Annotated in this window: 50 protein-coding genes, 2 tRNA genes, 4 rRNA genes, 1 pseudogene and 1 other annotated feature (2 of these 58 running past the window's edge); of the genes and pseudogenes, 48 read left to right on the forward strand and 9 right to left on the reverse strand. The window is 48.8% G+C overall.

All coding sequences use genetic code 11. The features are described from left to right. From ACZ481_RS02130 to ACZ481_RS02140, 3 genes are all read right to left on the reverse strand, one after another. Positions 1 to 392: the 5' portion of a hypothetical protein gene (locus ACZ481_RS02130; protein ID WP_464768555.1), read on the reverse strand. Its footprint begins 244 nt before the window's first position; the window shows 392 of its 636 coding nt (coding positions 1–392); the start codon lies at positions 390 to 392; the stop codon falls past the left edge of the window. Positions 393 to 1,021: 629 nt separating this feature from the next. Beyond that, complete coding sequence (locus ACZ481_RS02135; RefSeq protein ID WP_464768556.1) at positions 1,022 to 2,434, reverse strand: sensor histidine kinase; 1,413 nt, start codon at positions 2,432 to 2,434, stop codon at positions 1,022 to 1,024. After that, positions 2,431 to 3,111 carry a response regulator transcription factor gene (locus tag ACZ481_RS02140; RefSeq protein ID WP_464768557.1) on the reverse strand — a complete coding sequence of 227 codons (681 nt, stop codon included), beginning with the start codon at positions 3,109 to 3,111 and terminating at the stop codon, positions 2,431 to 2,433. The genes ACZ481_RS02135 and ACZ481_RS02140 overlap by 4 nt, the downstream gene beginning before the upstream one ends. 384 nt (positions 3,112 to 3,495) lie before the next feature. On the opposite strand from ACZ481_RS02140, the gene ACZ481_RS02145 reads away from it, so the two are divergent. From ACZ481_RS02145 to rrf (ACZ481_RS02220), 16 genes are all read left to right on the forward strand, one after another. Then, a complete protein-coding gene (locus tag ACZ481_RS02145) occupies positions 3,496 to 4,479 on the forward strand; it encodes a biotin--[acetyl-CoA-carboxylase] ligase (protein WP_464770563.1) in 984 nt (327 codons plus the stop codon). Between the two features lie 24 nt (positions 4,480 to 4,503). Continuing rightward, the gene (locus tag ACZ481_RS02150; protein WP_464768558.1) at positions 4,504 to 5,073 is read left to right on the forward strand and encodes a biotin transporter BioY; all 570 of its coding nucleotides are present in this window, start codon (positions 4,504 to 4,506) and stop codon (positions 5,071 to 5,073) included. Between the two features lie 290 nt (positions 5,074 to 5,363). After that, positions 5,364 to 6,128 carry a type III pantothenate kinase gene (locus tag ACZ481_RS02155; protein WP_464768559.1) on the forward strand — a complete coding sequence of 255 codons (765 nt, stop codon included), beginning with the start codon at positions 5,364 to 5,366 and terminating at the stop codon, positions 6,126 to 6,128. A gap of 62 nt (positions 6,129 to 6,190) precedes the next feature. Then, positions 6,191 to 7,159, forward strand: a complete 969-nt coding sequence (gene dusB, locus ACZ481_RS02160) for a tRNA dihydrouridine synthase DusB (protein WP_464768560.1) — start codon at positions 6,191 to 6,193, stop codon at positions 7,157 to 7,159. A 160-nt stretch (positions 7,160 to 7,319) separates the two neighbouring features. Beyond that, entirely contained in the window at positions 7,320 to 8,282 is a 963-nt protein-coding gene (locus ACZ481_RS02165) for a hypothetical protein (RefSeq protein WP_464768561.1), read from the forward strand. A 114-nt stretch (positions 8,283 to 8,396) separates the two neighbouring features. Beyond that, positions 8,397 to 8,918 (forward strand): helix-turn-helix domain-containing protein, encoded by a 522-nt coding sequence (locus ACZ481_RS02170; RefSeq protein WP_464768562.1) that lies wholly within the window; start codon positions 8,397 to 8,399, stop codon positions 8,916 to 8,918. Between the two features lie 15 nt (positions 8,919 to 8,933). Continuing rightward, positions 8,934 to 9,836, forward strand: a complete 903-nt coding sequence (locus tag ACZ481_RS02175; protein ID WP_464768563.1) for a quinate 5-dehydrogenase — start codon at positions 8,934 to 8,936, stop codon at positions 9,834 to 9,836. Positions 9,837 to 9,850: 14 nt separating this feature from the next. Next, on the forward strand, positions 9,851 to 10,945 hold the full coding sequence (locus ACZ481_RS02180) for a shikimate dehydrogenase (protein ID WP_464768564.1): 1,095 nt from the start codon (positions 9,851 to 9,853) through the stop codon (positions 10,943 to 10,945). A 258-nt stretch (positions 10,946 to 11,203) separates the two neighbouring features. Beyond that, on the forward strand, positions 11,204 to 11,686 hold the full coding sequence (gene greA / locus ACZ481_RS02185) for a transcription elongation factor GreA (RefSeq protein ID WP_144352665.1): 483 nt from the start codon (positions 11,204 to 11,206) through the stop codon (positions 11,684 to 11,686). 32 nt (positions 11,687 to 11,718) lie between these two features. Then, positions 11,719 to 13,218, forward strand: coding sequence for a lysine--tRNA ligase (gene lysS / locus ACZ481_RS02190; RefSeq protein ID WP_464768565.1), 1,500 nt, complete (start codon positions 11,719 to 11,721; stop codon positions 13,216 to 13,218). 550 nt (positions 13,219 to 13,768) lie between these two features. Then, positions 13,769 to 15,327, forward strand: a 16S ribosomal RNA gene (locus ACZ481_RS02195). Between the two features lie 300 nt (positions 15,328 to 15,627). Next, positions 15,628 to 15,704: transfer RNA gene (locus tag ACZ481_RS02200), tRNA-Ile, on the forward strand. Positions 15,705 to 15,779: 75 nt separating this feature from the next. After that, positions 15,780 to 15,855, forward strand: a tRNA-Ala gene (locus ACZ481_RS02205). A gap of 4 nt (positions 15,856 to 15,859) precedes the next feature. Further along, positions 15,860 to 15,976 (forward strand): 5S ribosomal RNA (gene rrf, locus ACZ481_RS02210). Positions 15,977 to 16,278: 302 nt separating this feature from the next. Then, a 23S ribosomal RNA gene (locus tag ACZ481_RS02215) occupies positions 16,279 to 19,285 on the forward strand. A 191-nt stretch (positions 19,286 to 19,476) separates the two neighbouring features. After that, positions 19,477 to 19,593: ribosomal RNA gene (gene rrf / locus ACZ481_RS02220) — 5S ribosomal RNA — on the forward strand. Together the 16S, 23S and 5S rRNA genes with 2 tRNA genes alongside form the textbook arrangement of a ribosomal RNA operon. 53 nt (positions 19,594 to 19,646) lie before the next feature. Here rrf (ACZ481_RS02220) and ACZ481_RS02225 read toward each other — a convergent pair. From ACZ481_RS02225 to speD, 3 genes are all read right to left on the reverse strand, one after another. Beyond that, positions 19,647 to 21,098 (reverse strand): IS1182 family transposase, encoded by a 1,452-nt coding sequence (locus tag ACZ481_RS02225; RefSeq protein ID WP_464766731.1) that lies wholly within the window; start codon positions 21,096 to 21,098, stop codon positions 19,647 to 19,649. Between the two features lie 215 nt (positions 21,099 to 21,313). Further along, positions 21,314 to 21,808, reverse strand: a complete 495-nt coding sequence (locus tag ACZ481_RS02230; RefSeq protein WP_464768566.1) for a rubrerythrin family protein — start codon at positions 21,806 to 21,808, stop codon at positions 21,314 to 21,316. A 250-nt stretch (positions 21,809 to 22,058) separates the two neighbouring features. Continuing rightward, positions 22,059 to 22,508, reverse strand: a complete 450-nt coding sequence (gene speD / locus ACZ481_RS02235) for an adenosylmethionine decarboxylase (RefSeq protein ID WP_464768567.1) — start codon at positions 22,506 to 22,508, stop codon at positions 22,059 to 22,061. Between the two features lie 313 nt (positions 22,509 to 22,821). On the opposite strand from speD, the gene ACZ481_RS02240 reads away from it, so the two are divergent. From ACZ481_RS02240 to disA, 13 genes are all read left to right on the forward strand, one after another. Next, entirely contained in the window at positions 22,822 to 23,763 is a 942-nt protein-coding gene (locus ACZ481_RS02240; RefSeq protein ID WP_464768568.1) for a nitronate monooxygenase, read from the forward strand. Between the two features lie 26 nt (positions 23,764 to 23,789). Beyond that, a complete protein-coding gene (locus tag ACZ481_RS02245) occupies positions 23,790 to 24,974 on the forward strand; it encodes an FprA family A-type flavoprotein (protein ID WP_464768569.1) in 1,185 nt (394 codons plus the stop codon). A gap of 212 nt (positions 24,975 to 25,186) precedes the next feature. Then, a complete protein-coding gene (locus ACZ481_RS02250) occupies positions 25,187 to 25,600 on the forward strand; it encodes a hypothetical protein (protein WP_464768570.1) in 414 nt (137 codons plus the stop codon). Positions 25,601 to 25,609: 9 nt separating this feature from the next. After that, positions 25,610 to 26,794: a class I SAM-dependent rRNA methyltransferase gene (locus ACZ481_RS02255; RefSeq protein ID WP_464768571.1), complete on the forward strand. Its 1,185-nt coding sequence runs from the start codon at positions 25,610 to 25,612 to the stop codon at positions 26,792 to 26,794. 319 nt (positions 26,795 to 27,113) lie between these two features. Next, the gene (locus ACZ481_RS02260) at positions 27,114 to 27,572 is read left to right on the forward strand and encodes a CtsR family transcriptional regulator (RefSeq protein ID WP_464768572.1); all 459 of its coding nucleotides are present in this window, start codon (positions 27,114 to 27,116) and stop codon (positions 27,570 to 27,572) included. 56 nt (positions 27,573 to 27,628) lie between these two features. Next, complete coding sequence (locus ACZ481_RS02265) at positions 27,629 to 28,159, forward strand: UvrB/UvrC motif-containing protein (protein ID WP_464768573.1); 531 nt, start codon at positions 27,629 to 27,631, stop codon at positions 28,157 to 28,159. Then, the gene (locus ACZ481_RS02270; protein ID WP_464768574.1) at positions 28,140 to 29,213 is read left to right on the forward strand and encodes a protein arginine kinase; all 1,074 of its coding nucleotides are present in this window, start codon (positions 28,140 to 28,142) and stop codon (positions 29,211 to 29,213) included. Before ACZ481_RS02265 ends, ACZ481_RS02270 begins: the two co-directional genes overlap by 20 nt. 2 nt (positions 29,214 to 29,215) lie before the next feature. Then, the gene (locus ACZ481_RS02275) at positions 29,216 to 31,666 is read left to right on the forward strand and encodes an ATP-dependent Clp protease ATP-binding subunit (protein WP_464768575.1); all 2,451 of its coding nucleotides are present in this window, start codon (positions 29,216 to 29,218) and stop codon (positions 31,664 to 31,666) included. A 108-nt stretch (positions 31,667 to 31,774) separates the two neighbouring features. Next, entirely contained in the window at positions 31,775 to 33,151 is a 1,377-nt protein-coding gene (gene radA, locus ACZ481_RS02280; RefSeq protein WP_464768576.1) for a DNA repair protein RadA, read from the forward strand. 287 nt (positions 33,152 to 33,438) lie between these two features. Further along, entirely contained in the window at positions 33,439 to 34,746 is a 1,308-nt protein-coding gene (locus tag ACZ481_RS02285; RefSeq protein ID WP_464768577.1) for a dicarboxylate/amino acid:cation symporter, read from the forward strand. Positions 34,747 to 35,078: 332 nt separating this feature from the next. After that, positions 35,079 to 36,470: a sodium:solute symporter family protein gene (locus tag ACZ481_RS02290; RefSeq protein ID WP_464768578.1), complete on the forward strand. Its 1,392-nt coding sequence runs from the start codon at positions 35,079 to 35,081 to the stop codon at positions 36,468 to 36,470. A 72-nt stretch (positions 36,471 to 36,542) separates the two neighbouring features. Next, the gene (locus ACZ481_RS02295; protein ID WP_464768579.1) at positions 36,543 to 36,959 is read left to right on the forward strand and encodes a HutP family protein; all 417 of its coding nucleotides are present in this window, start codon (positions 36,543 to 36,545) and stop codon (positions 36,957 to 36,959) included. Positions 36,960 to 37,209: 250 nt separating this feature from the next. Next, positions 37,210 to 38,301 (forward strand): DNA integrity scanning diadenylate cyclase DisA, encoded by a 1,092-nt coding sequence (gene disA, locus ACZ481_RS02300; protein ID WP_464768580.1) that lies wholly within the window; start codon positions 37,210 to 37,212, stop codon positions 38,299 to 38,301. A 16-nt stretch (positions 38,302 to 38,317) separates the two neighbouring features. Here disA and ACZ481_RS02305 read toward each other — a convergent pair whose 3' ends face one another. The 3 genes from ACZ481_RS02305 to ACZ481_RS02315 form a co-directional block, all read right to left on the reverse strand. Further along, the gene (locus ACZ481_RS02305; RefSeq protein ID WP_464768581.1) at positions 38,318 to 38,650 is read right to left on the reverse strand and encodes a stage II sporulation protein P; all 333 of its coding nucleotides are present in this window, start codon (positions 38,648 to 38,650) and stop codon (positions 38,318 to 38,320) included. A gap of 12 nt (positions 38,651 to 38,662) precedes the next feature. After that, complete coding sequence (spoIIP, locus tag ACZ481_RS02310; protein ID WP_464768582.1) at positions 38,663 to 39,826, reverse strand: stage II sporulation protein P; 1,164 nt, start codon at positions 39,824 to 39,826, stop codon at positions 38,663 to 38,665. Positions 39,827 to 39,931: 105 nt separating this feature from the next. Beyond that, the gene (locus ACZ481_RS02315) at positions 39,932 to 40,330 is read right to left on the reverse strand and encodes a nucleoside triphosphate pyrophosphohydrolase family protein (RefSeq protein ID WP_464768583.1); all 399 of its coding nucleotides are present in this window, start codon (positions 40,328 to 40,330) and stop codon (positions 39,932 to 39,934) included. Positions 40,331 to 40,618: 288 nt separating this feature from the next. Between ACZ481_RS02315 and ACZ481_RS02320 the strand changes: the two genes are divergently transcribed. From ACZ481_RS02320 to ACZ481_RS02410, 19 genes and pseudogenes are all read left to right on the forward strand, one after another. Continuing rightward, positions 40,619 to 41,746: a PIN/TRAM domain-containing protein gene (locus ACZ481_RS02320; protein ID WP_464768584.1), complete on the forward strand. Its 1,128-nt coding sequence runs from the start codon at positions 40,619 to 40,621 to the stop codon at positions 41,744 to 41,746. Between the two features lie 117 nt (positions 41,747 to 41,863). After that, positions 41,864 to 42,523, forward strand: a pseudogene (gene ispD, locus ACZ481_RS02325) (2-C-methyl-D-erythritol 4-phosphate cytidylyltransferase); the annotation flags it as partial. Between the two features lie 33 nt (positions 42,524 to 42,556). Further along, complete coding sequence (gene ispF, locus ACZ481_RS02330) at positions 42,557 to 43,039, forward strand: 2-C-methyl-D-erythritol 2,4-cyclodiphosphate synthase (RefSeq protein WP_464770564.1); 483 nt, start codon at positions 42,557 to 42,559, stop codon at positions 43,037 to 43,039. A gap of 79 nt (positions 43,040 to 43,118) precedes the next feature. Beyond that, a complete protein-coding gene (locus tag ACZ481_RS02335) occupies positions 43,119 to 43,400 on the forward strand; it encodes a hypothetical protein (RefSeq protein ID WP_464768585.1) in 282 nt (93 codons plus the stop codon). 487 nt (positions 43,401 to 43,887) lie between these two features. Next, entirely contained in the window at positions 43,888 to 45,348 is a 1,461-nt protein-coding gene (gene gltX / locus ACZ481_RS02340; RefSeq protein ID WP_464768586.1) for a glutamate--tRNA ligase, read from the forward strand. Between the two features lie 132 nt (positions 45,349 to 45,480). Further along, positions 45,481 to 45,695, forward strand: a binding site (T-box leader). A gap of 54 nt (positions 45,696 to 45,749) precedes the next feature. After that, positions 45,750 to 46,433 (forward strand): serine O-acetyltransferase, encoded by a 684-nt coding sequence (cysE, locus tag ACZ481_RS02345; RefSeq protein ID WP_464768587.1) that lies wholly within the window; start codon positions 45,750 to 45,752, stop codon positions 46,431 to 46,433. Then, a complete protein-coding gene (cysS, locus tag ACZ481_RS02350) occupies positions 46,414 to 47,859 on the forward strand; it encodes a cysteine--tRNA ligase (RefSeq protein WP_464768588.1) in 1,446 nt (481 codons plus the stop codon). The genes cysE and cysS overlap by 20 nt, the downstream gene beginning before the upstream one ends. After that, complete coding sequence (locus ACZ481_RS02355) at positions 47,856 to 48,341, forward strand: Mini-ribonuclease 3 (protein WP_464768589.1); 486 nt, start codon at positions 47,856 to 47,858, stop codon at positions 48,339 to 48,341. Before cysS ends, ACZ481_RS02355 begins: the two co-directional genes overlap by 4 nt. A 20-nt stretch (positions 48,342 to 48,361) precedes the next feature. After that, a complete protein-coding gene (gene thyX / locus ACZ481_RS02360) occupies positions 48,362 to 49,042 on the forward strand; it encodes an FAD-dependent thymidylate synthase (protein ID WP_464768590.1) in 681 nt (226 codons plus the stop codon). Positions 49,043 to 49,105: 63 nt separating this feature from the next. Continuing rightward, on the forward strand, positions 49,106 to 50,161 hold the full coding sequence (locus ACZ481_RS02365; protein ID WP_464768591.1) for an HD-GYP domain-containing protein: 1,056 nt from the start codon (positions 49,106 to 49,108) through the stop codon (positions 50,159 to 50,161). Between the two features lie 163 nt (positions 50,162 to 50,324). Continuing rightward, entirely contained in the window at positions 50,325 to 51,077 is a 753-nt protein-coding gene (gene rlmB / locus ACZ481_RS02370; RefSeq protein ID WP_464768592.1) for a 23S rRNA (guanosine(2251)-2'-O)-methyltransferase RlmB, read from the forward strand. Next, the gene (locus ACZ481_RS02375; RefSeq protein ID WP_464768593.1) at positions 51,074 to 52,471 is read left to right on the forward strand and encodes a VanW family protein; all 1,398 of its coding nucleotides are present in this window, start codon (positions 51,074 to 51,076) and stop codon (positions 52,469 to 52,471) included. Before rlmB ends, ACZ481_RS02375 begins: the two co-directional genes overlap by 4 nt. A gap of 19 nt (positions 52,472 to 52,490) precedes the next feature. Continuing rightward, entirely contained in the window at positions 52,491 to 53,009 is a 519-nt protein-coding gene (locus tag ACZ481_RS02380; protein ID WP_464768594.1) for an NYN domain-containing protein, read from the forward strand. A 174-nt stretch (positions 53,010 to 53,183) separates the two neighbouring features. After that, positions 53,184 to 53,939: an RNA polymerase sporulation sigma factor SigH gene (gene sigH / locus ACZ481_RS02385; protein ID WP_464768595.1), complete on the forward strand. Its 756-nt coding sequence runs from the start codon at positions 53,184 to 53,186 to the stop codon at positions 53,937 to 53,939. Between the two features lie 62 nt (positions 53,940 to 54,001). Then, a complete protein-coding gene (locus ACZ481_RS02390) occupies positions 54,002 to 55,099 on the forward strand; it encodes a 6-phosphofructokinase (protein ID WP_464768596.1) in 1,098 nt (365 codons plus the stop codon). 70 nt (positions 55,100 to 55,169) lie between these two features. After that, the gene (locus ACZ481_RS02395) at positions 55,170 to 55,874 is read left to right on the forward strand and encodes a DUF421 domain-containing protein (protein WP_464768597.1); all 705 of its coding nucleotides are present in this window, start codon (positions 55,170 to 55,172) and stop codon (positions 55,872 to 55,874) included. Between the two features lie 96 nt (positions 55,875 to 55,970). Next, entirely contained in the window at positions 55,971 to 56,498 is a 528-nt protein-coding gene (locus ACZ481_RS02400; protein ID WP_464768598.1) for an NUDIX hydrolase, read from the forward strand. Next, positions 56,498 to 57,298 carry an undecaprenyl-diphosphate phosphatase gene (locus ACZ481_RS02405; protein ID WP_464768599.1) on the forward strand — a complete coding sequence of 267 codons (801 nt, stop codon included), beginning with the start codon at positions 56,498 to 56,500 and terminating at the stop codon, positions 57,296 to 57,298. The genes ACZ481_RS02400 and ACZ481_RS02405 overlap by 1 nt, the downstream gene beginning before the upstream one ends. A 55-nt stretch (positions 57,299 to 57,353) precedes the next feature. Then, positions 57,354 to 57,671 carry the 5' portion of a chemotaxis protein CheX gene (locus ACZ481_RS02410; RefSeq protein ID WP_464768600.1) on the forward strand. 144 nt of this gene lie beyond the right edge of the window, so only the first 318 of its 462 coding nucleotides appear in the window; it begins with the start codon at positions 57,354 to 57,356; its stop codon lies off the right edge, out of view.

The raw sequence follows: 57,671 nt of genomic DNA on the forward strand, positions 1-57,671 counted from the left end.
TTGGCAGCTAATTCCTGGCGAACCGCTTTGGCTTTCTCTTTATCGATACCCAGGGTATCGGCAACATCTTTCCAGGTATTTGTTTCTGTTTTCAAAGCCAGAACCGACTCGAACGACTGGCCGCTGACTTTGGCGTAAAAGGCAGCGTGGTACAAATCTTTGCTATCCCTGCCTTCTTGTTGGTATTTGCTGATGAGAGCCTCATCGAGCCCAAAGTCTGATGACAGACGTTTAGCCGCCTCTTCGGGATCAAGTTTACGGCATTTTTGATGGTAGGCCGGCTGGTCTTTGGTTGTTTCGGCCTGGGCGATCAGGGGAATGGCAATGCCGCCAAGCATAAAAGCCCCGATAACAAAAGCGGCAATTGCTTTACGTGATACTTTGGAAAACATGTAAAATCCCTCCGCTATTTATTTTTTTCTATGTTATCAGCTGTCAAGCTGCTACATATAGGATAGCGGAAAAATATGACAAAAATATGACAAAATGATCCAATTTGGATTTTTATGGATTTTTTTATCCTGATAGACAGTCATGCCGTTACAACGGCACCAGCAAAGAATGAAAAATGCTATTTTTCAGGATAGAAAGGTTAACTTTCCCTGCATAAGGCAACATCGGCTTCCCCTTTCGCCATAGGCTCGGCGCAAGCCGTGTTTACTTTATATATATCAGAATGTATAAGTTTGAGAGGCTGAAAGTCCTTATAAAATTAGGGGAACTAAGGTCAATGCCCAGCTTGAGCAGCGACGGTGCCCCCGCACCCCCGGTAATCCCCCGGCCCTTTGCCGGAAAAAGCGTTTCGCAGGAGAAAAGCCGGGCGGTATTCGTTAAGAAATCCGTACTGTTTGAGCGGAGCGAGTTACGGATTTTAGGAATACCGCCCGGCTTTTCAGCTTTTGAAGGCTTCGGGCCTAGACTTTTTGCTTACTTTTGTGGCGATGACAAAAGTAAGACACGGCCCTTGCATTCCAGATCAACTGACGTGTGCAAAGCCAAAGGACCGCGGCAGCGGTTTTTCTTATTTTGCCGGTAAAGTAATAGTAAAAGTAGTAGTCTTGCCCGGTATACTATCAGCACTGACAGTACCGCCCATAGCTGTTACCAGTTTTTTGGTAATTGCTAATCCTAAGCCTGTGCCGCCATCGCGGCGGGAGCGGGACTTATCAACCCGGTAGAATCTTTTCCAAATAAACGGCAGATGCTCCGCCGGAATCCCCGGGCCCGTATTGCTCACAGCAATTATTGTTTGCTGGTGGTGGGTTTGGGCGGTTATGCTTATTTCGGAACCGAAATCGGCATGGCGTATGGCATTTGTCAAAAGATTGGCCAGCACCTGGCCGAGGCGGTCAGGGTCAGCAACCACCACCAGGTTGGCTCCTGTTAAGTTTGTCGTCAATATTAGCGATTTCCCTTCAAGGAAGGGGGTTAGTTTGGCGGTATGGGCAGTGATTAGTTCTGAAAGCGATACCTGCTCGCGGACAATAGTCAGTTCACCGGACTCAAGCTGCGATAAATCGAGCAAATCGCCAACAAGCCGGCCAATGCGTTTGGTTTCGCCAACAATGCTTGTAAGATAGCGTTTTCGCTGCTCCGGTGTTTTTGCCAGTCCGTCCAGCATGGTTTCCGCTAGCGCCTGGATGGAGGCAACCGGTGTTTTTAGTTCATGGGAGACATCGGACAAAAAGTCCCGGCGGTTTTGTTCTGTTTGCGCCAGTTCGGCCGCCATACTGTTAAAGGTGCGGCCAAGCTGGCCGATCTCGTCAGACTGGACCGCACTGGTCCGGCTTTGATAATCACCACCGGCAAAAGCGGCCGCTGCCCGGCTAATATCGGCAAGCGGGCGGGTTAGGCTGCGGGCCATTAGCAGTCCGATTAGGGCTGCCGCCAAAATACCGGCTCCCAGTGAATAAAGGAGCAGTTGTTCAAGTGCCAGAGCGGTACGGGTGGCACCTTTAACCGGTGAGAAGAGAAACAAGGCTGCCTGCTGGCCTGAATTCTGGGCCGGCAGCGGCAAGGCGGCAATGATGGCCGGCTCGCCGCGACGGCGGGGTTTGAGAACTTTCTGGCTGCCGGTGCCATCCTGCCAATCGGCCCGGTTCCAAAATTCGGACAGATTTTGGAGATGGCGGCTTTGCCAGCGGGCCGGCGGCTGACCGGCAATAATCTGACCGGTTTTATCCATAATCCAGATATCGCCGCCAGCCATGTCGCTCATGGCGTCAAGCAGGGCGTCCGAGGGTTTCTGCCCGTCCGTCAGCAGCGGGGTTACTATCGCCGCTGCCGCACTGCCTTTGGCCAGCAGATCGAGTCGTTTGTTTTCCACAACATGCTCCCGTACCAGGTAGGACATTAATAATCCCAGCGTCAGCATACTTACCAGGATGATTACCAGATGGGAAAGCAGCAGTTTGCCAAAAATAGAGCGCATCATTTGCTGGTTACCTCGAATTTATAGCCTACGCCCCATACGGTATGGATGTAGCTGAAATCAGGATTATCAATTTTTTGCCGCAGCCGTTTTATGGTGGCATCCACTGTGCGGTCAGCTCCGTCAAAATCATAACCCCAGACATTGATTAAGAGCTGGTCACGGGAAAACGCCATTTTGGCATGGCGGGCCAAAAATATGAGCAATTCAAATTCCTTCGGTGACAAAGCTGTGCTTTGATTGCCGGAATGCACGGCCAGGGCCCCTTGATCAATGCTTAACCCGGGGAATTCCAAGCGGGCACCGGTTTCCGTAATCAGGCCGCTGCGCCGCAGCACGGCCTTGACACGGGCCATAACCTCCCGCGGGCTAAAGGGTTTAGTAATATAATCGTCGGCGCCCAGGGAAAAGCCGGTTAATTTGTCGTTTTCCCCACTTTTGGCGGTTAAAAAGATGACAGGCACATTGCGCTCAATGGCTTCACAGATTTCCCAGCCGGACCGCTTGGGCAGCATGACATCAAGAATTAACAAATCGGGGCAATATTCTTCTTCAATAGCCATTGCTTGCTGACCATCAGCCGCAGTAAATACTTTAAAGCCCTCCTGCTCAAGATAAAGCTGCAGGACTTCGGTTATGTTAGGCTCATCATCAGCCACCAGTACCTTAATTTGTTCCATAAAGGCCACCTCACATCCTATAAAAATAGGTCATTTTTGGATCCAATACAGGTTTATGCGGGTAGAAACTATGAAGTTGTCTAATTGTTATTCTATAGAAATGCTATCATACTCCTCTTCTGGTTGTAAATGCAAGAATTCTGCTTAGTGTCTTGACCACATTATCTTTTTCGTTTGATGACGGCCAAAATGACCAATGGCGGCGTCAGCCCCTCCTAGCAGACCCTTTCCCGTATGCGTCGTCGGTGCTTACTTGCCCTTTGCCATTTTGTCTCGCCCTAAAACTAAAATATAACATGGCCAAGACACTAACGGTCAGATTGACAATCGTCAACCAGTGATTTATTATTAGGATAACAATAATGCTTTCCGAGGTGAATGATGTTGCGCTCAGCGATACTTGAGGTGCTGAAAAATAATTCCGGACAATATATATCGGGGGAAGATATTTCCCAGACCTTAGCCGTTTCGAGAACCGCAGTATGGAAACATATCCGGGCCCTTAAAGAGGATGGCTATGATATTGAGGCTCATCCACGGCTTGGTTATGCGTTGCGGCATAATACAGACAGGCTGTTGCCGGCCGAGATTAAAGCCCAGTTGACCAGCAGTATTTTGGGGCGGGAAATTTATTATTTTAGCGAGACTGATTCAACTAATAATGAGGCCAAAAAACTGGCAGCCAAGGGCTGCCCCGAGGGGACCGTGGTTGTGGCCGAGGCTCAGGCCGGCGGGCGGGGCCGCCTGGCCCGAGGCTGGTTTTCACCGTACGGCAAAGGGATTTGGCTGTCGGTTGTGCTGCGGCCGCCGTTTAGCCCGCTGGAGGCTGCCAAATGCACTTTAATGGCAGCTGTTGCCGTTAACCGGACTATTAATGCGGTGACCGGTGCCGGTTGCGGCATTAAATGGCCTAACGATATCCTGTGCAATGGCCGCAAGGTAGTGGGCATACTTACAGAAATGAGTGCGGAGATGGATGCGATTAACCATATTGTAATCGGCATGGGGATTAACGTGAATATCGAGCCCCTGGATTTTCCGGCTGAAATTGCTGCCACTGCCACTTCGCTGGCTATTGTTTCCGGGCACCAGGTTTCAAGACTTAAGCTGCTGACTGCCATTCTTGCTGAATTGGAGAGCACTTATGCTTCTGTTAAAACTTCAGGCTTTGAGTCAGTGCTGGCTGATTGGCGGAGCCAGTCAATCACGCTGGGCCAGCAGGTGGATGTCCGGGGGATTGACCGCAGCTTTACCGGTAGGGCTGTTGATATTGACGCTGATGGTGCCCTTTTAATTAAAACCGCTCAAGGGCTGGAAAGGGTCCTGGCAGGTGATGTATCGATTCGCCCGGCTGCGCCTACGGAATGATTGCTGGTTAGAAGGAGGGTAATTATGAATACTAAAAATATGGCGCTTACAAGTCTATTCGCCGCCCTGCTTGCGGTGAGTGCCCAGGTCTCGATTCCACTGGGACCGGTGCCGATTACAATGCAGGTCCTGTTTGTGCTGCTGGCGGGTATTATATTAGGTAAGCGCTTGGGGCCGGCCAGTGTTGCCGTATGGGTGCTGCTTGGCCTGTTTGGTTTACCGGTGTTTGCTCAGGGGAAAGCCGGGGCTGCAGTTTTGATTGGCCCAACCGGCGGCTATATTCTTGGCTACTTTATCTGCACGTATATTGTTGGATATGTTGCGGAACACTTTGAACTGACATATAAACACACTGCCATTGCCATTCTGGCAGGCCTGGCTGCCATTTACACAATTGGCTTGGCAGGCTTTATGCTGTCCTTTCAATATGTATTGCACAAAGCCATGCCGCTGGAAAGAGCACTTAATTTAGCCGTATGGCCCTTTTTACCGTTCGACTTAATTAAGGCTGCGATAGCTGTATATATTGGGGTACGGGTTCGCCGGGCGCTGTTAAAAAGTGGACTTGTTACAATTAAGCAGCAGCTGAGCTGACAGGAATTTCTCAATTCAGTCTTATATTTACAATTTCCCTGCTTTTAAGGTACAATAACTAGTATTGATAACCTAATACCATGTCAGCCCTAATTCAGTGAATACTGCCGGCCTATTTTCCGCAACCCATCGTTGTCGTCAGTCAGCATATGTCCCGTATGCCTCCTTTCTCCGCCTTGGTTTGCGAAAAATAACCTCGCCATTATTCTACCGTTTTAGAACGGACAAGGTATTAGAGGTCATTCAGAATTGACAGAATACGGCCTGTAGCTATAGGGGGATTTTTACTCATGTTATTAGTGGTTGATGTTGGTAACAGCAACATCGTTCTGGGGGTTTACGAAGGCCGGGAGCTTAATTATCACTGGCGTATTTCCACAGACAAGCAAAAGACCGGTGATGAGTACGGGATGCTTATTTATAACCTGTTTACCTATCGTGGTCTAAAGATGGAAGACATTGAAGCGATTATTATTTCTTCCGTAGTTCCGCCCCTGGTTGTGCCTTTGACCAGGATGTGTCAGCGGTATTTTAATGTTGAGCCGCTTGTTGTTGGGCCTGGGATCAAGACCGGTATTTGTATTAAATATGAAAATCCGCGTGAAGTCGGCGCTGACCGGATTGTAAATGCCATTGCCGCTTATGTGCAGTACGGTGGGCCCTTAATCGTTGTTGATTTCGGCACGGCAACTACATTTTGTGCACTGGCGGAAAATGGCGACTATCTAGGGGGCGCGATTGCTCCGGGTATCGGTATCTCAACCGAAGCGTTGTTTCAACGGGCGGCTAAATTACCACGGATTGAACTAATTAAACCCAAAACCGTAATCTGCCGCAACACCATAAGCAGTATGCAATCAGGTATAATCTACGGGTTTGTTGGTCAGGTAGATGAAATTGTCCGCCGTATGCGAGAGGAGATGGGACAACAGGTAACCGTCATTGCTACCGGGGGGCTGGCTAACTTAATCGCGCAGGAGTCTCGTACCATTGATAAGGTAGATACCTTTCTGACTTTGGAGGGACTAAGGCTTATCTATGAGCGCAACCGGTGATTTAGCCCGCAAGGCGGCCTGTACTAGGCCGCCTTTTGAGACTGGTGAAGGAGGTGGCACTTATGCGCATTGGTCACATTGAACTTGCCAATCCGGTGATTTTAGCCCCTATGGCCGGTGTTACCGACCTGCCGTTTCGCCTGCTGGCCAAGGAAATGGGCTGCGGTCTGGTGTATTCAGAGATGGTAAGCGATAAGGGTCTTATATATGAGAATACACATACCAAGAAACTGTTGGCGATTGAGGCGCGGGAGCGGCCGGTGGCATTGCAGATATTTGGCTCTGAACCGGAAAGTATGGCTAAAGCGGCGCGTATTGTTGCTGCCGCCGGCGCCAATATAATTGATATTAATATGGGCTGTCCAACCCCTAAAATTGTGAAAAATGGTGAGGGGGCAGCACTGATGCGAGCCCCCGGCCTGGCCTGTCGCATTATTGGGGCCGTTGTTGAGGCTGCCGGTGGTATACCGGTTACTGTCAAGTTTCGCAAAGGCTGGGATGAAACTTGTGTCAATGCCGTACAAATTGCCAGACTGGCCGAACAGGCCGGGGCAGCGGCGGTGAGTGTCCATGGCCGTACTCGCGAACAATTTTATGCCGGGCAGGCTGACTGGTCGATTATCAGAGCGGTAAAGCAGGCTGTTGCCATTCCCGTTATTGGCAATGGCGATATTCGCACCCCGCAGGATGCGGAGCGAATGTTGACTGAAACCGGCTGTGATGGCATAATGATAGGGCGGGGGGCACAGGGAAATCCCTGGATCTTCCGTCAGGTCGCCCATTATCTGGCTACCGGTCAGATTTTGCCGCTACCTACACTTGGGGAACGAATTGATATGCTGCTCAGGCATCTTGACCTGCTGGTGGGCCATAAAGGCGAATACACCGGTATCCGGGAAATGCGCAGCCATGCCGCCTGGTATACCAAGGGCCTGCCCAGCTCAGCGGAACTCAGACTCAAATTCAACCAGGCCTCCACCAGAGAAGATTTTATACAGATCATGGAAAATTATCGTGATGCTATAATTTAAATTTGTCAATATGCACAAGCCGGAAACTGCTTAGAAATGTCCAGCTGCTAGGCGCGACGAGGACGTGACCGCAGTCGTACTGGGAAGTACGTCGGAGGGAACGCCCGCAGGAGCAACAACGCAGATAGGCGTTTCTAAGCAGTTTCCGCAGGGGGTAAGGATGGATATGCTCATTATGCCCGTCGCCAACGGCATCTTGCCCAGGCCGGAGGGCGGAACAATTACAGGAATGTTTATCATGGAAAACGGCGGACAATTGCTTTTGGATGTCGGGGTAGGCCGGGAAATTTTTATTTGTCCATGGCTTATTGAGGAACAAGGCCTGTATCCGATTGGCGTAGTTGTCCGGATCGTAAATATCTGGAATGAAATTGCTGCCGATGATACCGGCAATGAAATACCTGTACTTATGGCTAAATTGGAAGGGCGGGGCCATGCCCGCTGGTATACCCTGCGCACTGCCGGCAGCTATATTTATTCCACCGATATTGAATATATCAATCTCAAAAAAATGCGTAAAGAATATCCTTCCATTTCCGGGGCCGGTTGGTCCCCTCAAGGTGGATATACCGAATTTCGTGATAAAAGTGACATTCCGGTAACTGTTTACGGCACTGATCTTGAAACCGGCCAGGAAGTGCGTGTAACAGCTAATTTAGGCGGACTGGTCGAACCGGAGCAGGCTCATACAATTGAGCACTCTATTATCAGGGCCTTAACGATGTATGGTTTATGTACAGCCCGCACGCTGGTGGAAGCCATGAGCCGGGAAACCAGCGAGCTGAAAAAATCTGTTGAATTTAGTATTAAACACACATTGCCGGAAGCGCTGGGATTGACTGCCAGTGGTGCCTGCGGCAACCCAATGACTAATTTGGCGCAATTTTATCTGGCCCAGGAGTTTGTTGGCAACATCCAGGCGGGAAAGTCCCTGGATGAATCGCTGGCTAAAGCCCGCCGGGCCACAATGTCGCAACTCACGGGCGATATGGGGATTACAATGCAGCAAGGCGTCCGTGTCCTGCAAGGCTTAAAAAAGGGCATGGCTCATGACGACACTGTATTAAAGCTTGAAACCTATAAAAAAGTGATTAGCCGCTTCCCTTTTGCGCCATGGGGGTAGCGGTAATTTTTATTACGCTATGATATGGGAAAACTTGTTAAAATACAAAAAAAATGCTAGAATATGTATGTACACAACCTTGTGCACATATATTAACTAGGAGATGAACAAGCTGTGTTGTTACGCATTGGCGACAAGATAGTCAACCGCCAGAAAATACATCAGACCGTTGATCGCATTCTGGATTTGCGCCGCGATGGTTTATCACAGCAGGAAGTTGCCGGGCGTCTGGGTGTTGATCGCACTTTTGTCTCCAGGCTTGAGACAATCGGCGAGATTCGCAAGGGCGGTCGTGTAGCACTTATTGGCTTCCCATTGCAGAACTGTCAGGAGATATATGCTGTAGCCCGGCAGGAGGGTATTGATTTCTGCCTTGTTTTATCTGAACAGGAGCGCTGGGATTTTGTTCAAACCAAAAGCGGGGTAGAACTGTTTAATACAATTATGGAGATTGTGGGAACCGTCCGGAAATATGATATAGTTATTATTATCGGTTCAAATATGAGGATTAAATTAATTGAGACTATACTGGATAAAGTGGTGATCGGGGTGCAAATTGGTGAATCTCCGATTGCTGAAGATAAATATGTCAATCCGGAGGATATTCGTGCTCTCATCAGGCAGCTTCGGTTTTAACCGGGAGGATCATAGATGAAACAAGTAGTGAGTATTAGTCTTGGTTCATCGCAACGCAACGGAACTACATCCGTTGTATTCGGCGGCCAGGAATTTTTGATAAAGAGAATAGGTACAGATGGTAACAAACAGGCAGCAGCCCAGTTGATCCGCGAACTGGATGGGCAGGTGGACGCTATCGGCCTTGGCGGTACCGATATATATATATATGCCGGCAGTAGACGGTACACATTTCGGGAAGCCGCAGCGCTGGCAGCTAACGCCAGAAAAACGCCGGTAGTCGATGGCAGTGCAATTAAGAACACGCTGGAGCGTCAGGTTGTTTCTTACCTTGAAGACCAATATGAACTGAATTTTAAGGATAAGGACGCTTTGATCGTTTGCGCTGTCGACCGGTTTGGCCTGGCTGAGGCCCTGGTGGGCGCCGGCAGCCGGACGGTTTTTGGTGATTTAATGTTTGGCTTGGGAGTGCCAATACCTATTCGTACACTTCCGGGCTTATCGCGATTGGCGACTGTTGTTGCCCCTGTTATCACCAGACTTCCGGTCAGTTTCTTTTATCCCACTGGTGACAAGCAGACCCAGGGAAGGCCCCGGTTTGCGTCTTATTTCCATAAGGCGGCAATTATTGCCGGCGACTTTCACTTTATCAGGCGTTATATGCCGGAGAATATGAACAATAAACTTGTAATTACCAATACGGTTACTAAGGATGATGAGGTGTTGTTACAGCAACGTGGTGTTAGTACACTGGTAACTACTACCCCGGAAATGGGGGGACGTTCTTTTGGTACCAATATTTTAGAGGGGGTACTGACGGCTTTATCAGGTAAACGGCCCGAGCAGCTAACCGCCGGAGATTATACCTGTCTCATTGAACAGGCCGGCATTAAACCCCGAGTCAAAACACTCAGATAAGGGAGGTGCGGTATTTGCAAAAATTTGCTTTTGTTGTTCATCCGCTGGAAGCCAAAGATTTTAGCCGCAAATTTGCTTTTGCCAAGAGTTGGCCGGACGGATTAGTGGAAGGGATTATTAAATACATACCGCCGTTTAAGGTTTCGCATATTAGCGGCATTGATTCAGGACATAATACGGCCGAAGGCTGGTTTGTCGGCTGCCCGCTCACATCCCGGCAGATGCTTGCGATGCCGGAAAAATATGTGACTCAGAAAATTATTAAGGCTGGTAAAGTGGCAGAAAAAATGGGGGCTAAAATCGTTGGCCTCGGTGCTTTTACCTCCATTGTCGGCGATGCCGGCATAACTGTGGCCAAGAACTTAAAGATTGCCGTGACTACCGGTAATAGTTATACGGTAGCTACTGCGCTGGCAGGAACCAGACAAGCTGCCAAAGTGATGGGTATAGACCTGGAGCGGGCTAATGTGTTGATTTTGGGGGCGTCTGGTGCTATTGGCGCAGCCTGCGCTCAGATTTTAGCCCGTGAGGTGCGTTACTTGACCTTGGCTGCCAGGGATGAAATTAAATTAGAAAAAATTGCCAGACAAATTTTTAAGACATCAGGATTAGCGGTGCGGGTTACGGCAAATACTAAACTTGCTATTCGCAATGCTGATGTTGTTGTTGCTGTAACCAGTGCGATTGACAGTATCATTGAGCCTGAGGATTTAAGACCAGGTGCAATAGTCTGTGACGTTGCCAGACCGCGTAATGTCTCGCGCCGGGTAGCTGAAACGCGCAATGATGTCTTGGTTATTGAGGGTGGCGTTGTCGAAATTCCCGGTGATGTTAATTTTGGCCTGAATTTTGGATTTCCACCGAAAACAGCTTATGCCTGTATGGCCGAAACTATGATCTTAGCGCTTGAAGGGCGGTATGAGAACTTTACGCTTGGCCGGGATTTAACCGTAAAGCAGGTTGAAACAATTGATAAACTGGCTGCCAAGCATGGTTTTAAGCTAGCTGGCTTTCGCAGTTTTGAACGGGCCATTACCTCTCAGGAACTGGAAGTGATTAGAAACAACGCATCTGTTCAAATCAGTCAGATGCAAAAAGGAGTACTCTAGAAAATATTGACAAATGATCTATTTATGCCTATAATAATGAAAAATAGAGGATGACCTTCCTAATCGCAGGTTGCCTCTTACCTTCCACAGTGTCAAGTTTCTACTTGACACTATTTATATTGCCTAAGCCATGTGTTTCTGTAATTTTTCCGGACAGGAGGCAATTTTTCAGGCGAAGCGAATACACTATCTACAAAGTATATTTAGAATATTTGCAAAGACGTTTGCCGAATATTTAATAATAAAGAGGAGAATGACATCATGGAAAAAGACGTTATGCTGACAATAGACGGACTGAAAAAAATTGAACATAAGCTTGATCATTTAAAATCAGTCCGCCGCCGTGAGGTTGCGGAACGTATTAAGCAAGCGATCGAATTTGGCGACATCAGCGAAAATTCAGAGTATGAAGATGCAAAAAATGAGCAAGCCTTTATTGAAGGGGAAATTCTGACGCTGGAAAAAATCCTGCGTAACGCCAAAGTCATTGATGAAGGCGAAGTTGGTACAGACATTGTGGCCCTGGGCTCTACTGTTAAACTGAAAGACCTTGAATTTGATGATGAGCTTGAATACACTATTGTCGGTTCGGCTGAAGCGGATCCTGCGGAATCTAAAATCTCCAATGAGTCGCCCGTGGGCCAGGCTATACTTGGACAGAAAGTTGGCAGCATTGTGGAAGTAAATGTTCCGGCCGGCATATTAAAATATGAAATTATGGAGATCAGGCGCCAGCATTAATTTTGATAAAAGTGAGACAGGGGAGAATGTACATGCCAGAATCAGGAGTAATACTCGATAAAGAACAAACAGCAGAAGAGCTAAATGTACTTATGAAGGTCCGGCGGGAAAAAATGGATAAAATTGCTGCGCAAGGCATTGAGCCCTTTGGCCGTAAGTATAAATTTACACACCACGCTCAGACGATTATCAATAATTATGCCGAATTAGAAGGACAAACTGTGCGAATAGCCGGCCGGCTTATGGCTGTCCGCGGGCATGGTAAAGCCAGCTTTGGCCATGTAATGGATATGTCCGGCCGGATCCAAGTTTATTTCCGTCAGGATGTTATGGGAGAAATGGCTTATGAACAGTTTCGCCTGCTCGATATCGGCGATATTGTGGGGATTGAGGGCGTAGTATTTACAACACAAAAAGGCGAAATCAGTGTTAAAGCCAATAATTTTGAGTTTTTGTCCAAATCTCTCCGGCCATTACCGGAAAAGTGGCATGGGCTTAAAGACGTGGAAATGCGCTATCGGCAGCGCTATCTGGATTTAATCGTCAGCCCTGATGTGCGCAATAACTTTGTTATACGCAGCAAGATCATCAAAGCTTTCCGTCAACTACTCGATGAACGGGATTTCCTGGAAGTAGAAACCCCGATGATGCATCCGATTGCGGGGGGGGCGGCAGCACGCCCGTTCATTACCCATCACAATGCCCTTGACATGAAATTGTTTATGCGTATTGCGCCGGAGCTATACCTCAAGCGGCTGATTGTTGGCGGTTTTGAAAAAGTATATGAGCTTGGCCGGGTCTTTAGGAATGAAGGCATTTCTATCAAACACAATCCGGAATTTACAATGGTTGAACTCTATCAGGCTTTTGCCGATTATCAGGATATAATGAAGCTGACAGAAGAAGTCGTAGCCGGTGTAGCCCAGTCTGTTCTTGGCACAACCAAAATAACCTATCAGGGGCAGGAAATTGATCTTACACCGCCGTGGAACCGGATGACAATGCCTGAGGCTGTAAAAAAATATGCCGGTGTGGATTTTAATGAAATTAAGACTTTAGCTGAGGCCCGGACGGCAGCGGATAAGCTGGGCGTCAAATATGAACAAAAACACGGTATAGGTGGTATTTTAAATAACGTGTTTGAGGAAGTGTGTGAGCAACATCTGATTCAGCCCACCTTTATTATTGGACATCCTACAGAAATATCGCCACTGGCTAAACGTAATAAAGATAATCCTGAAATCACAGATCGCTTTGAAGCGTTTATATTTGCCCGTGAAATTGCCAATGGATTTTCGGAATTAAATGATCCGATTGACCAGCATGGACGTTTTGCCGATCAATTAAAGCAGCGGCTGGCTGGTGACGATGAAGCGCATATGATGGATGAGGACTACATCAATGCGCTAGAGTATGGTTTGCCGCCAACAGGTGGTTTAGGCATTGGTATTGACCGTTTAGTTATGTTTTTAACCGATTCCTATTCAATCCGGGATGTAATCCTGTTTCCGCATATGCGGCACCGTGAATAAGGTGTTGAATACTGGCCGGATTTAATCCGGCCAGTATGTTTTTTATTGACAAGCTTAAAATAGTTGTGATGAACCGATTTCATTCATTTGCGACTTTATGAATATGGCTAAAACATATTGACAGTGAATTTGATATATGATACCATATAGAAGTCGCAAAACTTGCGGTTTAAAATTACAAAAAAATATATTGACACAACAGTATTGATGTGATAATATATAAAAGCTGTCGCATTAGCAATGACAAGCGACAACAACAGCATCCTAGCGCATCCATGCGCGTCGGTCCCGGGCAAAGCGTATCGTCCTGATACGCCTGTGATCCTAGCGCATCCATGCGCGTCGGTCCCGGGCAGAGCGTATCGTCCATGATACGCCCGTGATCCTAGCGCATCCGTGCGCGTCGTTCCCTGAAAACTGAACAATGTAAAGAAATGCATCATAAAAGCCAGATGTGCGGTGTGCTGCCATGCAGCACAACCAACAACAAATTTGATTGAATTGAGCCGATAAAACGGCTTCAATATATATAGTCGCAAGACTATGAACTTTATTGGAGAGTTTGATCCTGGCTCAGGACGAACGCTGGCGGCGTGCCTAACACATGCAAGTCGAACGGAGTAGTTAGCAATAGCTACTTAGTGGCGAACGGGTGAGTAACGCGTAGACAACCTGCCTCTGAATTGGGGACAACACCGCGAAAGTGGTGCTAATACCGAATGTGGTATCTTAGTTGCATGACTGAGATAAGAAAGGTGGCCTCTATATATAAGCTACCGTTGAGAGATGGGTCTGCGTCTGATTAGCTGGTTGGTGAGGTAACGGCTCACCAAGGCGACGATCAGTAGCCGGTCTGAGAGGATGAACGGCCACACTGGGACTGAGACACGGCCCAGACTCCTACGGGAGGCAGCAGTGGGGAATCTTCCGCAATGGACGAAAGTCTGACGGAGCAACGCCGCGTGAGTGAAGAAGGCCTTCGGGTCGTAAAGCTCTGTCGTTTGGGACGAACGTATCCTATGTAAACAATATAGGGTAATGACGGTACCAAAGGAGGAAGCCACGGCTAACTACGTGCCAGCAGCCGCGGTAATACGTAGGTGGCAAGCGTTGTCCGGAATTATTGGGCGTAAAGGGCGTGTAGGTGGCCTGGTAAGTCGTGTGTCTAAGTGCGAAGCTCAACTTCGTATGGGCGCAGGAAACTGACAGGCTTGAGTGCAGGAGAGGAAAGTGGAATTCCCAGTGTAGCGGTGAAATGCGTAGAGATTGGGAGGAACACCAGTGGCGAAGGCGACTTTCTGGACTGTGTCTGACACTGAGGCGCGAAAGCCAGGGGAGCGAACGGGATTAGATACCCCGGTAGTCCTGGCCGTAAACGATGGGTACTAGGTGTAGAGGGTATCGACCCCTTCTGTGCCGGAGTTAACGCAATAAGTACCCCGCCTGGGGAGTACGGCCGCAAGGTTGAAACTCAAAGGAATTGACGGGGGCCCGCACAAGCGGTGGAGTATGTGGTTTAATTCGACGCAACGCGAAGAACCTTACCAGGGCTTGACATTGAGCGAAAGGTCTAGAGATAGATCCCTTACCTTCGGGTAACGCGAAAACAGGTGGTGCATGGCTGTCGTCAGCTCGTGTCGTGAGATGTTGGGTTAAGTCCCGCAACGAGCGCAACCCTTATCCTTTGTTGCCAGCGCGTAAAGGCGGGAACTCAAGGGAGACTGCCGCAGAGAATGCGGAGGAAGGCGGGGATGACGTCAAGTCATCATGCCCCTAATGTCCTGGGCTACACACGTACTACAATGGGCTTAAACAAAGCGAAGCAAACCTGCGAAGGCAAGCGAAACGCAGAAACAAGCTCTCAGTTCGGATCGGAGGCTGCAACTCGCCTCCGTGAAGTCGGAATCGCTAGTAATCGCAGGTCAGCATACTGCGGTGAATACGTTCCCGGGCCTTGTACACACCGCCCGTCACACCACGAAAGTCAGTCACACCCGAAGCCGGTGGGGTAACCAGAAAAGGAACTAGCCGTCGAAGGTGGGGCCGATGATTGGGGTGAAGTCGTAACAAGGTAGCCGTATCGGAAGGTGCGGCTGGATCACCTCCTTTCTAGGGATAAGCAGAGAACCAGGTTTTTAGGAGCGAAAGCGACGCGGAAACCTGAGTGAATCGCTTAGTTCTGAGCGCAAGCGATAAGCAGAGAACCCAAGAAGGCGAGCCGCGAGGCGAAGTCTGATTGGTGTGAATCGCTTAGTTCTGAGCGCAAGCGAAGAACATCATATAACTAAGCGAGCTCTATTCCAGGTCGGTACATTTGGCAGATGCAGGAAATACTAGACGCACCATATGCGGTGGCTGTAGTAAATCCATTTACATTGTTTGGTTTTGAGGGAATGCAATATCCTCAATGGGCCTATAGCTCAGCTGGTTAGAGCGCACGCCTGATAAGCGTGAGGTCAGTGGTTCAAGTCCACTTAGGCCCACCATTTTAGATATTGGATAGTAGACTTTGGACATTGGAGTAAAAAACCTTGCTAAATCCAACATCTAACATCTGATATGGGGGCGTAGCTCAGCTGGGAGAGCACCTGCCTTGCAAGCAGGGGGTCAGCGGTTCGATCCCGCTCGTCTCCACCATAGATCCAGTGACGATAGCTGTGGGGTTCCACCTGTTCCCATACCGAACACAGCAGTTAAGCCCACAAACGCCGAAGGTACTTGGCTGGAAACGGCCCGGGAGATTAGGAAGTTGCTGGTTTTGATGAACACAGTTGTGTTCATCAGTTTAATATGTTCTTTGAAAACTGCACAGAAGAAAGCAAAGTAAAAGTACCTCTCATATGCAAATATGTGAAGTAACTTAACGAAGCGCAATTAGGATTTTTAAAAAATGACTTAACCTTAGTCACAAGCAAAGTTTAAGTTGAGGCGGAGACTGGCTAGAAGGTGCCATATGCTAGGCGCCCCGGAAACCCGAGCCGTGCCGCGTACTCGCGTACGCAAACAATCGGGTTGAGGAGCAACAACGCAGATGGCGGCTTATAGACAGTCGGAGCTAGAAGTCAAGTTAGTAAGGGCATACGGTGGATGCCTAGGCGCCAAGAGCCGAAGAAGGACGCGGTAAGCTGCGAAAAGTCATGGGGAGCCGCAAGCAGGCCCTGATCCATGAATATCCGAATGGGGGAACCCAGTGGTGGTCATGCACCATTACCCGGCGTAAGTCGGGAGGTAAGCCGGGGAACTGAAACATCTAAGTACCCGGAGGAAAAGTAATCAAACGAGATTCCCCAAGTAGCGGCGAGCGAACGGGGAAGAGCCCAAACCCGGATCGACATTCGACTTTCGACACTGGATTTTGGAAGAGTAAAACGATAGTTTTACGAATCCCTTACGAAAGTCTAAAGTCGTACGTCGAATGTCGAATGTCGACCCGGGGGTTGAGGACCGGCGGAAGTTTCGTCAGGCCTAGCCGAACTACCTGGAAAGGTAGGCCGCAGAAGGTAACAGCCCTGTAAGCGAAAGGCAGAGCGAAATGGCCGGAATCCAGAGTACCACGGGACACGAGGAACCCTGTGGGAAGCAGGGGGGACCACCCTCCAAGGCAAAATACTCGAGGCGACCGATAGCGCATAGTACCGTGAGGGAAAGGTGAAAAGCACCCCGGGAGGGGAGTGAAAAAGAACCTGAAACCGTATGCCTACAAGCAGTCGAAGGCCCGTAGGAGGCTGACGGCGTGCCTATTGAAGAATGAACCGGCGAGTTACAATATCCAGCAAGGTTAAGTGGAAGACACGGAGCCGAAGCGAAAGCGAGTCTAAAAAGGGCGAAAGTTGGATAGTGTAGACCCGAAACCGCAGTGATCTATCCATGGCCAGGTTGAAGCGCAGGTAAAAATGCGTGGAGGACCGAACCCGTGAGCGTTGAAAAGCTTTGGGATGAGTTGTGGATAGGGGTGAAATGCCAATCGAACGCGGAGATAGCTGGTTCTCCCCGAAATAGCTTTAGGGCTAGCCTCAGGAAGTAAGTACAGGCGGTAGAGCACTGATAGGGCTAGGGGCCTAATGGGTTACTGAACCTTGTCAAACTACGAATGCCTGTAGTGGAATCCTGGGAGTCAGACTACGAGTGATAAGACCCGTGGTCAAGAGGGAAACAGCCCAGACCATCAGCTAAGGTCCCCAATGCCGTACTAAGTGGCAAAGGATGTGGAGATACAAAAACAACCAGGATGTTGGCTTAGAAGCAGCCACCATTAAAAGAGTGCGTAATAGCTCACTGGTCGAGTGTCGCTGCGCCGAAGATGTCCGGGGCTAAAGTACGGAACCGAAGCTATGGCATGTCGAAGGACATGGGTAGGGGAGCGTTCTATACCCAGAGAAGGTATACCGTAAGGAGTGCTGGAGAGTATAGAAGTGAGAATGCCGGTATGAGTAGCGAAAAGACAAGTGAGAATCTTGTCCACCGAAAGCCTAAGGATTTCTGAGGAAGGATCGTCCGCTCAGAGTCAGTCGGGCCCTAAGCCGAGGCAAAAAGCGTAGGCGATGGACAACTGGTAAATATTCCAGTACCACCTAGGATCGTTTGAGCGAAGGAGTGACACAGGAGGGCAGGCAAGCGCGAGGATGGAAATTCGCGTCTAAGCTTGTAGGGTGCATCACAGGCAAATCCGTGATGCGTAAAGCCTGAGGAGTGACGGGTAGCTGTTAGAGATAATGGCGAAATTGCTGATCCCAGACTGTCAAGAAAAGCTTCTAGTGAGAGACTAGGTGCCCGTACCGTAAACCGACACAGGTAGGCGGGGAGAGAATCCTAAGGTGCGCGGGAGAACCCTCGTTAAGGAACTCGGCAAAATGTCCCCGTAACTTCGGGAAAAGGGGAGCTTGTAAACCGTGTAGACCAGAAGCGGTCGAAGCGGGAATGAGTTGCAAAAAAGAGGCCCAAGCGACTGTTTACCACAAACACAGGTGCCTGCTAAAGCGAAAGCTGACGTATAGGTGCTGACACCTGCCCGGTGCCGGAAGGTTAAGAGGAGAGCTTAGCGCAAGCGAAGGTTTGAATTGAAGCCCCGGTAAACGGCGGCCGTAACTATAACGGTCCTAAGGTAGCGAAATTCCTTGTCGGGTAAGTTCCGACCCGCACGAAAGGTGTAACGACTTGGGCACTGTCTCAACGAGGGACCCGGTGAAATTGAAATACCTGTGAAGATGCAGGTTACCCGCGACTGGACAGAAAGACCCCATGGAGCTTTACTGCAACCTGACATTGAGTTTTGGTAAATGATGTACAGGATAGGTGGGAGACTAGGAAGATGGGACGCAAGTCTCATTGGAGTCAATGTTGGGATACCACCCTTTATTTACTGGAGTTCTAACTCAAGGAGTAACGAAACTGAGGACAGTGTCAGGCGGGCAGTTTGACTGGGGCGGTCGCCTCCGAAAGAGTAACGGAGGCGCCCAAAGGTTCCCTCAGCGCGGATGGAAATCGCGCGAAGAGTGTAAAGGCAGAAGGGAGCTTGACTGCGAGACAGACAAGTCGAGCAGGGACGAAAGTCGGGCTTAGTGATCCGGTGGTACCGAGTGGAAGGGCCATCGCTCAACGGATAAAAGCTACCCTGGGGATAACAGGCTAATCTCTCCCAAGAGTCCATATCGACGGGGAGGTTTGGCACCTCGATGTCGGCTCATCACATCCTGGGGCTGAAGTAGGTCCCAAGGGTTGGGCTGTTCGCCCATTAAAGTGGTACGTGAGCTGGGTTCAGAACGTCGTGAGACAGTTCGGTCCCTATCCATCGCGGGCGTAAGAGACTTGAAGGGAACTGCTCCTAGTACGAGAGGACCGGAGTGGACGGACCCATGGTGTACCAGTTATCCCGCCAGGGGTAGAGCTGGGTAGCTACGTCCGGAAAGGATAAACGCTGAAAGCATCTAAGCGTGAAACCAGCCTTAAGATGAGGTCTGTCATTCGCAAGAAGTAAGGCCCCTTGGAGAAGACAAGGTTGATAGGCCAGGAGTGGAAGTGGAGCGATCCATGGAGCGGACTGGTACTAATAGGCCGAGGACTTGACTTTTAAGCAGCGAACCAACTTGCCGCGAGCGAGAGCGAAACGGGAAGTTGTGTGAGTCGCTTAGTTAGAGCGGAGCGATAACATCCATAATGTATGTTGTAACTCCGAGCTGGCAACCAGTAAATTACTATTGCGCAAATCTTTCTTCTGTGAAGTTTTCAGGGAACATACTCTAACGAGATGTTCACCTAAAATCCAGTGACGATAGCTGTGGGGTTCCACCTGTTCCCATACCGAACACAGAAGTTAAGCCCACAAACGCCGAAGGTACTTGGTTGGAAACGGCCCGGGAGATTAGGAAGTTGCTGGTTAGAACAAAGCACTCACTTTGTGAGTGCTTTCAGACCGTAGACAAAAAGGCACTTTACGCAAAGCGTAAGGTGCCTTTTGTCAATGAGTGGAAACAAGGAGATAAAAAAGCAAGTTTTCCGAGCCAAAAATCGGCAAACAAAGGAGCTAATAGCCCCGTTCTCCGTTTCCAGGTGGCTAGCTTCTTTAAATTCATGCAGGCAAAAATAAGGGTTACCTGCATCTTTACTTTTTGCAGACCCCGCAATTGTGTATATCTCATTGCATGTTTTTCCTTTGCATCCGCAAATACCCGCTCAATCGTTTGACTTCTCAGTTTATAGATATCTCGATAGACTGGCATATGCCGATAGTCTTCGGCTATTTCTATGTAGTTCTCCCATACATGACGTGTGACGAGTTTTTGGTGTAACTGGCTTTGGGTACATTGCGATAAATACCGACAGTCTTTACAGTACTTGGGATCACTTTTAAATTCCTGGTATCCCTCCCGGTTCGTTGTACTGTATGACAGTACCTGATTGCCAGGACACACTATGCAATCATAATATTCATCATACACATATTCGTATTTCTTAAAGAATCCTTCTTTCGTCATTGGCCGCTTATACGGCACGGCCGGAATCCTTTCACTATCTATTACCTGCTTCATGATCCACGGCGTTTTATATCCTGCATCTACAGCCACTACTTTGATCTCTGGAAATTGACCGATTAGCTTGTCATACACTCTATCAAACAGGGTGCTGTCGTGACTATTTCCGGCCCCAACCTCAAAGTCCAGAATGAAGTTATGCCGGTCACAGGCTGTGTTAGTCACATAGGCAAAGCACTTGTCATGCTCTCCTTTGTGGAATAGCCCACTTTCCGGATCGGTGCAGCTTTGCTTGCTTGCTTTCATTTCCGGAGGCTCATCGTCATCCTTTTTCAGGGGCTTTTTCCCATGATTTTGCCGGTCTTTGTTGATTTCTTCCTCTAATTGCTGCTGATACTGCTTGGCCTGGTTTTCTACCATTTCATTCCGGGCTTTCTTTTTGTTTGCACTGGCTTTGATATGCGTTGCATCCATAAACACGGCACTCGCATCGACAAAACCACTATCAACGGCTTCTTGTAAGATACGGGCAAATATCCGCTCAAACACATCCGTATCTTTAAATCGTCTCGTATAGTTCTTGCCAAAGGTCGAGAAGTGGGGGATCGGTTCTGTCATATCGTAGCCGATAAACCACCGATAGGCCATATTCACTTCTATTTCTTTGATCGTCTGACGCATACTTCGGATTCCAAACAGGTGTTGTATAAATACTATTTTAAACAGGCTTACCGGGTCGATTCCCGGTTTTCCCCACTCTATCTCGCTATATAATCCTTTTACTTCTTCGTAGATAAAACTAAAATCAATGGCTCTATCTATATCCCGTAACATATGCTGCTCGGGCACTAAATCTTCCAAACATACAAACTTGATTTGCCTTTGGCTGTCTCGATTCTTTTTTACATACATAATAAAATCACTCCCTTCTTCATTTTACCATAATGTTGGGAGTGATTCTGCTTTTGTCTACAGGCTGAAAGCACTCACTTTGTGAGTGCTTTGTTTTTCTATGTGGCGAAACAGGTTCCAATGGCAGCGGACTGAGGTTATATGCAGACGGTAAAGGGACTACTTTCCTTTAATGCAAAAAACCTGACCATAAAGGCCAGGTTTCTTTTGAGTGCTTAGCCCACGCTCCTGTAAGCTTGGGCTTTGGCACCACAGATAGGACATTTATCAGGGGCTTCCCTTTCGGCAATATGACCACATACGCTACATAGATAATATTCGTAGGATTCCTCTTGCCCGAGGTTGTCAAGCGCTTTTTGATAGAGGACGGCATGTACTTTCTCCGCTTCATTGGCCAGATTAAAAGTACGTAAAGCAGCAGTATGGTTTTCTTCCTTAGCTTCTTTAATGAAATCGGGATACATAGATTCAAATTCATAAGTCTCGCCGGCGACAGCTGTCTTAAGGTTTTCCGCTGTGGATTTAATTCCGCCTAATGTTTTTAAATGGGTGTGGGCATGAATCGTTTCGGCCTCTGCCGCCGCCCGGAAAAGTTTTGCCGCCTGTTTATGACCCTCAAGATCAGCTTGTTTGGCAAAAGCCAGGTATTTACGGTTAGCTTGCGATTCTCCGGCAAAAGCTTCGGCTAAATTTTTGTCAGTATTACTCATGTGAAAGGCCCCCTTGTTTTAATTTGTTATTATTATCTATGGAATATTATTATCTAACTTACTGGGTTTGTCAATAGTTTATCCTAAAATTTTCTAATTTATTAGAAAAACTTGGCTTGGGCTAGGACGCCGGCAGAAGCCACCTGTGCCCTTGAGGGTATAGATTTTTCTTATCCCTTAGATCATGATCTTGAAATTTTATAAATTCTGATGGGGTTAAAAAACAGTCAGCAGCGCTGACTGTTTTTTTCTATTTATTTCGCAGAAAGCGCCAAACCTTGGCACTGGTATTGCGGACACGCCGCAAAGGGGCAATGCTGACCCGGATGCGGGGTTTCATATCCTTTTGTGAACCAAAGTCGCCGCGCATGATGTGGGTTGTTTTGGTTTTTTCAGGTTTTAAGAATCTTTTTAAGACGGCAAGTGCTTTATCAGAACGGGTTTGATCTCCGCAAATAAAGACGTCAACAGCTGCGTAACCAAGATCAGGATAGGTATGAATACTAATATGGCTTTTCGTTAACAGGGCCAGCACGGTCAGGCCCTGTGGCTCAAATTTCTGGCAGGATAAATTCAGCAGGGTCATATTGGTTTGTGCTAATGCTGCCAGTATTGCATTTTTAACCAATTCAAGATTATTTAGGTTTTCGTAGCTGCAGCCATACATATCGACAGCTAAATGTTTTCCGAGTAATTTCACAATTTTTCGCCCCTTTATATCGAATTATGCGGTTAACTAAGGAAAAATGCCAAATACGGATTAAATTGCTGAAAAAAACCGATTAGCAGAAAACAATATTGAATTACGTGGGAATAATTTGATTTATACAATTTTTCATTATAGGTTAGAGTGAGCAGTATTGTAAAGAGTTATTTCATCTAAGTCAGAGAATAAAAATTAATATTTTGCTACCATTAAATTACTGACTGAAAAAAACAATAGCAGGAATTAATTGGCTTCACAGTGAAGAAACTATTTTAGATGATAAATTGGACTAACAGGGAGGGTTAACATGCAGACTAAATTGACACAACTTCTTAATATAGCGTACCCGATTCTGCAGGGCGGGATGGCTTGGATTTCCGATGCCAGGCTGGCCGCCGCGGTTTCCACGGCCGGAGGGGCCGGTATCATTGCCGCCGGCGGCCGGGACGCTGCGTATGTCCGGGAGCAGATTCGCCTGGCCAGGCAATTAACAGACAAGCCTTTTGGTGTTAATGTCCAGCTTATGGCCCCGGATAAAGAGGAAGTCATCCAAGTTGTTTGTGAAGAAAAGCCGGCTTTTGTAACCTTGGGAGCCGGCAACCCTGTGCCTTATTTTGAAAGGCTTACCAAGGCCGGTGTCAAGAAAATCCCGGTTGTCCCCAATGTTAAGCTGGCCCAGCGTGTCGAAGCCAGTGGCGCCGATGCCATTGTGATTGAAGGCATGGAGGCTGGGGGCCATATTGGTGTTCTAACCACTATGGCACTGATGACGCAGGTCATTCCTTTTATCAGCATTCCGGTCATCGCTGCCGGTGGCTTTGCTGACGGCCGCGGTCTGGCCGCAGCCCTGGTGATGGGAGCAGCGGGAGTGCAGATCGGAACAAGATTTCTAATTGCTGAGGAATGCAGTGTTCATCCTAATGTTAAACAAAGGCTGCTTACTGCTGCCGATACCGATAGTGTTGTAACCGGTTTAATGTCCGGCCATGGTGTGCGGGGCATTAGAAATTCATTTACGGAAAAATATTCGGCTATGGAAAGAAGCGGTGCACTCCAGGCTGAACTGGATAAACTGGCTACCGGAACCAACCGGCTGGCTGCTATTGAAGGTGATATTGACAATGGTGCAGTGCTTGCCGGGCAAAGCTTACTGCCGCTTAAACAGATTGAGCCGGCAGCGGTTATTGTCAGGGACCTTATAAATGAAGCCAGCCAGGTATTAGGTGCGGCGCCCAAATTGTTAAGCTGAAATTTACATAGGAGGAGTGAAGGGCAATGAATAATGTCAAAATATCTGAGAGTGTGTATTATGTCGGCGCGGTTGACTGGAATCTCCGTGATTTTCACGGGTACACAACCCCCCGGGGTGTAACCTACAATTCCTATCTTATTGTTGATGAGAAGGTATGCCTGATTGATACTGTCAAGGCCCCTTTTGCTGCGGAACTATTGGACCGGATTAGTCAGATTATTGATCCTGCTAAAATTGATTATATCATTACCAACCATATTGAACCAGACCATTCCAGTGCTTTACCGGCAGTGATGGCAAGAGCACCGCAGGCTAAAGTTTTATTAACTGAACATGGCCGTACTGGTATTATAAAGCATTACCAGCAAAATTATGATTTTCAGGTTGTAAAAGAAGGGGATGTGCTTGATCTTGGCCGTAACAAACTGCAGTTCGTGCCTGTCCCCATGCTGCACTGGCCCGATTCCATGATCAGTTATCTGACTGGTGAGCAAGTATTGTTCTCTAATGATGCCTTCGGGCAGCATATTTCAACTACGAAGCGTTTTGATGATGAAAACGACCTTCCACAGGTCTTGTTTGAGGCCGAAAAGTACTATGCCAATATTCTGCTGCCATTTGGTAAAATGGTGGTAAAGGCTGTTGATAAGCTGAAAGAACTGCCCATTCAGATTATAGCTCCCAGCCATGGGGTAGTATGGCGGAAGCATATACCTGATATTGTTGCCAAATATCAGGACTGGGGACGAGGTAAGACTACAGGGAAGGTAATTATTGCCTATGACAGCATGTGGGGCAGCACAGAACGAATGGCCAGGCAGATTCTTGAGGGTGTGGCCGCTGCCGGTGCTGCCGGCAAATTATACAAAATGTCAACAGCCGACCGGAGTGAGGTTATCAGGGATATGCTGGAAGCAGGCGGAATTTTAATAGGGTCTTCCACTCTGAACAATGGTATGCTGCCCAATATAGGGGCATTAATGACGTATATAAAAGGACTCAGGCCGGCCGGAAAAATCGGCGCCGGCTTTGGTGCTTACGGTTGGGGCGGCGGCGCCCAGAATGCGATTGAGGAAATGCTGAAAGGGGCAGGCATAGCCGTGGAGCAACCCGGCATAGCCCTAAAATGGGTTCCTGATGAGGAGGAACTGCATAAGTGCTTTGTGTTTGGCCGGGAATTTGCTAATAAAATTTTGGCAAGGCTTTAGAAGATCAGGCAGTGCTGTCAGGCGCTGCCTTTCTACATACTGTTGCTGCGGTGGTGCAAACTATGACTACAATATGAATGCGGGTAGGCGGTAGAATGCACACTTTCCATCATGGTTTCTGGATTTATTTTTTTACAAGGCATCACCCGCGGGTGTGGCAATTCGTGTTTGGTGCCATGTTGCCAGATTATATTTACGTGGCACTTCTTTGTATGTTATTGTTAAAAGGCTATATATCCTGGCCTGAGCTAGGCAGTCTGAGTCCCCGGGTGCTTATGAGCCTTGTGCCGCTTTTCCCCTGGGTTGTAAAAAGTGATTTAATAGGCCATTCGGTGCCAATTTGGTTTAGTGTTCTGCTTATTAGCTTTTGGCCAGGGTTCAGAAGAGTCCAGGCATTTATTATCGGCTGGGGAACGCACCTGCTGCTGGATGCTTTAACTCATGGTGCATTTTCCAATTTTTATCTGTATCCGTTAGCCTATTCTACTGTGGAAAGCCCGGTATCCTATTGGGAACATAATCATTGGTTCCGGGAATACGGGCTTGTTAATGCCGTTTTAATGTCGGCAGCAGCCATGTATATGGTTGGTGAATGGTGGAAAAACCGAAAACGTATGAAGAAATGAGGCATAGTTATGGAAATTAAAACAAAAGCATTTTTGCGTAAAGGTGCTCAACACCGGGTTGAGAATGGTCATCCCTGGATATTTCAGAGTGAAATTGATTATTTTGAGGGTGAGTTTGATCCCGGTGATATCGTTGATGTCTACAATGCTCGTCAGCGGTTTGTCGGGAGAGGATATATCAATCCCCGTTCGCAGATTATTATTCGAATTTTGACGCGGCAGCAGGAACCTATCAATAGAGATTTTTTTAAACGCCGTATTGAGACTGCCTGGCGGTACCGGCAGACTTTTTTGTCTGAACCGGAATACTGCCGGTTGGTATATGGGGAAGCGGATTTTCTGCCGGCGTTAATTGTTGATAAATTTGGGAAATATATAGTTATCCAGACTCTGGCGCTGGGAATCGATATGCACAAAGAGGCAATTGTATCTGTGCTGGAAGAACTGTTTTCACCGGCAGGTATTTACGAACGCAATGATGTGCCTGTACGCAAACTGGAAGGGTTGGATATGCGCAAAGGCTATATAAAAGGTAATTTTCCAACCCGGATTATCGTTAATGAAAACGGCATTCCCTTTTATGCCGATGTGGATAAAGGCCAAAAAACCGGTTTTTTCTATGATCAGCGGGAAAACCGCCGGTTTTTACAGCACATCGTGAAAGATGCCGAGGTATTGGATTGTTTTTGCCATACCGGTTCGTTTGCCGTACATAGTGCGCTGTATGGGGCCCGGAGCCTGCATTCCATTGATATTTCCGAAGAAGCTATCGAATTGGCTAAGGAAAATGCCGTGCTCAATGGGGTCAGTGAGCGGTGCAATTTTGAGGTGGCCAACGCTTTTGACGCATTACGCTCGTTAACCGACGAACACCGGCAATTTGATGTGGTTATTCTCGATCCGCCGGCCTTTACGAAAAGTCGCAACAGTATTGAGGGGGCGGCGCGGGGCTATAAGGAAATAAACCTGCGTGGCTTAAAGCTAACCCGACCAGGTGGGTTCCTGGTCACCTGCTCCTGCTCCTATCATATTGACCGCGACCTTTTCAAAGCAATTGTTGTTGATGCTGCCCGGGACGCCAGACGGGTAATCCGGGAAGTAGAATACAGGACCCAGGCCAAAGATCATCCGGTTTTGCCGGCTGCACCGGAAACCAATTACCTGAAATTTTTAGTGCTTCAGGTTGTCGAATAGCCACTGACTTGACCACATTATATTTTATGTTGCTGACGGCCAACATGGCAAATGGCGGCGTCAGCCCCTTCTAGCAGACCCTTGCCAGTATGCGCGTCAGTGCTTCCTTGCCCTGTACCATTTGGTCTCGTCCTAAAAATAACATCTAATATGGGTAAGGCACCAGTAATTTCGAGTAATATTTATTAAACTTGAGATATTTAGCGATAATTATTCTTAATTTGCTGCAAAAGGCGGATTTTGCCATACCGCGTCTATTGCAATTAACAGCAGTTTAAAATACAATAAAGTCAAAAGATCAATTAAAGTCAAAGAGGAGGTGAGGGACTTGAACAATCTGGCTGATATCATTGAGCAGTGGATTTTGCGTGAGATGTCACAGGAGCAAGATGATATCATTGTCCTGCGCCGTAATGAAATGGCGGAAGAACTTGACTGTGCGCCCTCCCAAATCAGCTATGTGCTTAGTACCCGCTTTACGATTGAGCGCGGGTTTATTGTTGAATCCCGGCGCGGTTCCGGGGGTTTTGTCCGGATTGCCCGTATCCCGGTACAAACACTTGTCTATCAGGATGCTGCCAATCAAATGCAGGACAGCATGAGCCTGGCTGATTTAAAAGCGATTGTCACTCACCTGCGCAGTCATAATCTTATGACAGGCCGTGAGGCCGCGCTTATCTATAAATGCTTTTCGATCCTGTATGATCGGCTTGACCCCCAGGAACGTATACCGTTGCTGAAGTCACTGTTACTGACCCTGGCAACACAAAATGAATAATGAGTACGGAGGCCAATAACATGTTATGTGATGAGTGCCAAAAAGTTCCAGCCTGTGTGCACATTACAAAAATTATAAATCAGCAGAAGGTGGAAAAACATTTATGTGAACAGTGTGCACATAAATCAGGTGAAATTAAAGGCAAAGGGATCAACAATTTGTTTGGCAATAAGTTTTCTGTCCATGATTTCTTAAAAGAAATGTTTAATTATACCCTGCCGGATACAACCCGCCCGGCACTTGAACCTGTTTGTGCCGACTGCGGCCTGAGCTACAGCGAATTCACCCGTAGCGGCAAATTTGGCTGCAGTGGCTGCTATCAGGCTTTTAGCGGCCAGCTGGAACCGCTATTTAAACGTATTCACGGCACTGCTGCCCATGCCGGTAAAACGCCTAAACGCGGCGGTATCCGTTTTGGCGTGGCGCAGCGTATCAGACGGTTGCGCCATGAGCTGGAACAACATGTGAATCGCGAAGAATATGAACTTGCCGCTAAACTCAGGGATGAAATCAGAGCGCTGGAAAAACAGCTTGCCGAACCTGAGGCCGGCGGAGGAGGGATCGCAGATGGCAAACCTATTGACTAACCTGCTAAAGCAGCCATTGACACCGTGGCTAAGCGGCAGCGGTCCGGAAGGCGATATTGTCCTGACCAGCAGGGTTCGCCTGGCCCGAAATCTGCGGTGCCAGCCTTTCCCAGGGCGGGCCACAACTGACAAGCTGGGCGAGATCATGGCTGAGTTCAAAGAAGTTCCAACAGCACTTATGGCTGAGGACGGACATGAATATGCATTTGTTGAACTAGAGGGTTTAGCGCCGTTAGACAGATATGTACTTGTGGAAAAACATGTGATCAGCCCTGCCCATGCCGCTGAACCCGAGAACCGGGCCCTGATTGTACGCGATGATGCCGGGGTAAGTATTATGGTTAATGAGGAGGACCATCTGCGCCTGCAGTGTTTGGAGTCCGGTCTTAATCTGATGGATGCGTTTAATAAAGCGAATGCTGTCGATGATGTGATCGAGGCCAGCCATGATGTAGCGTTTATGGAACATCTCGGTTACCTGACGGCCTGCCCGACCAATATGGGAACCGGTCTGAGAGCATCAGTAATGGTGCATTTGCCGGCTTTGGCGCTTACTAAGCAAGTGGGAAGAATTATGGCCGTCGCCACCCAGCTGGGATTGGCGGTGCGCGGTTTATATGGTGAAGGCACGGAAGCCGCCGGCAACATTTTTCAAATTTCCAACCAGATTACTCTGGGTCGGAGCGAGCAGGACATCATTAATAATCTAAGCGGTGTGGTCAAACAAGTGGTTGACAAAGAGCGCACGGCCAGAAGCCTGCTCGACAGTGATTCCCGCGAGGTGTTGGCAGACCGGGTATGGCGGGCGTACGGAGTACTCCGCTATGCTCAGCGTATTTCCTCCCAGGAGGCGCTGGCACTGTTAAGCGAGGTTCGACTGGGGATTGATCTGGGTGTAATTGATGAAGCGCCGCCAGAGGTGTTTAACGAGCTTTTAGTAACAACCCGGCCGAATTTTTTACAAAATTTAGCAGGTGAGACAGCTTTACATCAATCTGAGCGCAATGCGCTGCGTGCTAAGTTAATTCGCAGCAAACTTAAAGGGGGGTTGTAATTATGTTTAATCGTTTTACTGACCGGGCACGGAAGGTATTAATTCTGGCGCAGCAGGAGGCTGCCCGTTACGGCCATGGCTACATTGGCACAGAACATCTGCTGTTAGGGCTATTCCGGGAAGGGGAGGGCATTGCCGCCAGGGCGCTTGCTTCACTGAATTTGGACGTGGATTCTGTTCGGGCCCAGATCGAAAGCATGCTCGGCCAGGGGCAGGATCAAAGCAGCGATATTGGTTATACCCCCAGGGCCAAAAAAATCATCGAACTGGCGATGGAAGAGGCCTTGCGCCTGGGGCATAATTATGTCGGCACCGAGCATATTCTCCTCGGACTGGTGCGGGAAGGGGAAGGCATTGCTGCCCAGGTGCTGTCAGGCATGGGGGTAGATGTGAACCTTATGCGCCAGCGGGTTATCGAGATGCTGGGCGGCTATTCGATGTCAGGACAAAGTCCCCAGCCCAAAGCACCGGGTGCTGAACGGCCCGCCGGCAGCGCAACACCGCTGTTGGATGAGTTCGGCCGTGATTTGAACAAAATGTCGCAGGAGGGTAAGATTGATCCGGTGATAGGCCGGGCCGCTGAAATTGAGCGGGTGATACAAATTCTGCTGCGACGGACAAAAAATAATCCTGTTTTGATTGGCGAACCCGGTGTTGGCAAAACTGCTATTGCCGAAGGCCTGGCGAAACGTATTATTGAGGGGCAGGTACCGGAAATTCTCCGGAACAAACGTGTTATTTCCCTCAATATGGCCTCCATGGTGGCTGGCACTAAATATCGCGGCGAGTTTGAAGAGCGGCTCAAAAAGGTGATGGACGAGATCCGGGAATCAGGCAAAGTGGTCCTGTTTATTGATGAACTTCATACCTTGATTGGGGCTGGCGCGGCCGAAGGGGCCATCGACGCTGCCAATATTCTAAAACCGTCTTTAGCCCGGGGCGAATTGCAGGTAATCGGCGCAACGACCCTTAACGAATACAAAAAATATATCGAAAAGGATGCGGCCCTTGAGCGGCGCTTTCAGCCCATTACTGTCGGTGAGCCCGGCGTTGAGGATGCTGTCGATATTCTGCGGGGCATCCGCGATAAATATGAGGCCTTTCACCGCGCCCAGATTACCGACGAGGCCATTGAAGCGGCTGTAAAACTGTCTCACCGCTACATCTCTGACCGGTTTTTGCCGGATAAGGCAATTGACTTAATGGATGAGGCTGCCTCCCGCGTCCGTTTGCAGGCTTTTTCCATCCCGCCTGATGTTAAGGAGATCGAACAGCGTTTGGAACAGGCCCGCACGGAGAAAGAAGCGGCTATTGCCTCCCAGGAGTTTGAGCGGGCTGCTAAACTCAGGGATTTGGAGCAGCAAATCCGCGAAGAACTCGACAATAAGCAGAAATCCTGGAAGCAGCGCGGCAGTGAGCGTATTGTTGTCACTGCGGAAGATATTGCTCATGTTGTGTCAACCTGGACGCATATTCCCCTTAAAAAGCTGGCTGAGGAAGAGTCCGACAGGCTGCTGAGAATGGAAGATATTCTCCACAACCGGGTTATCGGCCAGCACCAGGCCGTGCAAGCGGTGGCGCGGGCAGTGCGCCGCGCCCGGGCCGGTCTGAAAGATCCCAAACGGCCGATTGGCTCTTTCCTGTTCCTGGGACCGACAGGGGTTGGTAAAACAGAATTGTCACGGGCGTTAGCAGAAGCTTTGTTTGGTGACGAAACGGCGATGATTCGGCTTGATATGTCCGAATACATGGAAAAACACACCGTATCCCGTCTGGTAGGCGCGCCTCCAGGCTATGTCGGCTATGAGGAAGGCGGCCAGCTGACTGATGCGGTGCGGCGCAAACCATTCTCGGTAATACTTTTGGACGAAATTGAAAAAGCTCATTATGATGTTTTCAATATGCTGCTGCAGGTGCTGGAAGATGGCCGGCTGACCGACAGCCAGGGCCGTACCGTCGATTTTAAGAATACGGTAATTATCATGACTTCAAATGTCGGTTCCCAGCATCTCAAGCGGGATGCCGCCGGCCTTGGCTTCCTGTCTGACGAGCGGGCGAAAGCCAATGAGGGCGAAGCAGCCAAAAACCGGGTTTTAGATGAGGTTAAACGGGTATTCCGGCCAGAGTTTTTAAACCGGATTGATGAAATTATCGTTTTCAGCAGTCTGACAGATGACGATTTGAAGCAGATTGTCGATATTATGCTGCACGAGGTCACTAAACGGCTTGCCGATACCGACCTTAATATGGAATTGACTGATGCCGCTAAGAGCGAACTGCTAAAAGAAGGCCGCGATCATGCCTTTGGTGCCCGTCCGCTCCGGCGCGCCATTCAAAAGCTGATTGAAGATGAGGTTTCGGAGATGATTATCCGGCAAGCGGTAGCCGGCGGGGACACGGTTGTGGTCGATGCTGATGAAGACGGCAAATTAAAGTTTGCCAAGAAGGCCTGATAAGCAGGAATTGAAAAGAACAAAAGCGAACAGCACTCACGGTGAGTGCTGTTTCGTATTACGGCAAGAGAAGCGGCGTAGGGTGGCCTACGGGATAGGACGGTATAAGTGAGCAAAAGAAAAAGTACAGCCTTTTTTTGTCAGGAGTGTGGTTTTGAAACCTCCAAATGGGTTGGCCGCTGTCAGGGCTGTGGGGCCTGGAACACGATGGTGGAGGAACCGGTGCACAAGGAGCCGGCTGCCAAGGCGGGCGGCTTGTCGCTCGGTCTGTCAACCGGGCAGGCGGCCATGCCTATTGGTGAGGTTGAAATCGAGGAAGCCCCCCGTTTTAGTACCGGTTCAGCGGAATTTGACCGGGTTCTCGGCTTTGGCCTGCTGCCGGGGTCGCTGACAATTATCGTTGGCGACCCCGGTGTGGGCAAGTCCAGCCTTACGCTTAAAGTATGTGCCAATATTGCCAGGCAATTTGGCAAAGTGCTGTATGTTACCGGTGAGGAGAGCCCCAAGCAGGTTAAGATGCGGGCTGACCGTCTGGGGGCAATCGCCGAGCATTTGTTTATTCTGAGTGAAACCAATCTTGATATAATTAAGCAGCAGGCGGAAAAGCTGAATCCGACCTTGCTGGTCATTGACTCCATCCAAACCGTTTTTAAGGCCGATATTCAGAGTGCCCCGGGCAGTATCAGCCAGGTGCGGGAATGTGCCGTGGAGCTGCTGCGGCTGGCCAAGACCCGGTCGACAGCGGTTATTCTGATCGGCCATGTCCTCAAGGATGGAACCCTGGCCGGACCCCGGGCTTTAGAACATATTGTTGATACGGTTATCTATTTTGAGGGCGAACGGAATGCCCAATACCGGGTATTAAGGGCCATAAAGAACCGTTTCGGGAGTACCAGTGAGATCGGGCTGTTTGAGATGCGCAATGAAGGGCTGATTGATGTGCCTGATGCTTCTAAAATATTTTTATCCGAACGGCCGCTGGATGTGCCGGGAAGTGTCGTTATTCCAACTATGGAAGGGACCAGGCCGTTGTTAGTGGAGATTCAGGCTCTTGTCAGCTCAGCGCCATTTGCCCCGCCGCGCCGCACTTCAGACAGTGTCGATATTAAACGGATTCAGCTCCTCCTGGCTGTTTTAGAAAAACGGGTCGGAATTATGATTGGCGGCAGTGATGTTTTCGTTAAGGTTGCCGGTGGTATCAAGGTGGACGAGCCGGCAATGGACCTGGCTTTGGCTGTTGCTTTGGTATCAAGCTACCGGAATTGTAAAACCAACAGTGGCACGGTTGTTATCGGCGAAGTGGGCTTAGCAGGTGAAGTGCGCGCTATTACCCAGATCGAAATGCGGATTCGGGAAGCGGAACGCATGGGGTTTGCCCGCGTTATTCTGCCCCGGGGCAATCTCAGGGGGCTGGCGATGAAGCCGTCAATCCAGCTGGCCGGTGTGGAAACTGTTGTGGAGTGCCTGGATATTGCTCTGAATTAAAATACGCTCCTGGGATTTTATCTCAGGAGCGTATTGCCGCTAAGGCTGATAAGCTAATTTTAAATAAACATTTCCTCTTGTAAATTGATGGAAAAACAATTAATATTAAAAATGTAGCACATTGTAAATGCATGTACTAATAATTGCGTCACATCTGTTGCTGGATATGGAGCCGGGAAACCTTATATTGCAATGTGAATAGTCAGTCATTGGTGGAAGGAGGTTACAGGGGTTAAGCAGTCTTGGCATACCAGTCCCAAGAATCAGTAGACAGGAGGCGTATAATTATGAAGCAGCATCAGAAACTATTGCTTGGATTTATTTTAGGGGTAGTTGGCGGATTGTTTGCCTACTATGTATTGCCGGTAAAAGCATACCCGTTTATGCAATTTATCACTGAGATCTTTACCCTGGTCGGCACGATTTTTCTCAGGTTAATCTTTATGGTTGTTATTCCCTTACTTTTTTCCGCACTAATCTTAGGTGTTTTTGAGCTGGGTGTGGGCCGGGGCTTGGGCAAAGTGGCAACGAAGTCCATTACCTATACATTACTTTTAAGTGCCATAGCGGTTATTATTGCCATTGCCCTGACAGGCTTTCTGCAGCCGGGTGCCGGCATGGAGTTTGACAAGGCTGCGCTGAATACCAATCAATCGGTTATTGCCATTCAAAAGAATGTTGAGGCAGTGCAGGGCAAACCCTGGTATCAGTTCTTTGTGGAATTGCTGCCGCAAAACCCGCTGGATTCGGCTGTAAGGGCGTTCCAGGGGGAAATCATTGCCCTGATGTTTTTTGCCCTGATATTTGGCTATGCCCTCAGTTTGACTGTTAAAGACGCAGCAACTAATCCGCTTATTCAGATTTTCAGAACAATTTTTGATGCTTCCCTGAAGGTCATCGATTTTGCCATGAAACTGGCCCCTTACGGCATTTTCGGTATTGTTTTTAATACTGCCTATAAGCTGGGAGCCGGATTCCTCCAGAATGTCGCGTTCTATGCCCTGGTGGTCGTTATCGGTCTTTTGATTCAACAATTTATTGTTTATGCTTTCTTTTTGAAAACGGTGGGGAAAACCTCGCCCTGGGAATTTTTTAAAGCTTGCAGAGAGGTTTATGTATATGCGTTCTCCACGGCTTCCTCTAATGCCACCCTGCCGGTAGCCCTGGAGGTCTCGGAAAAAGTATTGAAACTGCCGCCTAGAATATCCCGGTTTGTACTTACCATCGGCGCGTCGGCCAACCAGAACGGCACGGCGTTGTTTGAGGGGGTTACCGTTTTATTCCTGGCCCAGGTTTACGGTATTGATTTATCAATCCAAAGCCAGGTGCTGGTTGTTTTGATGTCGATTCTGGCCGGGGTTGGCACGGCCGGTGTCCCGGGCGGGTCATTGCCGCTGATTGTGGTCTTGCTGACCCAGGTAGGCATACCGCCCGAAGGGATAGGCCTGATATTGGGGGTAGACCGCTTCCTTGATATGTGCAGAACAACCTTAAATGTATCAGGTGATTTGGTTATTTCCAAATTAGTCAGTGCCAGCGTAACCGAAGCCGACCTGGATGACAGTAAACCGGCTGCCCCCGGTATCAGCAGCTGAGGGATTGGTAAATAGCTAATGACCGGCACAGAGACTGTGAGTTGCACGCGCAGTTTTCTGTGCCGGATTTTTTTCTCTATTGGCTTTTTATTGATCCGGCGCTGCCTGCCCTTAACGGCCGGTTCCGTATCATCCGGCTGCCGGGAGAAGTTCATAAGCCGGGTTGACAGTTGCTGCTGCCATTGGTAACATAAGTATGTAGAATTGGAGTATTGTAGGTGTTACAGGTTTTCCAGGATGGCCGGAAGGTGAATGAACAGGCAGCACACTGGGCACGGTGTGTTTTTGTGTTTACCGTCCATCGATAGATGTAGAAAGGTAGGATGGAGAAAATGAGTATTCAACTGGTGATTGTAGTCCTTTATATTTTTGTACTATTTGGTATCAGCCTTTATGTAAAAAAGAGGACCGAAAGCAGCAGCGGTTTTTTATTCGCCGGGCGCAAGCTAACGACTCTGCTTGTGGCGACCAACATAGCCGGAACGGCTGTAGGGGCGGCGTCAACTATCGGTGTCGCTGAAAACGCCTTTCAGTCGGGCATAGCTGCCGGCTGGTACAATGTGGCCTGGGCGGCCGGTGCCGTATTAATGGCAATGGTTGCGGCCGGGAAGTATCGGGAAATGCAATGTACAACAATACCGGAATTCTTTGAACGTTATTATGATAAAAAAGGCCGCCTGATCAGTGTCTTGGGCCTGATAACCATTCAGATGGTCATTACGTCACTACAATATCTGGCCGGTGGCGCGATCCTGTCTTCCCTGCTGCCGGATATATTTTCGTTTCAGGGCGGCATGGTGACAAGCGCGATTGTTTTTATTGGTACTACCATTATTGGCGGCTTGTGGTCTTCAGGCCTGTCTAATATCCTTAGTGTGACTCTCATTTATCTGGGGGTATTGATCAGCACGGTTACGATTGTGTCCAACCAGGGCGGGATAACCGCCATAGCGGCATCTTTACCCCCTACTGTCGACTGGTTTGGCCCCCTTGGCGGTCTGGGGCTGGCTACCATTGTGGGCTGGTTTGCGGTTATGATGACCCAGACCATTACTGCCCAGGGGCCGGTGCAGGTAGCTTGTGCGGCGGTAGACGGGGCAGCAGCCAAAAAGGGATTTTTATGGGGGGCCCTGCTTATCTTTCCGGTAGGCTTTTTATGTGCAATCATGGGGGTTGCCGCCCGGGCGGCTTATCCGGATATTCAAGCAACTATGGCCCTGCCGCAAATGATTATGGGACTGGACCCGGTTATCTCAGGGTTGACTCTTGCCGCATTATGGGCGGCCGATGTTTCTACCGCCTGTCATATTTTATTGGGGGCGGGGACTTTGTTTTCCCAGGATATATACAAACGGTTTATTAATCCGGAAATCAGCGACCGCCGTTATACCCTGGTCAATCGCTACGCCATTCTCGGCTTAGGGATTGTAACCTTATGGCTGGCCTTTAATGCGGTGGGCATTGTGAAGACGTTGCTGATTGGCCTGAGCCTCACAACGGCTTTTACATTAGTCTTTTTATTTACTATTTTTGCCCCCGGTCTTTGCCGGAAAAACTCGGCTTTTTATACTACCCTGGCCGGGATGATAACCTTGTTTGTTTGGCAGGTATATCCGCCGGCGCAGGTTTTCGCTCATCCCATCTATATGGAATGGCTGGTCTGCTTGGCAACCTTCCTCCTTGTTGCCGTAGTTGATAAAAAACGTATTGTTCTTGCTGGTTGATTTAATTCAACCGCCGGTACGGTTCAGTAAAATATGTTTTGGTTCGAGCATTAGAGCGGGCGGTGTAGTGGAATGACAAGTGTTGATGTTGGCAGGGCGGCACTGGCAATGGCTATCAGTGAAGACCGTCAGGAAGAACAGAGCCTGAAGCAGCGGTTCAGCAGCCGGGGCATCCTGGTAACAGCAGTTGATTTTGGCGGTGAGTATCTGGTATCGGTAAAAAAAATTATTGAGCGGGCCATCGTTGCCTCCCAGCGGCAGGGTCTGGTCAGTGCCAATCATGTGGGCGAAGGAGCCGTCGCCGGGGCGGCGCATGATGCCTTGGTGCAGATTACTCCCAAAGCATCAGGGCTTAATGTCGGCGGCAAGATTGGCATCGCCCGCTGCGGCGAGCATCTCTGTGTGGCCGTTTATTTTGGCGTCGGTGTTCTCCATCTTAACGAAGTGGCTATAGGCCTGGCGCATCGCTCCTTGCCTGCTGTTCATTAGCTCTTCGTCCAAATAACTCGCATGTAATCATTACATGCGAGTTATTTTTTACTAATGGCAAACTCACCTTGTATGAAATAAAAACCATGATATATAATGGTAACTGTAAAAAGATTGTTAATGGTATGATATAAGCCCTGAGCGACTGGGAATAATAAGCAATAATTAATATTTTTTTACTGGATTGCGGCTTGACCGCAAAATGTAATGGCCTGCAATTATGACAGCGGCCATGGAGGCGGTATTTTTTATGATCAAAATTCGCGAAGAGCGTTCTGACCGGCTATGGGATGCCCGTTTTATTAAAACAATAAAGACGCTTGCGCCCGGTACGACTCTCCGGGAAGGACTGGAGAATGTTCTCAGGGCTAAAATGGGAGCTCTGGTGTTGGTAGGCGACAGTCCGTCAGCGCTGGATATTGTGGACGGTGGTTTTGAACTCAACTCGGAGTTTACGCCGTCAGGTTTTTATGAGTTGGCTAAGATGGACGGGGCCATTGTATTGTCGAACGATGGTAAACACATTATGTTCGCTAATGCCCAGCTAACGCCTGACCCGGGAATTCTGACTTCTGAAACCGGGACGCGGCATCGAACGGCTGAGCGGGCGGCCAAGCAGACAGGAGCCCTAGTTGTGGCCATTTCCCAACGGCGTAACATTATTACCGTATATCTGGGCTGTCTCAAATATATGTTAAAAGACATTCCGGTGATCTTAAACAGGGCGAATCAAGCGCTGCAGACCCTGGAAAAATATAAAAAGGTGCTTGATAAGGGGCTAACCAATCTGAGTGCGCTGGAGTTTGAAGACCTGGTCACATTGTATGATGTAGCCCTGGTGCTTATCCGGGCCGAGCAGGCCAATCGCGTTGCCAGTGAAATTGAACGCAATGTCATTGAACTTGGCACCGAGGGCCGGCTTGTCAGTATGCAAATGGAAGAACTGGTATCTGATAGGGATGAGGCGGCCCTCCTCATTAAGGATTATTGCAATACCGGCGATCTTAAAGGGTATGAATCCATCCGGGAGCAGATTGCGGTTTTGCCTGAAGATAATCTTGACCCATTTACCATATGCCGGATCTTAGGTTATGGCGTCAGCGCCAATGCTATGGATATCCCGGTTGTGCCCCGGGGCTACCGGGTACTCAGACAAATATCCCGTCTGCCTCTCCTTGTAGGGGAAAAGCTGGTAGCCCATTTCAAAACCCTGCATCATATTTATAATGCCAGCATTGCCGAGTTGGACGAAGTGGAGGGAATTGGCGAGGTGCGGGCCAAGGCAATAAAAGACGGACTAAAGAGAGTCCGTGAGCAGGCTTTCCTTGACCGTCATGTGTAATGCCTATAAGCCGGCCTTATTCGCGGCTGTTATCTTTGTAAAGCTCTAGGTTCAGGTTTTCGACAAACCGGGCATAGGCCTGGTTTTCTTCAACTTTAACGATTCTATAGCGCTTGTTATCCTCGCTGATGAGCTCATCGCCGGGGCTGACCACCAGGGGGACATACATGAGGATTTCACCGGTATTCTCTTCGACAATGATGTAGTAATCATATATTTTTTGGGGAGCCTGCTCCGGTTTTTGCTGAACAGAAAAAATAGTAAGGGGAACATAATGGAGAACCCCAACTGCTACAAGTGCGAGCACGGCCAGCATGCCAACCCATTTGCCTGTATGGCTTAGTTTCAAAATGGCAGCCCCCTATTCCTTGCGCTTTTTACGGGGACTCAGGAAATTTACGAATTCATATTTAACAAATTTTTTGAGCTTCCTTTTGGCTTCCTGCCAATTGCCTGTGCTAAGGAACAGAAAGGCGATTACCCCGCCGACGACAGCAAGCACCAGACCTAATATATCATAACCGGGAGCCGCGTCAACAGGAGCATAAGAGCCGCCGCCGGTATTGTCACCGCCGGTGTCGATAGTGCCGGCAGGGCTGGCCTGAGCGACGTTGTTGCTGCTGGTTGCCGGGCCGAGGAACGAGGGAACGACATCAGCAAACAGGGCAATGCTGCGTTCAGCGGCATCACGGCTATTATACTGAGTGCCAACCTCTACTAATAAAGAGCGGGGGCTTAGATCCTGGTTGTAGTTGCCATGCGCAATGAAAATGCCGCGAATAAGCCCGCGATATTTAGCGTCGGTGGCGCTTTTGATGCTGCGGGCATAATCCAGGGTTGTTTTGCGATTCTGATTCTGGCGGCCTACTACTAAAAGCAGTTTAGTGGCCGGCTGACCGTTAATAGTAGTGCTGTAGGCTTTAAGCGGAGCACTGTCACGATGAAGATCAAAAATTGCCGTCGGCTGTGCCTGTAACAGCTTCATCGCGGTACGGCGGGAACGATGGTAGGCATTAGCATCATGCGGATCATGCAGTGTTTTGGAATGCTCGACCTGATAGCCCAGTTCAGTCAACCTTCTTTTAAAAGCATCGCCGACGCGCATGATTGAGCCTTTGCCCCGCTGCGTCGGGGTGCCATCGTTAGGGATATAGGATTCGTCGGTATGAGAGTGGTAAATGGCGATTTTGGTTTTAGGCGCGTCCGGTGCCGGAGCCTGCACAAAAACAGCGTTGTCCGGCACAAGGGCCGAGAGCTTCTCTATCGCCCGGCAGTGGGCCAGCGTGCCTTCAACTGCAGTTACCTCGTATAACATATCATCTTCACCGATATATTCATCACCCAGATGAACCTCATGGCCTGTCTGCAAAATGACAACACCCTTATCATCAATCACTGTATAATAGCCCGAAAGCAATTCACCGCCATCTGCGGCTTCGGCCAATTCAGCCGGCGCCGCCAGCGTTGGCAGCATACCAAGGCTTAATGCCAGCAGCATTAAGGCAATTCTCAATAAATAACGCATAGTTACCCCCCTTTTTCGGTATTATTCCCCTTGGCAAAATGTTTATGTAATACTGACAAAAGGGTAAAAAAAACACAGCCCGCAGGCTGTGCAGTATGTAGTATTTCAAGTAAGATGAAAAACGCCTAAGGTTTTAATATTTTTGTATTCCTGGAGCATAACTTCATGCAGAGACAGGCCTGTTAGATTGCATAAAGCAGCTAGATAGAACAGGCTGTGGCCGAGTTCATTGGCGATTACTTCCCGGCATTGGGGGCATGTTTCACCAACCAGGTGGGAGGACATGTGAGCCTTTAGTTCACTATAGGCAACGTCGTCAGGGGCTGACTGACGGACAGCGGCGACCTGAATGCAGCCGCAGCCGGTGACGGCCTTAGCGACAGCCCTGTTTACCCTGGCGGAGGTTTCCTGATATTTGGTTAATACGTCCAATATGCTGCGGTGGCGGATTAAGTAATCATCGGCAATAGACTGAAAGTCTGAGCAACAGTTATTATCATGCATGTTAGTTACACCTCGCTTTGCTTTTTATTATATAAACTGCTCTCGGCAGTGTCAATGTATAGGAAAAAAACGCTCCCAGAATAATTAAAGCAGGCTTATTGACAGGATTCTGTATACATGCTAAAATATAAAATTTTGACAAAAGCGGAACCTATATGCTATACTATAACCTACTACAGCCAAGATCTTTTTTAGACTTGACGTATTTTTTTATTCAAAGGTGGGTATAATTAAATTATATTTCCACTTTTTGGATTAAAATTAAGCTATAGAAAGGAGGTAGAAGCCGTGATTGACAAAACACTTAGAATCCTTATTACCATATTGGCGGCTGTTGGGGGCCTGATGATAACTGACAGAATCATTCCTCTCCTGGCAGTTGTGGTTAGTGAAGAATTTCTAAACATCGGCGTGTTTGGCGTTACCATGACTACTATTCTCTCATTTGTGTTTGGGGGAATTGCAGGAGGCATACTTGGTTTCCTGGTAGCACCATTTTTTGTTAAGCAAATTTGGAACTTTACTTACTGGGTGGAATTACGCTTAAACAAAATGCCGGGCTACGATGTGCTGGCAGGTGTGTTGGGTTTAGCAATTGGACTAATAATTTCTAATTTGCTGGGATCGGCTTTTTTACCTATCCCGATTGTCGGGAAGTATGTTCCCCTGTTGTTGAGTATCATTTTAGGGTATTTAGGGATTAATGTTGCCATCAAGAAACGGGAAGAACTGTTCGGCATGTTTTCCGCCTTGCCGGGGTTGCCGTGGCTTAACCGGGATAGTAAAGAGCGTACCAAAGAAAAGAATGCCAATGTATGTCCTGACAAAATACTAGATACCAGCGTTATTATTGATGGCCGCATCGCTGATATTTGCAAAAGCGGCTTTATTGAAGGGCTGCTGATCATTCCTGTGTTTGTCCTGGAGGAACTTCAGCATATTGCCGATTCGTCTGATTTGCTGAAGCGCAACCGCGGCCGGCGCGGTCTGGATATTTTAAACCGCATGCAGAAAGAACTGGAATTAAATGTTCACATTGATAATCGCGACTTCGAGGATATCGCCGAGGTAGACTCAAAGCTGATTAAACTGGGGCAAATGCTCAAAGCCAAGATCATCACCAATGATTATAATCTGAATAAGGTTGCAGAATTACAAGGGGTTTCAGTCCTGAACATCAACGAGTTGTCTAATGCTGTCAAACCGGTAGTTTTACCGGGCGAGGAAATGGTCGTGCATGTTGTTAAAGACGGCAAAGAGTTTGGTCAAGGGGTAGCTTATCTTGATGATGGAACCATGATCGTGGTTGACGGCGGCAAAAAACATATTGGCGAGACCGTAGGGGTCTTAGTTACCTCTGTATTGCAAACGGCCGCGGGCCGGATGATTTTTGCCAAACCCAAAGTAGCGATGTAATTAAAAGCCTTCAAGCCTTTCGGCTTGAAGGCTTTTTGCCCTTGATAAATTATCCGGCAAACCGGATCAACTCTTTGCCGGTTATCCGGCTGATTTTTATCTGAGAAGGAGGACTTTATGGTTTGTATCATCATTGCGGCTGCCGGGCAGGGGAAAAGAATGGGGAGCGGCATCAATAAGGTATTGCAGCCGCTTTCCGGTCAAGCCGTATTACTGCATACCATACAGGCAGCAGCTGCTGTTCGGGATGCCGGTTATATAATTATTACTGCAGCCGCTGAGGCGATGGAGGCTATACGTACCCTGCTGGCCGGGCATGATCTGCCTGTGCCCTGGCAGGTTGTTGCCGGCGGTGCTGAGCGGCAGCATTCTATTGCCAATGCCCTGGCCTTTGTGCCTGACAGTGCCGGTATCGTGGTCGTTCATGACGGTGCCCGCCCGCTGGCCGGGACAAAGCTGTTTGACCAGGTTGTCGCTGCTGCCCGGCAAAGTAATGCTGCCATTGCCGCCGTACCGGTCAAGGACACCATTAAGGCGGTCGAGACCGCCGGGTGGGTTACGGCTACTCCTGACCGGGGCAGATTGTGGGCCGTTCAGACACCACAGGCTTTTGCAGCGGATTTGCTAAAAAAAGCCTATGCGCAGGCAGCGGAGGAAGGTTATCTCGGTACAGATGACGCCGGCTTGGTGGAGCGTCTGGGAAGCGGCGTACAGGTTGTGCAGGGTGACTACCGGAATATAAAGATTACCACCCCGGAAGATATTATTTTTGCCGAAGCCATTTTAGCCAAACGACAGGAGGCCGTAAATATGACTCGTACAGGTATCGGTTATGATGTTCACCGTCTGGTTCCGGGACGCAAACTGATCCTTGGCGGTGTGGATATTCCCTACGGGCTGGGGCTTGACGGCCATTCTGATGCCGATGTTCTTTTGCATGCCATTAAGGACGCTTTGCTGGGGGCGGCTGCATTAGGCGATATCGGCCGTCATTTTCCGGATACCGATGGCCGCTATAAAGGGATCTCAAGCCTGTCATTATTGGCTGAAGTACGCAAAATTCTGGCTGGCCATGGGTATGCGGTCAATAATATCGATGCTACAATTGTGGCCCAAAGGCCCAAATTAGCTCCTTATATTACCCGGATGAACGAGCATATCGCGGCCACCTTAGGCATTGGCATTACCCAGGTTAATGTGAAAGCCACGACGACCGAGGGCTTAGGCTTTGCCGGCCGGGAACAGGGGATTGCCGCCTATGCGGCAGCGACCATTATTGGTACTCTGGTTTAATGGTCAATCTGCATAAAAGCCCAAAAAGTACACATATTATAACTAACTAACGGATATTGATAAATCTGGAGGGCTGATTATGCGGAAACCAAGTTACAGAGTGGTAATTATCCTGCTGCTGTCAATGATGATTATCCTGTATCCCACCTCCGCGCTGGCAGCTGATTTTAGTTTTAACATAAATATCATGCGCCAGGACGGAGCCACTTGCGGCGAGTTATGGCTTAACGATAAACTGGTATGGCGTCTGGCTTTGCTGGCAGACGGCGCTAAGCCGGTCGCAGGCGGCTTTAACGGGGCGAACACGACCCTGATAATTCCTGACATTGTAAATGGCATGTTTGTCGTTAAGGTGGAGTAAAGGTTGAACTGTCTACAGGACAGTTCATTTTTTTAATATATTAGAATCTATAAGTTTTGAGAGGCTGAAAGTCTTTATAAAATAAGGGAACCAAGGTCAATGCCCAGCTTGAGCAGAGACGGTGCCCCGCACCCCGGTAACCCCCCGGCCCTTTGCCGAAAAAAGCGTTCCGCAGGAGAAAAGCCGGGCGGTATTCCGTAAAGAAATTCGCACTGTTTGAGCGGAGCGAGTTTGCCGATTTTAGGAATATCGCCCGCCTTTTCAGCTTTTGGAGGCTCTGGCCTAGACTTTTTGCTTACTTTTGTGGCGATGACAAAAGTAAGACACGGCCCCTGCATTCCAGATCAACTGACGTGTGCAAAGCCAAAGGACCGCGATAGCAGTTTTTCTTAATTATTTTGCAAGCTGGCGTACAATCTGCTAGAATATACAATGATTGGCATTATGAGCAACCTTTGTTAAATCTGCAGGGAAGGGGTAAATATAAATGGGACAAGAAATCAGGGTGCGTTTTGCACCAAGCCCGACCGGACCGTTTCACATCGGGGGGGCGCGCTCGGCTTTGTTTAATTGGCTGTTCGCCCGCAAAGAAGGTGGCAAACTGATTTTGCGGATTGAAGATACCGATCTGGAGCGTTCTACCCGCGAATCGGAAGAGAACATTAAAGCCGCATTGCGCTGGCTGGGGCTTGACTGGGATGAGGGGATCGATGTGGGGGGCGATTATGGCCCGTACCGGCAGACAGAACGCCTTGACCTGTATCGCCAGTATACGGATAAACTGCTGGCAAGCGGACAAGCTTATTACTGTTACTGTACGGAGGAAGCACTTGAGGCAGAACGTCAGGCGCAGATGGACCGGGGGGAGACGCCGCGTTATACCGGCCGCTGCCGCAATTTGAGCGGGGCTGACCGTGAGCGTCTGGCTGCCGCCGGGCATAAGCCCACTGTTCGTTTCCAGGTGCCTGAGAACCAGCAGATTATATTTAAAGATATGGTGCGGGACACCGTAAGTTTTGAATCTAACGGTGTGGGTGATTTTGTTATTGTCAAATCAGACGGCATTCCTGTTTATAACTACGCAGTAGTGCTTGACGATGCCCTGATGAAAGTCACTCATGTCATTCGGGCCGAGGAGCATCTGTCAAATACCCCGCGGCAAATTTTAATATATCAGGCGCTGGGGCTGCCCTTGCCGCAGTTTGGCCATATTTCGTTGATCCTGGGAAAAGACCGGACCAAGATGAGCAAACGTCATGGTGCGACGTCTGTTGAACAATATAAGAAACTGGGCTACTTGCCGGAAGGGATTGTAAACTTCCTGGCCCTGCTTGGCTGGGCTCCGCCCGGAGAGCAGGAGCTATTCAGCGCCGACGAGCTGATTTCCCAGTTTTCCATGGACCGGGTTGCCAAAAATCCGGCGGTGTTTGATGTAGACAAATTAAATTATATTAATGCCCATTATATGAAGCAGGCCGCGCCCGAACTGGTAACAGAACTGGCCTTGCCGCATCTGCGGACTGCAGGCTATATCGGTGAGGACTTGCCGGCTGACCGGAAGGAATGGCTGGTCAAAGTGGTGGCGGAGCTGCAGGGGTATATTAGCTATGCTGCCCAAATTACCGAGCATATTGATGTATTTTTTAATGATGAGTTTGACTTTGAGAGTGAAGAAGCCCGCGCGATCATGCAGGACGCCGATGTTAAGCAAGTGATGGCGGTTTTCAAAGCCCGGCTGGAAGCCTTAGAACTGCTTGAGCCGGCGGCCGTCCAGGCCATTCTCAAAGGGATTACCAAAGAACTGAAATTGGGCGGGAAAAAAGTGTACATGCCGGTCCGGATTGCTATAACCGGCAAGATGCATGGTCCTGAACTGATCAATTTGATCCCGCTTATTGGCAAAGAGCGTACCTTGGCCAGAATGGCTTCACTGCTGGCCAAAGTATAATCAGGGATACTGTTTTTTTGCTGCTTGACATAGCCAAGCAGCCGTTAGTATAATTTATTCATAATACCGATTTACCTGCTCGGGAATGCCGCATCACCGGCTGCGCCAGAAATAATAAGTGAACAGTTACACATAAATGCAATGATCCGGGAGAAGTATACGTTCACCCTCCTTCAGAGAGGTGCCGCCACCGGCTGAAAGCGGCGCTGGGTAAGGGTCCGTAGAAATGCACCTGGTAAGCAGGATGGGTGAATTTTTAAGTAGGCCGTCACGGTTGCTGCCGTTATCAGCATAAAGCGGGGGGATATCCCCCAAGCAGAGTGGAACCGCGGGCCACCGTCTCTGTAGTGAGATGGTGGTCTTTTTATGCCTGTTCTAAATTATTTTGAGGAGGGAATACTATGCTCGAACGGATAAAACGGGATATTGAGGTAGTCTTTGACCGCGATCCTGCCGCCAAAAGCGTAATTGAAGTCTTATTGTGCTATCCTGGTCTGCATGCTATTTGGCTGTACCGCATCTCCAACTATTTATTTAAACGCGGCTGGGTGCTTGTCCCGCGTATGATCTGCTATTTCAACCGTTTATTAACCGGGGTGGATGTTCACCCCGGAGCAACCATTGGGGAGGGGCTGTTTATTGATCACGCAACCGGGGTAGTCATTGGGGAAACCTGTATTATTGGCAATAATGTTACTCTTTATCAGGGGGTTACCTTAGGCGGCACCGGCAAAGAAAAAGGCAAGCGCCATCCCACCATCGGCAATAATGTGGTTGTGGCCAGCGGCGCTAAAGTGTTAGGATCATTTACGGTTGGCGACAATTCCAAAATTGGAGCCGGTTCGGTCGTGCTGCGGGAGGTGCCGCCGAATTCCACCGTTGTTGGCATACCCGGGAGGATTGTCTGGCATGACGGAAAAAAAGTGAACCGGCCGGATATAGACGGAATAGACCTGGAACATGGCGATTTGCCAGACCCTGTGGCAGAAATGCTGCACTGTATGCAGCGAAATATGAAACGCATGGAAACACGGATTGAACAGTTGGAAAAGGAGTTGAAAAAGCATGAGCCTGAAGGTGTATAATACCCTGACAAAGCAAAAAGAAGAGTTTGTTCCGCTGACGCGGGGGAAAGTATCCATGTATGTATGCGGCGTTACTCCCTATAATCACCCCCATATCGGCAATGCCCGGCCGTTTATTACCTGGGATGTTATTCGCCGCTATCTGGAATATTCAGGGTATGAAGTTTTTCATGTTCAGAACTTTACTGATGTTGACGATAAGATTATTAATACGGCTAAAAGTGAGCAAGTGACCTGGGATGTAATTGCCAACAGGTATATAGCCTCCTATTTTGAAGTTATGGATATACTTAATATCCGGCGGGCCCAGGTTTATCCCCGGGTATCTGATCATATCCCCGAGATTATCGCGATGATTAAAACCCTGGTAGACAAAGGCTTTGCCTATCCTGTGGCCGGGGATGTATACTACAGTGTGGAACAATTTCCCCAATATGGGAAACTAAGCGGGCGAAATCTGGAAGATATGAAGGCCGGTGCCCGGATCGATGTGGATGAACGCAAGCAACATCCGATGGACTTCGCTTTATGGAAAAGCGCAAAACCAGATGAACCAGCCTGGGATAGCCCCTGGGGGCCGGGAAGGCCGGGGTGGCATATTGAGTGCTCGGTCATGTCCTATAAGTATCTTGGTGCCAGTTTTGATTTCCATGGCGGCGGCAGTGATCTGGTATTCCCCCACCATGAAAATGAGATTGCCCAGTCTGAGGCTTTTACCGGTGTTGAACCGTTTGTGCGCTTTTGGCTGCACAACGGTTTTATTACCGTAAATGAAGAAAAGATGAGCAAATCACTGGGGAATTTCTTTTTGGTGATTGACATTCTGGAACACTTCCGGCCTGAGGTGCTGCGTTTCTTTATCCTCTCAACCCATTACCGCAGTCCGCTTGATTTTAGCGATGCAAGGCTGGAAGAAGCCGGCCGGAGCCTGGAGCGATTAAAGACAGCCAGAGAGAATCTGACCCACCTGACAACCTTTGCCGCCGGTGCCGCCAGCCCTGATTCGCAGGCCCTTGTTCAGGCTGCGGCGTCATCCATGGCTGAATTTGTTGCTGCCATGGATGATGATTTCAACACCGCACTGGCGATAAGCACAATGTTTGGCTTAGCCAAAGAAATTAATATCTATCATAGTAAGGTTGCTGCCGGTAAAGTCGGTTTGGATAGCGAGGCTCTAACCCAAGTGGCTAAAACCTACAGTCAGATGGCTGATATTATCGGGATCAGGCTGGAGGGCGCCGGGTCTGCTCTGCAGGACAGCAATGCCGAACTGGTCAATGAGCTTATGCAGCTTATCATTGATATCCGGCAGGAGGCCCGGCAGAAAAAAGACTGGGCAACAGCAGATCAGATTCGTGATAAATTAGCCGCTGCAGGCATTGTCCTTGAAGATTCACCGCAGGGCGTTAGGTGGAAAAAACGGTGAAGTTTGAGCACTTTCAGAAATTAGTGGATAATTTTTTTACCTTCAATGAAGCCGGGGAACTATCCCCGGCTAAATATCGCGATATTGACGCCGGGCGGCTGCCGCCATTGGTGCTGGCGTACATCGGTGATGCCTATTTTACGCTGTATGTCCGTACCCGGCTGCTGGGGCATGAACAAAACAAGGTCAGGGTTTTGCATAATTTTGACGCCAAAATTGTATCTGCCGTCATGCAGGCTAAAGCCATTAAAGCGCTGGAAGACCAGCTGGCAGAGGAAGAGGCCGATATTGTCCGGCGGGGGCGCAACGCTAAATCGACAGTGCCTAAAAGCGCCTCGATTTCTGAATACCGGTATGCCACCGGTTTCGAGGCCTTAATGGGATATCTGTATTTGCAGAAAAAACATGACAGATTGTCGGAAATTGCCGATAAAGCTTTCGCTATTATTTCCCGGGAAATGACAGTTATTGCTAAAAAGTAGCTAAAAGGGAGGCTGCTGCCATGAAATTGAAATTAATCCAATATACACCGGAGCCTGAACGGACTGTGGCCATGTCGGCCCGCCTCTGTTATTCGGCCAGCGGGGCGGAGGAACTGGCGCAAATCATGTCCGACACCCAGGTAGGCACATTGCTCGATAAACTTTTTAGCATGGGGCATTTGTCAACCTTTGAGCATGTGAATTTTACCTTTGCCATTGAGGGGATTTCCCGGGTGCTTACCCATCAGCTTGTCCGCCATCGTATTGCTTCCTATTCACAGCAGTCGCAGCGGTATGTAAGTGAGCACGGCTTTGAATATATTTTGCCGCCATCAATTGCCGGCACCCCGGAAGCAAAAGTAAAATATGACAGGCTTATCGGTCAGATTCAGCAGACCTATGATGAGCTGGTGAGGCTGGGTGTGCCGCAGGAGGATGCCAGGTACGTACTGGCGAACGCTACTGAGACCAAGATTGTTGTTACAATGAATGCCCGCTCGTTGCTGCATTTTTTTGAAAAACGGTGTTGCCAGCGGGCCCAGTGGGAAATACGCGACCTTGCCAATGCCATGCTGGCTGAGGTTAAGACCGTTGCCCCCCGCCTGTTTGCCAAAGCCGGCCCGACTTGCGTAACCGGCGGTTATTGTACAGAAGGGGTTCTGTCATGCGGCCGGCTGGCAGGAATTAAACCGCAGAGGTAGAACTCTTATCCCAGAGGTATACATATCAACAAGTATATACAATTTTCGCTGGAGGTATCTACAATGCGGCGTGTGCTTCTGGAGGGTGTCCAGGCAGGTATGCAGTTGGCTCAGCCGGTGTACGGTCTAAACGGCCAGGTGGTTTTAAACAGTGGGGTTGAACTGACTGAATATCATGTCTCCAAATTAACAGAACTTGATATTAAGTATATTTACATTCAGGGCGAGGCGCTGCTTATCGATCCTACTGATGAAGCAGCCCAAAATGCCAGGAATGAGATCGTCCTGAGCGCTCATACGGCGCTGGCTGAAGTAAGTGTCGGCAAGTATGTGCAGATGGAGGCTGTGAAAGACCGGTTGCTGTCACTGTTAGACGAGTGTTGCATGCATAAGGAGATTCAGCCTTTGTTTACTGCTATGCAGCTGTGCAATGATTATCTGTTCAGGCATGCTGTCAATGGTTATTTCTTTGCCACCATGATGGGAATTAGTTGCGGCCTTGAGGGGCAGCGACTGCGGGATCTGGGGCTGGGGGCGCTGCTCCGGGATGTGGGCATGATCACTATTTCCCGCGATATTCTTAATAAGCCGGGCTCGCTGACGCCGGAAGAAATGGCAATCGTAAAAAAGCATACGGAGAAAGGCTATGAAATTCTGCAAGGCAACTCTGATATCAGCTTATCGGCCGCCAACTGCGCCTTGCAGCACCATGAGCGTTTTGACGGCAGCGGTTATCCCCGGGGTGCCGGCGCCAGTTCTATTCATGAGTTTGCGCAGATAGTGGCCATTGCCGACGTATATTCTTCCATGACGGCCACGACGCCCTACCGGAAAGCCTTGTCTGTCTATGATGCCTTAGCCATTATGCAAAAAGCGGGCAGCACCTATTTCAATCCGGAGTACATTCATGTGCTTGTTAAAAATGTCGCCAGCTATCCGATGGGGGCTGTAGTCCGGCTGAATAATAAAGCAACGGGAATTGTGAAAGACTATGCCGACGAAGGCAGGACTAAACCCATTGTTAGTATAACGGCAAACGCCGCCGGCGAACGGGTTAGTCAAACTGTTACTATTGATATGACAGCCAATCCCGCTTTGTATATTGCCGAGGTTTCTTAAATAGCCGATCACTGACGGCAATGGCCGGTAATACACCTGTTATGGACGCTGAAACTATTATCATATTTGTGAAGGTATGCGAATGGACAACCGGCAGGATTATATTCTGCCGTTTTTTCATAATAATAAAAGACACACAACTTTTCCTTAAGGAGCGATAGCCATGTCTGATGACGCAGAAATAATAGCTGGCCGCAATAGTGTTCTGGAAGCGCTGAAAGCCGGCCGGTCACTAAACAAAATTCTTATTGCCAAGGGGGACCGGCAGGGCTCAATCCGCGATATCATTGCTCAAGCCCGGGAACAAGGGCTGGTTATACAAGAGACGGAGATTAGCAAGCTTGATCAACTGTCGGCTGGTATCAGACATCAGGGGGTTGTTGCGCTGGCTGCACCGGTGGCTTATGTGGAGACGGAGGACATTTTATCAGCCGCCTATGGAAAAAAGGAAGCACCGTTTTTGGTTCTCCTGGATGAACTGACTGATCCGCATAATGTGGGAGCTATTTTACGCACTGCTGATGCCACTGGTGTTCATGGGGTGCTTATACCCAAACGCCGCAGCTGCCCTTTAAACCAAACCGTGGCTAAAACCTCGGCCGGCGCAGTTGAGCATGTACCGGTGGCACGAATCGGTAATATTTCTCAAACCCTTAAGGCGCTGAAAAAACAGGGCCTTTGGGTAGTAGGCGCCGATATGGACGGAACCAAAGACTATTATGACGCTGACCTTACCGGTCCTGTCGTTATTGTTGTCGGGAGTGAGGGCGAAGGCATGGGGCGGTTAACGAAAGAGGCCTGTGATTTTATTGTGCGCATCCCCATGCGGGGCAAAATTACATCTCTTAATGCATCGGTGGCCTGTTCACTGTTGCTGTACGAAGTCTTGAGACAAAGGGAGTTGAAAGCAAAATGAGACACTGGATGGGAATTATGTTGGCAGTGGCCATAATAGTAACCGGGATAGCCGTTTTTTGGCTGACCAGGCCGCTGTTTGCCCAGACAGTGTATAGCGGGGTAAGGGTGGCAAATATCGAGGTTGCCGGCAAAACCCGGGATGAAGTGGCGCAAATGTTGTCGGTATGGCAAAAAGATCAGGCAAGCCGGCCTATCTTGCTAACTCATGGCAGTGCAACTTTTCGTATTGAACCTGAGCATATTGATTATAGCATTGATGCCGACGCAACAGCCGATGCAGCGTGGCAGGTAGGGCGTGAAGGCCCCTGGTGGCTGCGTCTGAAAAAAATTAGCGACGTCGAGGCTGAAGGGTGGTCTACGCCCCTCAAGATCAGGTATAATGAGAATAAGCTGGACACAGTCCTGGAGCAACTGCAGGAAAATATCAATAAACCGCCGCGCAATGCCACGCTCAGCCTGCGTACCGGTGGTATTGTGTCTGAAGTCGAGGGGCAGGAGATTGATGTCCCCGCCCTGAAAAAAATAATGCTGTCGGCGACCAACCGTTCGGAAACCAATACCATCATCCTGCCGGTCAAACCGGTCTATCCGGAGATTACGGCAGAAGAGCTTGCGAAAAATGGCATAAAAGAACTGGTTGCCGTGTATACAACTGTATTTAACACCGAAGATGCCAACCGGACAGCTAATGTAAAATTGTCTGCCCAGAAGATAAATGGCAAACTGCTTTACCCCGGACAGGTTTTTTCCTATAATGATACCGTTGGCCCCAGAGAAAAATCACAGGGATTTAAAGAGGCCATGGAAATTATCAACGGCGAGTTTGTACCTGGAATCGGCGGCGGCGTATGTCAGGTTTCATCAACATTATATAATGCCGTACTGCTGGCCGGGCTTGACATTGTGGAACGTACCAACCATTCTAAGCCGCTTGCTTATGTTCCTCTGGGGCGGGACGCAACCGTCGCGTATAATACCCTGGATTTTAAATTTGTCAACAATAGTCCGGCACCGGTAATGATTATGGCTGAGGCAGAAGGCAACAAGCTTAATGTGGGGATATTCGGACAAGGGGCCCTTGATAAAAATATTGATATTGTGACAGTTGACCAGCAGGTGATTCAGCCGGCCACCATAAAAAAGGCCGACCCGTCACTGCCGCCAGGTGAAAACAAGATTGAGAAACCGGGCAAGCCCGGATATTCAATTACTGTCATCCGGATTATACGCGATAATAATGGCAAAGAACTAAAACGCGAGATCCTTTCGCGGGACAAATATGCGCCTGACAATACCGTAATCAAAACAGGACCAGCCCCAAAACGGGTGCAGGCCGAAATAAAGCGGACTGGGGCTGAAGACAAACCGTTTGATGCCGGCAGTATGGAATAAGATTGGAGATTTTTTGTCGATGGACTTGTTAATCGTCGATGGCTATAATGTGATCAATGCCTGGCCGGAATTAATTTTAATAAAAGATAACTTAGAATATGCCCGCGCCAAACTTGTGGACATACTTAGTGAGTATGGTGCATATAAAGGAGTTAAGACAATCATTGTCTTTGATGCCCATCTGGCTGCCGGTAAAAGTGCCAGCCAGATCCTGAATGGCGAATTGGAGGTGATTTATACCAAAGAAGGGGAAACCGCTGACAGCTGTATTGAAAAGATGGTATATTTTCTAGCCGGTCAGGGAGAACATGTTTATGTCGTCACATCTGATTCGGCCGAGCAAATGTTTGTCCTGGGGGCGGGCGCGTTCCGGATTTCGGCCCGGGAACTAAGAAATGACGTTGCCAGCACCAAAAAAGAGATTAAGGCGGCTATTTCCCAGAAGGTGTTAGCGCGGGATCGGCACGAGCTCGGCAGCCGTCTTAGACAGGATATTCTTAAACGCCTTGATGCGATGCGCAGAGATGGGCTTGACTAACTTTGCGCTTACAGGTATAATTTATTTTGATAAGACGTGAACTGATACCGTAGGCACTAATCCTCTTAGTGCACTTTTATTTTTTTCACAATGACAAATGGCCGGCTTTGTAAATAAGGAAATTGGCTTTGGCCATTAGCGACAGCAAAATAAAAACTAAGTGGGGGCGATGCGATGCGGGTTAATACTCAACGCGATCTGTATGGTTGTTTTGACAACTTAACTGATGAAGAAATAGTATTTGACGCCAAAGATAACGACAACACGGTCGCTCTGGAGTATTTGATTAATAAATATCGCAACTTTGTGCGGGCTAAAGCCAGATCGTATTTTTTAATCGGCGCTGAGCGTGAGGACATCATCCAGGAAGGCATGATTGGTTTATATAAGGCCATTCGTGATTTCCGCAATGATAAGCTGTCGTCGTTCCGGGCTTTTGCGGAATTGTGCGTAACCCGGCAAATTATTACCGCCATAAAGACCGCCACCAGACAGAAGCATATTCCCTTGAATTCGTATGTTTCTTTAAATAAGCCCATTTATGATGAGGATTCCGACCGGACGCTGCTGGACGTATTGTCCGGTTCCAAAGTCACTGATCCGGAGGAACTGGTAATCAGCCGGGAAGAATTTGTTGATATTGAAGAGAAGATGGGTGAGATTTTAAGCGATCTCGAGTGGAAGGTCCTGATGTCATATCTTGATGGCAAGTCTTATCAGGAAATTGCGGTTGAACTTGACCGCCATGTCAAATCCATTGATAATGCGTTACAGCGAGTAAAGCGTAAACTGGAGCGATATCTGGAAAATCGCGGCGAGGACAGCGATATCCGTGGTATGTACAGAGGCCTGACCGGCCTTAATAAAGATGTTTCGGCAGAATTAAACAACTATAGCAGTACCTATGATGACCAACGCAGTATAAAATGACACCACCAGGCGGTGTCATTTTTTTTACACTTCCCAATATATATAATGAGGTGATCAAGCATATGAGCGAGCCGAAAAAAGTAAAAACGGTAGCAATATTAACCGGCGGTGGTGATGCCCCGGGACTTAATGCTGTAATCCGGGCGGCTGTGAGAACGGCACTGGGGCAGGGACTTACTGTTTGGGGTATAAAAAATGGCTTTGGCGGTATGGTCGAAAACAAAATGATGCTACTGACAGATGAAAGTGTAGCCGGGATTCTGCCGCGCGGGGGGACGATGCTGGGAACCACCAACCGTGACAATCCCTTTAACTATCCCCGGACACAGGCCGGTGAGGTTATTTACACAGATATGTCGGGCCGCGCTTTGGATAACCTGCGGCAGGCAGGGGTTGAGGCGCTTATTGTTATCGGCGGCGATGGCAGCATTAAGATTGCCGCCGAGTTTTACCAAATGGGCCTGCCGGTGGTTGCCGTACCGAAAACAATTGACAATGACATACCGGTTACTGAGCGGACTTTCGGGTTTGATACCGCTGTTGGTGTGGCCACTGACGCCCTTGACCGGCTGCATACTACCGCCGAATCACATCACCGGGTTATGGTGCTTGAGGTGATGGGCAGATATGCCGGCTGGATTGCATTACACGCCGGTATGGCCGGCGGTGCCGATTGTATTCTCATTCCGGAGATCCCGTTTACTACTGACTCGGTTATTGCCAAAATTAAGGAACGCCAGCAGCGGGGCCGGCAGTTCAGTCTAATTGTTATTGCCGAAGGGGCGCATGCCCGGGGCGGAGACATATCAATAGCGCGCATTGTTGAAGGCAGTCATGAGAAAGTGCGTTTGGGCGGCATCGGTGAAAAGCTGGCCAGAGAGATTGAAGCGCTTACCGGTATGGAGTCCCGCTGCACAGTACTGGGGCATGTCCAGCGCGGCGGCACACCCACCGCCTTTGACCGGGTGCTTTCCACTCGGTACGGCGTAGCCGCCGCGCACAGTGTACTGGAAGGACATTTTGGAATTATGGTGTCTTTGCAAAAAAACCGGATTATTAGGGTGCCTATTACTGAAATTGCCGGTAAAGCCAATAATGTTGGGCCTGACGATGAACTGTTGCTTGCCGGCAGGGCAATTGGTGTTTGTTTTGGTGATTAAGAAAGCCGTTCCCGGGTTATAATAAGCCCTAAATAATGCGAGGTATTTGCAGCCGCAGTGGAGGGCTACGATGGAAACATTGGGCATTACTCTATTTAGGGTCGTTGCCGGTATGGGAGTACTGCTAATCATCATGCTGGCAATCGGCCGTCGCCAGCTGGGGGAACTTAGTTCGTTTGATTTTCTGACATCAATTACTATTGGTGCCGTAGCCGGGGCGCTTATTGTTGACCACCGGATTGAACTGGCAAGTTCGCTGATTGCCTTATTGGCCCTGGGCGGAATGCAACTGTTCTTTGGCTGGTTAAGCATTAAGATTCGCCCGGTAAACCATAAACTTAACTTTAAACCGCTGGTGATGGTGCAAAACGGTCAAATTATCAAAGAAAGCCTGCGTAAGGTGCATATGCCTGTGGAAACCCTGCTGCAGCTGCTGCGGGAAAGAGATGTTTTCGATATTACTATCGTAGAGCTTGCTGTGCTGGAGCCCCATGGCCGGCTAAGCGTGCTGAAAAAAGCGGAACATTTGCCATTGACCCCTTGTCAGGTTAATTTTAGCGTTACTCCGAACAGTGTTTTGGTGCCTGTTATCCTGGAGGGAAAACTGCAGGAGCACGTACTGGCTGATATGGGATTCTCACCCCAGCAGGTTGAAGAGTTTCGCCGTCAGCATGTAAGCAGCATTCACAATGTTTTTATTGCTTTTATGGACCAGGACAAACGGCTGCATGTGATTCATGATGATGCCCGGGAGTGCAATGTATTTTTACATTGATGCCCCGGGCGTTTTTGCGATATTAAATTTTTCTAAAATATGCAAGATAATTAGCCGAAATGTGGTAAAATAGGAACATGTCCCAGGGAGGTAATTATGAAAAATCAACGTTTTAAGTTTTGCCCTAAATGCGGCGGCCAGGTCAGTTATCGTCAGATGGGGGACCGTGAGCGCCTGGTATGTGCCGCCTGTTCCTATACGATGTACGAGAATCCGATTGTGGGGGTTGCGGCCATCGTGCGGCAAAACGGGGAAATTTTGCTGGGCCGGCGCGCTGCCAATGCCAGCTATCCCGGGTTGTGGTGCATACCCTGCGGTTATGTCGAATATGATGAGGATATCCGGGCTGCGGTTAAACGGGAGTTCCAGGAGGAAACAGGCCTGGTCATCGAACCCGGTCAGGTTTACGCGGTGTTGTCCAACTTCCATAATCCGGCTGTCCATACGGTCGGTGTCTGGTTTTTGGCCGAAGTCGTCGGCGGTACCCTTGGACCGGGCGACGACTTAGATCAGGTAGCTTATTTTCCGCTGGACCTGGTGCCTGACCTTGCTTTTCCCACCGACAGGCAGGTCATCGGTTTGCTGCAGGCAGATCACAATAATAAGAAGAAGGATGTGACCTAGTGAGTGACAATTTGATTGCAGTAATCATTGGTATTGTGGAAGGTTTGACGGAATTTTTACCGATTTCATCAACCGGACACATGATTCTTGTTGGTTCCTTATTAGGATTTGAAGGAGAAAAAGCCAGTGTATTTGAGGTATTTATCCAACTAGGGGCTATCTTATCTGTATTGATTTTATATAAGGAAAAATTTTTGGCGATGCTTAGGCCCCCGGCCCTGAACAGTTTTGGCAGCAGTCTTACGGCTGTGCATGTGTTAGCCGGCATTGTTCCGGTAATGGGGATTGCCTATCTTTTGCATGGCTTCATTAAGACCTATCTTTTTTCCCCTTATACCGTAATTATTGGCCTGGTTGTCGGTGCTCTCCTCATGCTGGCGGCAGAGAAGCTCTCGCAGCGCCCGGTAACCCATGAGGTGGATCAGATGACAATAAAACAGGCTTTTTTCGTGGGCTTATTTCAAATCTTATCTCTCTGGCCGGGGTTTTCCCGTTCCGGCTCAACCATTGCCGGTGGCTTGTTTTTAGGTATGAGCCGCAAAGCCGCCGCCGAGTTTTCTTTTATTATTGCCGTACCGCTTATGCTGGTGGCATGCCTGTACGATTTAATGAAAATCTGGGATCGGCTCAGCTTTGATGACTTTACCATGTTTGCCATTGGCTTTTTGGTTGCATTTATCACCGCCTACGTATCAATTGTCTGGTTCTTGCGGTTTCTCAATAGCTCCACCCTGGCTTCCTTTGCTTATTACCGGTTCGTTGTCGCCGGAATCTCCTATTACTATTTCTTTATGAGGTAACCGCAGCGATTTTTACTGATACACTTATGAATTTATCTGTTGGAGGTTATCGTGTTTGGACGCAAAATTAATTAATCCATTTTTAGAAGCAATAACAACCATTCTGCCGCAGCTCGGATTTAAGGAAATCAACCGGCGCGGCCTGTCGGTCAAGGAACAGGTATTGGCAAGTCAGGGGGTTACGGTATTGATCGGTATTACCAAAGGCGTTAAGGGAAACGTAGCTTATAATATGACTGCTGATACAGCAAGGAAGGTTGCCTCAACCATTATGATGGGAATGCCGGTGGCGGAAATTGATGAGATGGCCCAGAGTGCCATTTCGGAAATGGTCAATATGGTTACAGCCAATGCCGCCATAAATTTTGAAAAG

This window comes from Sporomusa intestinalis, from assembly GCF_055383785.1.

Coding starts and splice junctions, on each gene's coding strand:
- gltX (WP_464768586.1), top strand. CDS start 43,888: ATGGGACAAGAAATCAGGGTGCGTTTTGCACCAAGCCCGACCGGACCG.
- ACZ481_RS02165 (WP_464768561.1), top strand. CDS start 7,320: ATGGATATGCTCATTATGCCCGTCGCCAACGGCATCTTGCCCAGGCCG.
- ACZ481_RS02295 (WP_464768579.1), top strand. CDS start 36,543: ATGACAAGTGTTGATGTTGGCAGGGCGGCACTGGCAATGGCTATCAGT.
- rlmB (WP_464768592.1), top strand. CDS start 50,325: ATGTCTGATGACGCAGAAATAATAGCTGGCCGCAATAGTGTTCTGGAA.
- ACZ481_RS02270 (WP_464768574.1), top strand. CDS start 28,140: ATGGCAAACCTATTGACTAACCTGCTAAAGCAGCCATTGACACCGTGG.
- ACZ481_RS02240 (WP_464768568.1), top strand. CDS start 22,822: ATGCAGACTAAATTGACACAACTTCTTAATATAGCGTACCCGATTCTG.
- ACZ481_RS02275 (WP_464768575.1), top strand. CDS start 29,216: ATGTTTAATCGTTTTACTGACCGGGCACGGAAGGTATTAATTCTGGCG.
- thyX (WP_464768590.1), top strand. CDS start 48,362: ATGAAATTGAAATTAATCCAATATACACCGGAGCCTGAACGGACTGTG.
- ACZ481_RS02135 (WP_464768556.1), bottom strand. CDS start 2,434: ATGATGCGCTCTATTTTTGGCAAACTGCTGCTTTCCCATCTGGTAATC.
- cysE (WP_464768587.1), top strand. CDS start 45,750: ATGCTCGAACGGATAAAACGGGATATTGAGGTAGTCTTTGACCGCGAT.
- ACZ481_RS02250 (WP_464768570.1), top strand. CDS start 25,187: ATGTTATTGTTAAAAGGCTATATATCCTGGCCTGAGCTAGGCAGTCTG.
- ACZ481_RS02375 (WP_464768593.1), top strand. CDS start 51,074: ATGAGACACTGGATGGGAATTATGTTGGCAGTGGCCATAATAGTAACC.
- ACZ481_RS02230 (WP_464768566.1), bottom strand. CDS start 21,808: ATGAGTAATACTGACAAAAATTTAGCCGAAGCTTTTGCCGGAGAATCG.
- ACZ481_RS02245 (WP_464768569.1), top strand. CDS start 23,790: ATGAATAATGTCAAAATATCTGAGAGTGTGTATTATGTCGGCGCGGTT.
- ACZ481_RS02315 (WP_464768583.1), bottom strand. CDS start 40,330: ATGCATGATAATAACTGTTGCTCAGACTTTCAGTCTATTGCCGATGAT.
- ACZ481_RS02365 (WP_464768591.1), top strand. CDS start 49,106: ATGCGGCGTGTGCTTCTGGAGGGTGTCCAGGCAGGTATGCAGTTGGCT.
- dusB (WP_464768560.1), top strand. CDS start 6,191: ATGCGCATTGGTCACATTGAACTTGCCAATCCGGTGATTTTAGCCCCT.
- ACZ481_RS02395 (WP_464768597.1), top strand. CDS start 55,170: ATGGAAACATTGGGCATTACTCTATTTAGGGTCGTTGCCGGTATGGGA.
- ACZ481_RS02390 (WP_464768596.1), top strand. CDS start 54,002: ATGAGCGAGCCGAAAAAAGTAAAAACGGTAGCAATATTAACCGGCGGT.
- ACZ481_RS02150 (WP_464768558.1), top strand. CDS start 4,504: ATGAATACTAAAAATATGGCGCTTACAAGTCTATTCGCCGCCCTGCTT.
- lysS (WP_464768565.1), top strand. CDS start 11,719: ATGCCAGAATCAGGAGTAATACTCGATAAAGAACAAACAGCAGAAGAG.
- ACZ481_RS02380 (WP_464768594.1), top strand. CDS start 52,491: ATGGACTTGTTAATCGTCGATGGCTATAATGTGATCAATGCCTGGCCG.
- ACZ481_RS02140 (WP_464768557.1), bottom strand. CDS start 3,111: ATGGAACAAATTAAGGTACTGGTGGCTGATGATGAGCCTAACATAACC.
- ACZ481_RS02225 (WP_464766731.1), bottom strand. CDS start 21,098: ATGTATGTAAAAAAGAATCGAGACAGCCAAAGGCAAATCAAGTTTGTA.
- disA (WP_464768580.1), top strand. CDS start 37,210: ATGATCAAAATTCGCGAAGAGCGTTCTGACCGGCTATGGGATGCCCGT.
- ispF (WP_464770564.1), top strand. CDS start 42,557: ATGACTCGTACAGGTATCGGTTATGATGTTCACCGTCTGGTTCCGGGA.
- ACZ481_RS02400 (WP_464768598.1), top strand. CDS start 55,971: ATGAAAAATCAACGTTTTAAGTTTTGCCCTAAATGCGGCGGCCAGGTC.
- spoIIP (WP_464768582.1), bottom strand. CDS start 39,826: ATGCGTTATTTATTGAGAATTGCCTTAATGCTGCTGGCATTAAGCCTT.
- cysS (WP_464768588.1), top strand. CDS start 46,414: ATGAGCCTGAAGGTGTATAATACCCTGACAAAGCAAAAAGAAGAGTTT.
- ACZ481_RS02290 (WP_464768578.1), top strand. CDS start 35,079: ATGAGTATTCAACTGGTGATTGTAGTCCTTTATATTTTTGTACTATTT.
- ACZ481_RS02175 (WP_464768563.1), top strand. CDS start 8,934: ATGAAACAAGTAGTGAGTATTAGTCTTGGTTCATCGCAACGCAACGGA.
- ACZ481_RS02285 (WP_464768577.1), top strand. CDS start 33,439: ATGAAGCAGCATCAGAAACTATTGCTTGGATTTATTTTAGGGGTAGTT.
- ACZ481_RS02255 (WP_464768571.1), top strand. CDS start 25,610: ATGGAAATTAAAACAAAAGCATTTTTGCGTAAAGGTGCTCAACACCGG.
- sigH (WP_464768595.1), top strand. CDS start 53,184: ATGCGGGTTAATACTCAACGCGATCTGTATGGTTGTTTTGACAACTTA.
- ACZ481_RS02335 (WP_464768585.1), top strand. CDS start 43,119: ATGCGGAAACCAAGTTACAGAGTGGTAATTATCCTGCTGCTGTCAATG.
- ACZ481_RS02155 (WP_464768559.1), top strand. CDS start 5,364: ATGTTATTAGTGGTTGATGTTGGTAACAGCAACATCGTTCTGGGGGTT.